General features: G+C 67.8%; 62 protein-coding genes and 1 tRNA gene (2 of these 63 running past the window's edge). 5 read left to right on the forward strand and 58 right to left on the reverse strand.

The features are described from left to right. From rplQ to BM085_RS02075, 52 genes are all read right to left on the reverse strand, one after another. Positions 1-2: a 2-nt sliver of a 50S ribosomal protein L17 gene (gene rplQ, locus BM085_RS01820; protein WP_093885287.1), read on the reverse strand. It extends 529 nt beyond the left edge of the window; just 2 of its 531 coding nucleotides fall inside the window; only part of the start codon is in view: it crosses the left edge, with 2 bases visible at positions 1-2; its stop codon lies beyond the left edge, outside the window. 87 nt (positions 3-89) lie between these two features. Then, a complete protein-coding gene (locus BM085_RS01825; protein WP_031171182.1) occupies positions 90-1,106 on the reverse strand; it encodes a DNA-directed RNA polymerase subunit alpha in 1,017 nt (338 codons plus the stop codon). A gap of 98 nt (positions 1,107-1,204) precedes the next feature. Then, positions 1,205-1,831, reverse strand: coding sequence for a 30S ribosomal protein S4 (gene rpsD / locus BM085_RS01830; RefSeq protein WP_012887861.1), 627 nt, complete (start codon positions 1,829-1,831; stop codon positions 1,205-1,207). A gap of 20 nt (positions 1,832-1,851) precedes the next feature. Further along, complete coding sequence (gene rpsK, locus BM085_RS01835; protein ID WP_020542285.1) at positions 1,852-2,256, reverse strand: 30S ribosomal protein S11; 405 nt, start codon at positions 2,254-2,256, stop codon at positions 1,852-1,854. A gap of 45 nt (positions 2,257-2,301) precedes the next feature. Beyond that, a complete protein-coding gene (gene rpsM / locus BM085_RS01840) occupies positions 2,302-2,682 on the reverse strand; it encodes a 30S ribosomal protein S13 (protein ID WP_012887859.1) in 381 nt (126 codons plus the stop codon). Between the two features lie 212 nt (positions 2,683-2,894). Beyond that, the gene (gene rpmJ, locus BM085_RS01845; RefSeq protein WP_003956441.1) at positions 2,895-3,008 is read right to left on the reverse strand and encodes a 50S ribosomal protein L36; all 114 of its coding nucleotides are present in this window, start codon (positions 3,006-3,008) and stop codon (positions 2,895-2,897) included. A 24-nt stretch (positions 3,009-3,032) separates the two neighbouring features. Next, a complete protein-coding gene (infA, locus tag BM085_RS01850; protein WP_012887858.1) occupies positions 3,033-3,254 on the reverse strand; it encodes a translation initiation factor IF-1 in 222 nt (73 codons plus the stop codon). A gap of 185 nt (positions 3,255-3,439) precedes the next feature. Further along, entirely contained in the window at positions 3,440-4,018 is a 579-nt protein-coding gene (locus tag BM085_RS01855) for a class F sortase (protein ID WP_093885288.1), read from the reverse strand. Positions 4,019-4,181: 163 nt separating this feature from the next. Beyond that, positions 4,182-4,637, reverse strand: coding sequence for a hypothetical protein (locus tag BM085_RS01860; protein WP_143120764.1), 456 nt, complete (start codon positions 4,635-4,637; stop codon positions 4,182-4,184). A 197-nt stretch (positions 4,638-4,834) separates the two neighbouring features. Beyond that, positions 4,835-5,299: a hypothetical protein gene (locus BM085_RS01865; protein WP_093885290.1), complete on the reverse strand. Its 465-nt coding sequence runs from the start codon at positions 5,297-5,299 to the stop codon at positions 4,835-4,837. 107 nt (positions 5,300-5,406) lie between these two features. Further along, on the reverse strand, positions 5,407-5,841 hold the full coding sequence (locus BM085_RS01870; protein ID WP_245789059.1) for a DUF1707 SHOCT-like domain-containing protein: 435 nt from the start codon (positions 5,839-5,841) through the stop codon (positions 5,407-5,409). 53 nt (positions 5,842-5,894) lie between these two features. After that, a complete protein-coding gene (gene map, locus BM085_RS01875; RefSeq protein WP_093885372.1) occupies positions 5,895-6,713 on the reverse strand; it encodes a type I methionyl aminopeptidase in 819 nt (272 codons plus the stop codon). A gap of 118 nt (positions 6,714-6,831) precedes the next feature. Further along, positions 6,832-7,482: an adenylate kinase gene (locus BM085_RS01880; RefSeq protein ID WP_012887852.1), complete on the reverse strand. Its 651-nt coding sequence runs from the start codon at positions 7,480-7,482 to the stop codon at positions 6,832-6,834. Continuing rightward, the gene (secY, locus tag BM085_RS01885; protein WP_031171169.1) at positions 7,482-8,798 is read right to left on the reverse strand and encodes a preprotein translocase subunit SecY; all 1,317 of its coding nucleotides are present in this window, start codon (positions 8,796-8,798) and stop codon (positions 7,482-7,484) included. Before secY ends, BM085_RS01880 begins: the two co-directional genes overlap by 1 nt. A gap of 210 nt (positions 8,799-9,008) precedes the next feature. After that, positions 9,009-9,464 carry a 50S ribosomal protein L15 gene (gene rplO / locus BM085_RS01890; protein ID WP_031171167.1) on the reverse strand — a complete coding sequence of 152 codons (456 nt, stop codon included), beginning with the start codon at positions 9,462-9,464 and terminating at the stop codon, positions 9,009-9,011. Positions 9,465-9,466: 2 nt separating this feature from the next. Next, positions 9,467-9,649: a 50S ribosomal protein L30 gene (gene rpmD / locus BM085_RS01895; protein WP_012887849.1), complete on the reverse strand. Its 183-nt coding sequence runs from the start codon at positions 9,647-9,649 to the stop codon at positions 9,467-9,469. A gap of 3 nt (positions 9,650-9,652) precedes the next feature. Next, on the reverse strand, positions 9,653-10,285 hold the full coding sequence (gene rpsE, locus BM085_RS01900; RefSeq protein WP_012887848.1) for a 30S ribosomal protein S5: 633 nt from the start codon (positions 10,283-10,285) through the stop codon (positions 9,653-9,655). 40 nt (positions 10,286-10,325) lie between these two features. Further along, the gene (gene rplR, locus BM085_RS01905) at positions 10,326-10,709 is read right to left on the reverse strand and encodes a 50S ribosomal protein L18 (RefSeq protein WP_012887847.1); all 384 of its coding nucleotides are present in this window, start codon (positions 10,707-10,709) and stop codon (positions 10,326-10,328) included. Between the two features lie 2 nt (positions 10,710-10,711). Next, on the reverse strand, positions 10,712-11,254 hold the full coding sequence (gene rplF / locus BM085_RS01910) for a 50S ribosomal protein L6 (RefSeq protein WP_012887846.1): 543 nt from the start codon (positions 11,252-11,254) through the stop codon (positions 10,712-10,714). Positions 11,255-11,271: 17 nt separating this feature from the next. Next, positions 11,272-11,670: a 30S ribosomal protein S8 gene (gene rpsH / locus BM085_RS01915; RefSeq protein WP_012887845.1), complete on the reverse strand. Its 399-nt coding sequence runs from the start codon at positions 11,668-11,670 to the stop codon at positions 11,272-11,274. 145 nt (positions 11,671-11,815) lie between these two features. After that, positions 11,816-12,001 (reverse strand): type Z 30S ribosomal protein S14, encoded by a 186-nt coding sequence (locus tag BM085_RS01920; RefSeq protein ID WP_012887844.1) that lies wholly within the window; start codon positions 11,999-12,001, stop codon positions 11,816-11,818. 2 nt (positions 12,002-12,003) lie between these two features. Further along, positions 12,004-12,588 (reverse strand): 50S ribosomal protein L5, encoded by a 585-nt coding sequence (rplE, locus tag BM085_RS01925; protein ID WP_012887843.1) that lies wholly within the window; start codon positions 12,586-12,588, stop codon positions 12,004-12,006. Then, on the reverse strand, positions 12,588-12,893 hold the full coding sequence (rplX, locus tag BM085_RS01930) for a 50S ribosomal protein L24 (RefSeq protein WP_031171164.1): 306 nt from the start codon (positions 12,891-12,893) through the stop codon (positions 12,588-12,590). The genes rplE and rplX overlap by 1 nt, the downstream gene beginning before the upstream one ends. Continuing rightward, positions 12,893-13,261 carry a 50S ribosomal protein L14 gene (gene rplN, locus BM085_RS01935; protein ID WP_012887841.1) on the reverse strand — a complete coding sequence of 123 codons (369 nt, stop codon included), beginning with the start codon at positions 13,259-13,261 and terminating at the stop codon, positions 12,893-12,895. The genes rplX and rplN overlap by 1 nt, the downstream gene beginning before the upstream one ends. 260 nt (positions 13,262-13,521) lie before the next feature. Further along, entirely contained in the window at positions 13,522-13,803 is a 282-nt protein-coding gene (rpsQ, locus tag BM085_RS01940; protein WP_012887840.1) for a 30S ribosomal protein S17, read from the reverse strand. Then, positions 13,796-14,032, reverse strand: coding sequence for a 50S ribosomal protein L29 (gene rpmC / locus BM085_RS01945; RefSeq protein ID WP_012887839.1), 237 nt, complete (start codon positions 14,030-14,032; stop codon positions 13,796-13,798). The genes rpsQ and rpmC overlap by 8 nt, the downstream gene beginning before the upstream one ends. Beyond that, the gene (gene rplP, locus BM085_RS01950; protein WP_012887838.1) at positions 14,032-14,451 is read right to left on the reverse strand and encodes a 50S ribosomal protein L16; all 420 of its coding nucleotides are present in this window, start codon (positions 14,449-14,451) and stop codon (positions 14,032-14,034) included. The genes rpmC and rplP overlap by 1 nt, the downstream gene beginning before the upstream one ends. Before the next feature lie 2 nt (positions 14,452-14,453). Further along, positions 14,454-15,317, reverse strand: a complete 864-nt coding sequence (gene rpsC, locus BM085_RS01955; protein WP_086577412.1) for a 30S ribosomal protein S3 — start codon at positions 15,315-15,317, stop codon at positions 14,454-14,456. Further along, positions 15,317-15,670 (reverse strand): 50S ribosomal protein L22, encoded by a 354-nt coding sequence (gene rplV / locus BM085_RS01960; protein WP_012887836.1) that lies wholly within the window; start codon positions 15,668-15,670, stop codon positions 15,317-15,319. The genes rpsC and rplV overlap by 1 nt, the downstream gene beginning before the upstream one ends. Before the next feature lie 32 nt (positions 15,671-15,702). Beyond that, a complete protein-coding gene (gene rpsS / locus BM085_RS01965) occupies positions 15,703-15,981 on the reverse strand; it encodes a 30S ribosomal protein S19 (RefSeq protein WP_012887835.1) in 279 nt (92 codons plus the stop codon). 11 nt (positions 15,982-15,992) lie between these two features. Beyond that, positions 15,993-16,829 carry a 50S ribosomal protein L2 gene (rplB, locus tag BM085_RS01970; RefSeq protein WP_012887834.1) on the reverse strand — a complete coding sequence of 279 codons (837 nt, stop codon included), beginning with the start codon at positions 16,827-16,829 and terminating at the stop codon, positions 15,993-15,995. Positions 16,830-16,921: 92 nt separating this feature from the next. Then, complete coding sequence (gene rplW, locus BM085_RS01975; RefSeq protein ID WP_031171162.1) at positions 16,922-17,224, reverse strand: 50S ribosomal protein L23; 303 nt, start codon at positions 17,222-17,224, stop codon at positions 16,922-16,924. Then, the gene (rplD, locus tag BM085_RS01980; protein ID WP_031171160.1) at positions 17,224-17,871 is read right to left on the reverse strand and encodes a 50S ribosomal protein L4; all 648 of its coding nucleotides are present in this window, start codon (positions 17,869-17,871) and stop codon (positions 17,224-17,226) included. Before rplD ends, rplW begins: the two co-directional genes overlap by 1 nt. Continuing rightward, complete coding sequence (gene rplC / locus BM085_RS01985) at positions 17,868-18,521, reverse strand: 50S ribosomal protein L3 (RefSeq protein WP_093885292.1); 654 nt, start codon at positions 18,519-18,521, stop codon at positions 17,868-17,870. Before rplC ends, rplD begins: the two co-directional genes overlap by 4 nt. Before the next feature lie 14 nt (positions 18,522-18,535). Beyond that, entirely contained in the window at positions 18,536-18,844 is a 309-nt protein-coding gene (rpsJ, locus tag BM085_RS01990) for a 30S ribosomal protein S10 (RefSeq protein ID WP_012887830.1), read from the reverse strand. Between the two features lie 337 nt (positions 18,845-19,181). Beyond that, complete coding sequence (tuf, locus tag BM085_RS01995) at positions 19,182-20,375, reverse strand: elongation factor Tu (protein ID WP_031171155.1); 1,194 nt, start codon at positions 20,373-20,375, stop codon at positions 19,182-19,184. A 237-nt stretch (positions 20,376-20,612) separates the two neighbouring features. Beyond that, a complete protein-coding gene (fusA, locus tag BM085_RS02000) occupies positions 20,613-22,661 on the reverse strand; it encodes an elongation factor G (protein ID WP_245789071.1) in 2,049 nt (682 codons plus the stop codon). A gap of 87 nt (positions 22,662-22,748) precedes the next feature. Continuing rightward, positions 22,749-23,219, reverse strand: coding sequence for a 30S ribosomal protein S7 (gene rpsG, locus BM085_RS02005; protein WP_012887827.1), 471 nt, complete (start codon positions 23,217-23,219; stop codon positions 22,749-22,751). 2 nt (positions 23,220-23,221) lie between these two features. Then, positions 23,222-23,593 carry a 30S ribosomal protein S12 gene (gene rpsL, locus BM085_RS02010; protein ID WP_012887826.1) on the reverse strand — a complete coding sequence of 124 codons (372 nt, stop codon included), beginning with the start codon at positions 23,591-23,593 and terminating at the stop codon, positions 23,222-23,224. Between the two features lie 543 nt (positions 23,594-24,136). Further along, positions 24,137-28,024 (reverse strand): DNA-directed RNA polymerase subunit beta', encoded by a 3,888-nt coding sequence (locus BM085_RS02015; RefSeq protein ID WP_093885294.1) that lies wholly within the window; start codon positions 28,022-28,024, stop codon positions 24,137-24,139. Positions 28,025-28,050: 26 nt separating this feature from the next. Beyond that, on the reverse strand, positions 28,051-31,521 hold the full coding sequence (gene rpoB, locus BM085_RS02020) for a DNA-directed RNA polymerase subunit beta (RefSeq protein ID WP_093885295.1): 3,471 nt from the start codon (positions 31,519-31,521) through the stop codon (positions 28,051-28,053). Positions 31,522-31,964: 443 nt separating this feature from the next. Continuing rightward, a complete protein-coding gene (locus tag BM085_RS02025; RefSeq protein ID WP_093885296.1) occupies positions 31,965-32,480 on the reverse strand; it encodes a hypothetical protein in 516 nt (171 codons plus the stop codon). Then, positions 32,477-32,986 (reverse strand): hypothetical protein, encoded by a 510-nt coding sequence (locus BM085_RS02030; protein ID WP_245789060.1) that lies wholly within the window; start codon positions 32,984-32,986, stop codon positions 32,477-32,479. Before BM085_RS02030 ends, BM085_RS02025 begins: the two co-directional genes overlap by 4 nt. A 227-nt stretch (positions 32,987-33,213) precedes the next feature. Further along, positions 33,214-34,215 carry an ABC transporter ATP-binding protein gene (locus BM085_RS02035; protein ID WP_093885298.1) on the reverse strand — a complete coding sequence of 334 codons (1,002 nt, stop codon included), beginning with the start codon at positions 34,213-34,215 and terminating at the stop codon, positions 33,214-33,216. 461 nt (positions 34,216-34,676) lie between these two features. Then, positions 34,677-35,069, reverse strand: a complete 393-nt coding sequence (gene rplL, locus BM085_RS02040) for a 50S ribosomal protein L7/L12 (protein WP_012887819.1) — start codon at positions 35,067-35,069, stop codon at positions 34,677-34,679. 83 nt (positions 35,070-35,152) lie between these two features. Beyond that, the gene (gene rplJ, locus BM085_RS02045) at positions 35,153-35,677 is read right to left on the reverse strand and encodes a 50S ribosomal protein L10 (RefSeq protein ID WP_031167501.1); all 525 of its coding nucleotides are present in this window, start codon (positions 35,675-35,677) and stop codon (positions 35,153-35,155) included. Positions 35,678-35,961: 284 nt separating this feature from the next. After that, on the reverse strand, positions 35,962-36,792 hold the full coding sequence (locus tag BM085_RS02050; RefSeq protein ID WP_093885299.1) for an SCO4651 family lipoprotein: 831 nt from the start codon (positions 36,790-36,792) through the stop codon (positions 35,962-35,964). 143 nt (positions 36,793-36,935) lie between these two features. Further along, positions 36,936-37,649: a 50S ribosomal protein L1 gene (rplA, locus tag BM085_RS02055; protein WP_031167498.1), complete on the reverse strand. Its 714-nt coding sequence runs from the start codon at positions 37,647-37,649 to the stop codon at positions 36,936-36,938. A gap of 178 nt (positions 37,650-37,827) precedes the next feature. Continuing rightward, the gene (rplK, locus tag BM085_RS02060) at positions 37,828-38,259 is read right to left on the reverse strand and encodes a 50S ribosomal protein L11 (RefSeq protein WP_012887815.1); all 432 of its coding nucleotides are present in this window, start codon (positions 38,257-38,259) and stop codon (positions 37,828-37,830) included. Positions 38,260-38,375: 116 nt separating this feature from the next. Continuing rightward, entirely contained in the window at positions 38,376-39,176 is an 801-nt protein-coding gene (nusG, locus tag BM085_RS02065) for a transcription termination/antitermination protein NusG (RefSeq protein ID WP_093885300.1), read from the reverse strand. A gap of 67 nt (positions 39,177-39,243) precedes the next feature. Continuing rightward, positions 39,244-39,492: a preprotein translocase subunit SecE gene (secE, locus tag BM085_RS02070; protein WP_012887813.1), complete on the reverse strand. Its 249-nt coding sequence runs from the start codon at positions 39,490-39,492 to the stop codon at positions 39,244-39,246. 75 nt (positions 39,493-39,567) lie between these two features. After that, positions 39,568-39,640 (reverse strand) — tRNA-Trp (locus BM085_RS02075). Between the two features lie 245 nt (positions 39,641-39,885). Here BM085_RS02075 and BM085_RS02080 point away from each other — a divergent pair. After that, positions 39,886-41,091: a pyridoxal phosphate-dependent aminotransferase gene (locus BM085_RS02080; protein ID WP_086572885.1), complete on the forward strand. Its 1,206-nt coding sequence runs from the start codon at positions 39,886-39,888 to the stop codon at positions 41,089-41,091. A gap of 159 nt (positions 41,092-41,250) precedes the next feature. Here the strand turns inward: BM085_RS02080 and BM085_RS02085 are convergent, their stop codons facing one another. Continuing rightward, positions 41,251-43,200 carry an ATP-binding protein gene (locus BM085_RS02085; protein WP_093885301.1) on the reverse strand — a complete coding sequence of 650 codons (1,950 nt, stop codon included), beginning with the start codon at positions 43,198-43,200 and terminating at the stop codon, positions 41,251-41,253. 398 nt (positions 43,201-43,598) lie between these two features. Between BM085_RS02085 and BM085_RS02090 the strand changes: the two genes are divergently transcribed. Then, positions 43,599-44,636 (forward strand): adenosine deaminase, encoded by a 1,038-nt coding sequence (locus BM085_RS02090; RefSeq protein WP_093885302.1) that lies wholly within the window; start codon positions 43,599-43,601, stop codon positions 44,634-44,636. Between the two features lie 56 nt (positions 44,637-44,692). On the opposite strand, the gene BM085_RS02095 is transcribed toward BM085_RS02090, so the two are convergent. From BM085_RS02095 to BM085_RS44130, 3 genes are all read right to left on the reverse strand, one after another. Next, entirely contained in the window at positions 44,693-45,484 is a 792-nt protein-coding gene (locus BM085_RS02095) for a hypothetical protein (RefSeq protein WP_093885303.1), read from the reverse strand. Positions 45,485-45,658: 174 nt separating this feature from the next. Beyond that, positions 45,659-47,959, reverse strand: a complete 2,301-nt coding sequence (locus BM085_RS02100; RefSeq protein WP_093885304.1) for an ATP-binding protein — start codon at positions 47,957-47,959, stop codon at positions 45,659-45,661. Between the two features lie 79 nt (positions 47,960-48,038). After that, positions 48,039-50,084, reverse strand: a complete 2,046-nt coding sequence (locus BM085_RS44130; RefSeq protein WP_177244917.1) for an ATP-binding protein — start codon at positions 50,082-50,084, stop codon at positions 48,039-48,041. Positions 50,085-50,235: 151 nt separating this feature from the next. On the opposite strand from BM085_RS44130, the gene BM085_RS02110 reads away from it, so the two are divergent. The 3 genes from BM085_RS02110 to BM085_RS44135 all read left to right on the forward strand — a co-directional run bounded on the left by BM085_RS02110 (position 50,236) and on the right by BM085_RS44135 (position 53,462). Continuing rightward, the gene (locus BM085_RS02110) at positions 50,236-50,946 is read left to right on the forward strand and encodes a class I SAM-dependent methyltransferase (RefSeq protein WP_245789061.1); all 711 of its coding nucleotides are present in this window, start codon (positions 50,236-50,238) and stop codon (positions 50,944-50,946) included. 195 nt (positions 50,947-51,141) lie between these two features. Further along, positions 51,142-53,016 carry an acyl-CoA dehydrogenase family protein gene (locus BM085_RS02115; RefSeq protein ID WP_093885307.1) on the forward strand — a complete coding sequence of 625 codons (1,875 nt, stop codon included), beginning with the start codon at positions 51,142-51,144 and terminating at the stop codon, positions 53,014-53,016. 272 nt (positions 53,017-53,288) lie between these two features. Next, complete coding sequence (locus BM085_RS44135; RefSeq protein ID WP_177244918.1) at positions 53,289-53,462, forward strand: hypothetical protein; 174 nt, start codon at positions 53,289-53,291, stop codon at positions 53,460-53,462. Between the two features lie 191 nt (positions 53,463-53,653). Here BM085_RS44135 and BM085_RS02120 read toward each other — a convergent pair whose 3' ends face one another. Together BM085_RS02120 and BM085_RS02125 are read right to left on the reverse strand one after the other, a co-directional pair. Further along, positions 53,654-54,799 carry an acetyl-CoA C-acetyltransferase gene (locus BM085_RS02120; RefSeq protein WP_093885308.1) on the reverse strand — a complete coding sequence of 382 codons (1,146 nt, stop codon included), beginning with the start codon at positions 54,797-54,799 and terminating at the stop codon, positions 53,654-53,656. A gap of 75 nt (positions 54,800-54,874) precedes the next feature. Then, a protein-coding gene (locus tag BM085_RS02125) for a DUF2079 domain-containing protein (protein ID WP_093885309.1) crosses the window boundary here: on the reverse strand, positions 54,875-56,111 show its 3' portion. 233 nt of this gene lie beyond the right edge of the window; 1,237 of the gene's 1,470 nt are visible here — the last part of the coding sequence; its start codon lies beyond the right edge, outside the window — the gene reads right to left on this strand; it ends in the stop codon at positions 54,875-54,877.

Genomic DNA, 56,111 nt, shown 5'->3' on the forward strand with positions numbered 1-56,111 from the left:
ATTTCGTTCTCCTTGAGAGTGAACCCGCCCCGGCCGTATCAGGTACCGGGGTCAGGCCGGGGAATCGCTCGATCCCCGTTACAGAAAAATCAGTACTGCTCGGTCTCGACGTACGCGCTGTCGTCGTCGTCGTAGCCGCCGCCGGCCACCGCGCTGGGGTCGAACCCGGGCGGGGAGTCCTTCAGGGCGAGCGTCATCTCGTGCAGCTTCTGCTTGACCTCTTCGATGGACTTCGCGCCGAAGTTGCGGATGTCCAGCAGGTCCTGCTCACTGCGGGCCACGAGCTCACCCACGGTGTGGATGCCCTCGCGCTTGAGGCAGTTGTAGGAGCGGACCGTGAGGTTCAGCTCCTCGATCGGCAGCGCCAGGTCGGCGGCCAGAGCCGCGTCCGTCGGCGACGGGCCGATGTCGATGCCCTCGGCCTCGACGTTCAGCTCGCGGGCGAGACCGAACAGCTCGACGAGGGTCTTGCCGGCGGAGGCCACCGCGTCACGGGGCTTCATGCACGGCTTGGTCTCGACGTCCAGGATCAGACGGTCGAAGTCGGTGCGCTGCTCGACTCGGGTCGCCTCGACCTTGTAGGTGACCTTGAGCACCGGGGAGTAGATGGAGTCGATCGGGATGCGCCCGATCTCCTGGCCCGGCTGCTTGTTCTGCGCCGCGGAGACGTAGCCGCGACCGCGCTCGACGGTCAGCTCCATCTCCAGCTTCGCCTTGCCGTTCAGGGTGGCGATGCGCAGCTCGGGGTTGTGCACCTCGACACCGGCCGGGGGCGCGATGTCGGCAGCGGTGACCTCGCCGGGGCCCTGCTTACGCAGGTACATGACCACGGGCTCGTCGTGCTCGGAGGAGACGACCAGCTCCTTGAGGTTCAGGATGATGTCGGTGACATCCTCCTTGACCCCCGGCACGGTCGAGAACTCGTGCAGCACGCCCTCGATGCGGATGCTGGTCACGGCCGCGCCCGGGATGGACGACAGCAGCGTGCGCCGCAGCGAGTTGCCGATGGTGTAGCCGAAACCCGGCTCCAGCGGCTCGATGATGAACTTGGACCGGGTCTCCTCGAGGGACTCCTCGAGAAGGGTCGGACGCTGAGCGATCAGCATGTGGGTTCTCCCCTTGCGTGGCGACGCCCGCTATTTGACGCCGCTCGAACAACAGCATAGGTGCCGTACGGCGAACCGTACGGCACCTGCGTGAGCCGCTACTTGGAGTAGAGCTCGACGATCAACTGCTCCTGGACCTGGGTGTCAATCTGCTGACGGACCGGGAGCTGGTGGATCAGCACGCGCATGGCCTCCGGAGCGACGCCCAGCCAGGCCGGGAACGTCTTGTCGCCCGAGGTGGCGCGGGCCACCTCGTAGGGCAGGAGGTTGCGGGAGCGCTCGCGGACCTCGACGATGTCGTGCTCGCGGACGCGGTACGACGGGATGTCGACCTTCTTGCCGTTCACCAGGATGTGTCCGTGACGGACCTGCTGGCGGGCGGCGTCGCGGGACTCGGCGAAACCGGCGCGGTAGACCACGTTGTCGAGACGGCTCTCCAGGATCTGGAGGAGGTTCTCGCCGGTCTTGCCGCCCTTGCGGTTGGCTTCCTCGTAGTAGTTGCGGAACTGCTTCTCGAGGATGCCGTAGATGCGGCGGGTCTTCTGCTTCTCACGGAGCTGGAGCTGGTACTCCGACTCCTTCGGCCGACCGCGACCGTGCTCACCCGGCGGGTAAGGACGGATCTCGATGGGGCACTTCGCGGACTCGCACTTCTTGCCCTTGAGGAAGAGCTTGGTCTTCTCCCGACGGCAGAGCTTGCAGTCCGCACCCGTGTAACGAGCCATTTTCTATCTTCTCCTGGGCGTCAGACGCGACGGCGCTTGGGCGGACGGCAGCCGTTGTGCGGCACGGGGGTGACGTCCTGAATGGAGCCAACCTCGAGGCCGGTCGCCTGCAGCGAACGGATTGCGGTCTCACGGCCGGAACCGGGGCCCTTGACGAAGACGTCGACCTTGCGCATGCCGTGCTCCATGGCGCGGCGAGCGGCGTTCTCGGCTGCCATCTGCGCGGCGAACGGGGTGGACTTACGAGAGCCCTTGAACCCGACGTGGCCGGCGCTGGCCCAGGAGATCACGTTCCCGTTCGGGTCGGTGATCGAAACGATCGTGTTGTTGAACGTGCTCTTGATGTGGGCGTGCCCGTGAGCGACGTTCTTCTTTTCCTTGCGGCGCACCTTCTTCGGGGCACCCTGGCGGCTCTTAGGAGGCATTCTTTGCCTTCACTCCTGAGGTCTTCGGTCCTGCGGCTGCGCGGACTACTTCTTACCGGGCTTCTTCTTGCCGGCCACGGTCTTCTTCTTGCCCTTACGGGTGCGCGCGTTGGTCTGCGTACGCTGACCGTGCACGGGAAGGCCACGGCGGTGCCGGATGCCCTGGTAGCACTGAATCTCGATCTTGCGACGGATGTCGGCCTGAACTTCGCGACGGAGGTCACCCTCGATCTTGTAGTTCGCCTCGATGTAGTCACGCAGCGGGACGAGCTCTTCGTCCGTGAGCTGGTGGACACGGAGGTCGCCGTTCACACCGGTGGCCTTGAGGGTCTCGAGCGCACGGGTGCGGCCGATTCCGAAAATGTAGGTGAGAGCGATCTCCAGCCGCTTGTCGCGGGGGAGGTCGACGCCAACCAGGCGAGCCATGGTCGGGCATTCTCCTTCTTTATGGCGGAGGTCCTGCGCCTCACTTCCCCTCCCCATGCCCGGGGTGAGGGCCCCGGCCTCCGACCGGGGGTCTCCTGCGGGGTACGGCCGTGGGCCGCCTGCGCAGGTGTGAAGCGCGATTACTTTGTGGCCTCACATGGGTCGAGTCCGCCACCAAGGAGCGGACTCTTGCAAGACCTTTTTTACTGCGACTAGCCCTGACGCTGCTTGTGGCGCAGGTTGTCGCAGATCACCATGACGCGACCGTGCCGGCGGATCACCTTGCACTTGTCGCAGATCTTCTTGACGCTCGGCTTGACCTTCATAGTCCTTATTCGTCCCTCAGACGCTTATTTGTATCGGTAGACGATCCGCCCACGACTGAGGTCGTAGGGGCTCAGTTCGACGACAACCCTGTCGTCAGGAAGGATCCGGATGTAGTGCATCCGCATCCGCCCGCTGATGTGGGCCAGGACCTTATGGCCGTTGTCGAGCTGCACCCGGAACATCGCGTTCGGGAGCGACTCAACCACAGTGCCCTCGATCTCGATGGCGCCGTCTTTCTTGGCCATGTCCCTCGCGTTTCACTGATCGGTCGTCTGAGGCTTCGGAACACTAAGCAGCCGCGACCCAGCGCTTCGATGAGAGCGGCGGTTGCGACACCGCCGACGCGCAATGGTCATAGTGAACCGAAAAAGGAGTGTACGGCACCGGGCGAGGAAATGCGAAACACCCGGCCGGTACCTTGACACAACCGCTACTCAGGATACCCCAGATCCGAGCTGAGATATCCCGCACGGTACGACGCATGGACGATTATGTTGTCGTCATAGGAGCGTCTGGCCTGGTCAAAGCTACCACCACAGGTCACCAGACGCAGCCGCCGCCCGCCCGTCCGGCCGTACACCCGATCCGCGGGAAACCGATCCTTGGGCGCCTGCTCCAGCCGCTCCACCGCGAAGAGCGCCACGGTCCCGTCCCCGCGCGCCACGCCGATGGTGTCCCCCGGCCTGAGCTCGTCGAGCCGGGCGAACACCGCGGGCCCGGTCCTGGTGTCCAGATGGCCGACGATGACCGCCGAACCCGGCTGCCCCGGAGTCGGGCCCCCGCCGTACCAGCCCGCGACGTCGGCGTGGTCGAGCGGCGGCACGGCGAGCGTGCCGTCGCCCTCCAGCCCGAGCACCACCAGCGGGGCGTTCACCCCGATGCGCGGAATCATGATGCGGGTCGGCTCACCACGGCCCAGCTCCCCCGCGAGCGGCGTCGGCAGGTCCTGCCCGCCGGGCCCGGCCCGCCCGGACGGCGCGCCCGCCGCAGTGGCCGTCGGCACGGTCACCGGCCGCCCGCGCCCGCCCTCCGGTACGGCGACGCCGCACCCCGCCGCGAGCGCGACGAGCGTGAGGCCCAGAAGGACGCGGACGCAACAGCCGGGTCCGTGCCCGCCCGGAACGCCGCCCCGCCGATGGGCGGCATGATGGGTCCCGGACGGACACGGAGGTCTAGTGATCGGTTCGCTTGCCGTGCCCGCGCGCCAGCGCGAAGCTCGCGCCCAGCGCCGTCACGATCGCGATCAGCGACCCGAAGAGCCAGGCGGTACGCGCGGTGTGGTCGGCGACGGTCATCGCGAGCCCGCCGCCGCCGGTGTCCGGACCGCTGGTCGGGTGGGCGTCGCCCACGACGAAGGTGCCGTTGTACGGCCCGCCCTGGACGCAGCGGACGGTGATGGCGTAGGTGCCGGGCGCGGCGTGGGGGCTGATCCTCGCGCTGCCCTGCATCGCGCGGGCGTGATGGATGAGCCGCGCGGCGGTGGCGCTGAACGCCGCCGAGTAGGCGGTCGCCGGAGTGCCGCACCGACCGGCGGAGATGCTGACCGTCTGTCCCGGCCGGACGGTCGACGGCGTGACCTCCACATCCCCGACGCCGGTCATGCCTCCTGCGAACATGAGGGCCGCCATGCTTCCCAGCATGACTTTCGCCGTCGTCACAGGGTCTCGCCCGAGGCCCATCACCCACCCCCACCTCACGGCCTGACCGGACAACGATCATCTACCCGGTCATGTCCAGGACAACTGCCACGGGTGGTAAAGCTCTGACACAACGCGAAAAACCCTCCGATGACCATGATCATCGGAGGGTCCGCCTGGTCGAACGCCTAGAAGGCGTCCCCCCAGCCGCCGCAGTCGTCGAAGCGGTTGTCGCCCTCGCAGACGCGGATCTTGAAGTCGTCGAAGCCACGGCTCTTCTTGAAGCCGCCGAACTTGTCGAAGTGCCGGCCACTGAAGGTCTTGTAGTACTTCACGTGGCTGCCGGAGTTGTCATGCCACTTGAACCAGACGTAGCTGTACTCGCGGTCGCGATCCCGGTCGACCAGGTCGCCGAAGAACCAGTAACGACCGCCGTCCTTGTACCAGTAGCCCTTGAAGTAGGAGCGACGGCCGAAGCTCTCGCCACCGCCGAACGTCGAGTAGTACGGGCCGAAGAAGTGCTTCTGGGGGCTCTGGGCCTGCTGGGCGCCGGCCGTCGCGGCGGTGGCGGCCTGGGCCGGGGCCACGGCGAGGCCGGCGGCGAGCGAACCGGCGAGAGCGGCGCCGACGAGAAGGGTGCGGGCCTTCTTCATGTCTTCCTCCTGAGACGGGGTCCTGCTGTTCAGGACACCGCTCACGTTAGGAAGATGCGACCCGGGCTTCTGTGAAGGAATGCACACTCGGCGCCGAGCGTGGACTATTACCGGTTCCGCCTGTCGCCCAGACCGGCGAAGAAGGTGGTGACCAGCAACACCGCACCCCACGGCCCCATCACCCACAGCGGCCAGGGGTAGGGGAAGTCGAAACCGTCCGTCACCCCGAGGATGAGCCAGATCGCCCAGTTGATGCCGCTGGCCGTCGCCCAGGTGGCCCACATCGCCGTCAGTCCCCGCTGCTGCGCCTGACGGACGTCGCGGGCCTCACGGCGCTCCGGGTGGCGATCGGAGGCCGCGGGGAGCCGGCCCAGGTCGACGTCGGGCAGGTCGGAGGTGAGCGTGGCGAGCTCGCCGTACGTCTTGCTCGTATAGAGCCGCTCCAGCCGCTCGTCGAACTCCTCGACGGTGAGCCGGCCCTGCGCGTAGTGCTCCCGCAGGACCGAGGCGACCTTGTCCCGGTCTCCGTCCGATGCCCGCATCTCCGGCCCAGCCGCCATCATCAACCACATCCGCTCACCGGCGGGCGCCGCACTCAGCCCGCGTCTCCCAACAGGTCGGCAAGCCGCTCCTCACCCCCGTCAAGGGCGGTCAGTACCCAAGGTCCATTATGTGTCACCGCGACGCTGTGCTCGAAGTGCGCCGAAGCCTTGCCGTCGACGGTGACGACGGTCCAGTCGTCGGACAGCACCTTGGTCCGGTCGGTGCCGAGATTCACCATCGGCTCGACGGCGAAGCACATGCCAGGCTCGAAGCGCGGCCCCCGGCCGGGCTTGCCGTGGTTGGCGACCCACGGGTCCATGTGCATCTCGGTGCCGATGCCGTGCCCGCCGTACTCCTGGGGGATGCCGTAGCGGCCCTGGGAACGGACGTACTTCTCCACCTCGTGGCCGATGTCGGACAGGTGGCGGCCCACGGTGAGCGCGGCGATGCCCCGCCACATGGCCTCCTCGGTCACCCGCATCAGCTCGGTCAGCTTGGGGTCCACCTCGCCGACGGGAACGGTGATGGCCGAGTCCCCGTGCCAGCCGTCCAGGATGGCGCCGCAGTCGATGGAGATGACGTCGCCCTCCCGCAGCGCGCGTCCGCTGCCGGGGATGCCGTGGACGACCTCGTCGTTCACCGACGCGCAGATCGACGCCGGAAAACCCTGGTAGCCCTTGAAGGAGGGGATCGCCCCCTCGTCCCGGATCGCCTTCTCCGCGATCACGTCGAGGTCCAGCGGCGTCATCCCGGGCTGGACGCTCTCGCGGAGCAGCTTCAGCGTCCGGCCGACCACCAGCCCCGCCGCCCGCATCTTCTCCAGCTGCTCAGGTGTCTTTACCTGAATTCCATGCTTGTTCTTTTTGAACACGTGCACACCCCCTGGGGTGGTTCAACGGGCAATCCGGGAGCCCAATTCCCCCGATTGTGCCCTAAACGACAGCACGCCACCCATGGGAGCCCATGGATGGCGTGCTGGGTGAATGTCGCTAGCCCGCGAAGGGACGCAGGGCCTCCATCGCGCGCTGGGTGACCTCTTCCACCGGGCCGGTCGCGTCCACCCCGACCAGGATGCCCTCGTCGGCGTAGAAGGAGACCAGCGGAGCGGTCTGCTCCTGGTAGACCTCCAGGCGGTGCCGGACGGTCTGCTCCTTGTCGTCGTCCCGCTGGTAGAGCCGTCCACCGCAGGCGTCGCAGATGTCGTCCTTCTTGTCGTCGAAGTCGACGTGCCAGATGCGGCCGCACTGGCTGCAGGTACGGCGGCCGGCCAGCCGGCGCACGACCTCCTCGTCGTCGACCACGAGCTCCAGGACGATGTCCAGCCCGGCGCCGAACTCCTCGAGCATCTTCTTCAGGATCTCGGCCTGGGGCACGTTCCTGGGGAAGCCGTCGAGCAGGAAGCCGTCCTGCGCGTCGCTCTCTGAGAGACGGTCGCGGACCATCGCGATGGTGACCTCGTCGGGCACGAGGTCGCCGCGGTCCATGTATTCCTTGGCAAGCTTGCCGAGCTCCGTGCCGCCCGAGACGTTGGCACGGAAAATGTCACCTGTCGAGATCTTCGGGATGGACAGGTTCGATGCAACGAACTGGGCCTGTGTCCCCTTACCCGCTCCGGGGGGCCCTACCAGGACGAGACGCACTATTTCAGGAAGCCTTCGTAGTTGCGCTGCTGAAGCTGGCTCTCGATCTGCTTCACGGTGTCAAGGCCGACACCAACCATGATCAGAATGCTCGTCCCTCCGAACGGGAAGTTCTGACTCGCGCCGACGAGCGCCAGTGCGATGATCGGCACCATGGAGATCAGGCCCAGATAGAGCGCACCGGGAGCAGTGAGTCGCGTGAGCACGTAGTTCAAGTACTCAGCCGTCGGCCGGCCCGGGCGGATACCCGGGATGAACCCACCGTACTTCTTCATGTTGTCAGCGACTTCAACGGGGTTGAAGGTAATGGACACGTAGAAGTAAGTGAAGAAGACGATCAGCAGGAAGAAAGTGATCATGTAGGCCGGGGTGTCACCCGTGACCATGTTCTGCTGGATCCACTGGACGACCGCGTTCGGCTCCTCCTGGGAGTTGCTGAACAGCGTCGTGACCAGCTGCGGAAGATAGAGCAGCGAGGAGGCGAAGATGACCGGGATGATGCCCGCCTGGTTCACCTTCAGCGGGATGTAGGTCGAGGTCCCGCCGTACATCCGGCGGCCGACCATGCGCTTGGCGTACTGCACCGGGATCCGGCGCTGAGCCTGCTCGACCATGACCACCAAGGCGATCATCGCGATACCGGTCACGATCACCACGGCGAAGACGAAGGCGCCCTTCTGGCGGCCGATGTTCAGCAGCTCGGCCGGGAAGACCGCGATGACCTGGGTGAAGATCAGGATGGACATGCCGTTGCCGACGCCGCGGTCGGTGACGAGCTCACCCAGCCACATGATGACGGCGGTACCGGCGGTCATCGTCAGCACCATCGTGATGATGGCGAAGACGTTGTCCTTGTCCAGCAGAATGTCCTCACGGCACTGCGGGAACAGCTGCCCGGTGCGCGCGAGGGCGATGAAGGCGGTCGACTGGAGGATCGCCAGGCCGATCGTCAGGTAACGCGTATACTGTGTGATCTTGGTCTGGCCGGCCTGCCCCTCCTTCTTGAGGGCTTCCAGGCGTGGGATCACCACCACCAGAAGCTGAAGGATGATGCTCGCGGTGATGTACGGCATGATGCCGAGCGCGAACACCGACAGCTTCAGCAAGGCGCCACCGCTGAACAGCTGCACCATGCCGTAGATGTTGCCGGCATCGCCGGCCTGTGCCTGCTGGAGGCATCGGGCGATGTTTTCGTTGTTGACACCCGGAGTCGGAAGAACCGAGCCGAGCCGGAACAGCGCGATGATGCCCAGTGTGAAGAGCAACTTATTGCGCAGGTCCGGCGTACGGAACGCTCGGGTAAACGCGGTCAGCACGGTCCCTCCTGCGCGCCTGAAAGGCGAGGTCGGTCAGCGATGGTTCGGGGGTGGTCCATCTTTGCTATCTCAAGTCAGCGAGCCGACGGAAATGAGTTGAGGCCCACTATCCAGCGAACTCTAACGCACTACGGGCGCGGGGGCCCATAATGAGCCCCCGCGCCGCGTGATTATGCCCACGGCTCCGAGACAGAGCCACCGGCATTATGCCTACAGCTCCGAGACAGAGCCACCGGCGGCGGTGATCTTCTCCTTGGCGCTGGCGGAGAAGGCGTGCGCCTGCACGTTCAACGCCACGGAGATGTCGCCGGTTCCCAGAACCTTCACGAGCTGCCTCTTGCGGACCGCGCCCTTGGCGACCAGCGTCTCGACGGTGACGTCGCCACCCTCGGGGAACAGCTCGCTGAGCTTGTCCAGGTTGACGACCTGGTAGGTCGTCTTGAACAGGGCGTTGGAGAAGCCCTTCATCTTGGGCAGACGGCGCTGGAGCGGAACCTGGCCACCCTCGAAACCGAGAGGAACCTTGTTCCGCGCCCTCGTGCCCTTGGTGCCACGACCGGCGGTCTTGCCCTTGGACGCCTCGCCGCGGCCCTTGCGGACCTTCGACTTGTTGGCGCCGGGAGCCGGACGCAGGTGGTGGAGACGGAGCGGAGTGTTGTCTGCCATGTCTAGTCGACCTCTTCCACGGTGACGAGGTGCGTCACCACGGTGACCATGCCGCGGATCTCCGGCCGGTCCTCCTTGACGACGACGTCACCGATTCGCTTCAGACCGAGCGAACGCAGCGAGTCACGCTGGTTCTGCTTACCGCCGATCTTGGAGCGGACCTGAGTGATCTTCAGGCGTGCCATCGGCTAGCTCACCGCCTTAGCCGCCGCAGCCTCGGCGATACCCTCGGCGCGAGCCTTGAGCATGGCCTTGGGCGCGACGTCCTCGATCGGCAGGCCACGACGGGCCGCGATCTCCTCGGGGCGGCTAAGGCCCTTCAGAGCGGCCACGGTGGCGTGCACGATGTTGATCGGGTTGTCCGAGCCGAGCGACTTGGACAGCACGTCGTGGATGCCGGCGCACTCCAGCACGGCGCGCACCGGGCCACCGGCGATGACGCCGGTACCGGGCGAGGCCGGACGGAGGAAGACGACACCGGCGGCCTCTTCACCCTGCACGATGTGCGGGATGGTGCCCTGGATACGGGGCACCCTGAAGAAGTGCTTCTTGGCCTCTTCGACACCCTTGGCGATGGCCGCGGGCACTTCCTTGGCCTTGCCGTAGCCGACGCCGACCATGCCGTTGCCGTCACCGACGATGACGAGGGCGGTGAAGCTGAAGCGACGACCACCCTTCACGACCTTGGCCACTCGGTTGATCTTTACGACGCGCTCGATGTACGAGACGCCCTTGTCAGCGTTGCCACCGCGGCGATCGTCACGACGACCGTCACGCCGCTCGCCACCGGCGGCGCCACCGCGACGCGGAGCTCCAGCCATCAGTGGTTCCTCTTCTCGTTGCTCTTGTTAGAACGGGCCATCAGAACTCCAGCCCGCCTTCGCGGGCGCTGTCCGCGAGGGCCGCGATGCGACCCGCGTAGCGGTTTCCGCCACGGTCGAACACGACCGCGGTGATCCCGGCAGCCTTGGCCCGCTGAGCGAGAAGCTCGCCGACCTGCTTCGCCTTGTCGGTCTTCGCGCCGGAGTCCGCGCGCAGGGAGGACTCCATGGTGGAGGCGCTCACCAGCGTGTGGCCCTGGGCGTCGTCGACGATCTGCACGAACAGGTGTCGCGTGGAACGGTTGACGACCAGGCGCGGACGCGCGGCCGTACCGACCACCTTCTTGCGGACTCGGCCGTGGCGGCGGGCCCGCGAGACGGCGCGGGCGGCCGTGTGCTTGCCGAACGCAGTCTTGCCAGCCATGCCTACTTACCAGCCTTTCCGACCTTGCGGCGGATAACCTCGCCCTGGTAACGCACACCCTTGCCCTTGTACGGGTCGGGCTTGCGCAACTTGCGGATGTTCGCGGCGATCTCGCCGACCTTCTGCTTGTCGATGCCGTCCACGTGGAACAGGGTCGGCTTCTCGACGCGGAAGGAGACACCCTCGGGGGCGTCGACGATCACCGGGTGGCTGAAGCCGAGAGCGAACTCGAGCTGAGTCGGGCTCTTGGCCTGAACGCGGTAACCGACGCCCACGATCTCCAGGGTCTTGGAGTAACCCTGAGTCACGCCGGTCACCATGTTGGCGATCAGCGTGCGGGACAGTCCGTGCAGCGCACGGACCTTGTTCTCGTCGTTGGGACGAGAGACGGTAACGGTGCCGTCGTCGCCCTTGGCGACGTCGATCGGCTCCGCGACCTTGTGAGAGAGCGTGCCCTTGGGGCCCTTGACCGTGACATCCCGGCCGTCGATGGCGACGTCCACGCCGTTCGGTACAGGGATGGGCAGCCGTCCGATACGTGACATGCTGTGATTTCTCCCTTCTACCAAACGAAGGCGAGGACTTCCCCGCCCACTCCACGCTTGCCGGCCTGCTTGTCGGTCATGAGGCCACCGGACGTCGAGATGATCGCGACGCCCAGTCCGCCCAGGACCCGAGGCAGGTTGTCCTTCTTTGCATAGACCCGCAGGCCGGGCTTGGAAACCCGGCGCAGGCCCGCGAGCGACCGCTCACGGCTCGGCCCGAACTTGAGCTCCACCACGAGGTTCTTTCCGACCTTGGCGTCCTCGACGCTCCAGGCCTGAATGTAACCCTCCTGCTGGAGGATCTCGGCGATGTGCGCCTTGATCTTCGAGTACGGCATCGCCACGGTGTCGTGGTACGCCGAGTTCGCGTTTCGCAGACGCGTAAGCATGTCTGCGATCGGGTCGGTCATCGTCATGGCCGGTGGCCTTCCTCACCGCGGTTTCCACAAGGGACCTTCGGTGCGGTCATGGGCGCTTGAGGCAGCGCCCGGTGAATACGAACTTCTATGTACGGCTGGGAGCCCGCGCGAGCCTGTGGCGTCCACAGGAGCGCGCGGCCGGCTACCAGCTGGACTTGGTGATGCCAGGCAGCTCGCCCCGGTGCGCCATCTCGCGGAAGCAGATGCGGCACAGGCCGAACTTCCTGTAGACGGCGCGGGGACGACCACAGCGCGAGCACCGAGTGTACGCCCGGACCTCGAACTTGGCCTTGCGAGCAGCCTTGACCTTGAGCGACGTCTTCGCCATGATCAGGCCTCCTTGAAGGGGAAACCGAGGAGCTTGAGCAGCGCCCGGCCCTGGTCGTCGGTCTTCGCGGTGGTCACGACCGTGATGTCCATACCACGCTGACGGTCGACCTTGTCCTGGTCGATCTCGTGGAACATGACCTGCTCGGTGAGACCGAAGGTGTAGTTGCCGTTGCCGTCGAACTGCTTGGGCGACAGGCCGCGGAAGTCACGGATACGCGGCAGCGCCAGCGACAGCAGCCGGTCCAGGAACTCCCACATGCGGTCGCCGCGCAGCGTGACGTGCGCGCCGATCGGCATGCCCTCACGCAGCTTGAACTGGGCGATGGACTTGCGGGCCCGGACGACCGCCGGCTTCTGACCGGTGATCACGGTGAGGTCACGGACGGCGCCGTCGATGAGCTTCGAGTCGCGCGCGGCCTCGCCGACACCCATGTTCACCTTGATCTTGGTGATCGTGGGCACCAGCATGATGTTCTCGAACCCGAACTCCTCGTGCAGCTTCGCGATGATCTCTTCGCGGTAGCGCTGCTTGAGGCGCGGGAGCTGCCGCTCGGTCGCGACGGACTCAGTGGTGTTCGCGGTCATCAGTTGTCCTCACCCGACTCGTCAGAGGCGGCCTTGGCCGACTCCTTCTTGGCAGGCTTCTCGTCATCCTTGAGCTTCTTGACGTTGCTCACGTGGATGGGAGCCTCCATGGTCTGCACGCCGCCGGTCTTGGCGCCACGCGGGCCCTGGTTGGTCTCCTTGGAGTGCTTCTTGATCATGTTGACGCCTTCGACCACCACGCGCTCCTCGCGCGGGTGGGCGGCGAGCACACGACCCTTGGCACCCTTGTCCTTACCGGCGATGACCTGAACCAGGTCACCCTTCTTCACGTGGAGCTTCGGCATTACAACACCTCCGGCGCGAGCGAGATGATGCGCATGAACTTCTTGTCACGCAGCTCACGTCCGACGGGGCCGAAGATACGCGTGCCACGAGGGTCACCGCTGTCCTTGATGATGACGGCGGCGTTCTCGTCGAAGCGGATGTAGGAGCCGTCGGGCCGGCGGCGCTCCTTGACAGTCCGGACGATGACGGCCTTGACCACATCGCCCTTCTTCACGGTGCCGCCAGGAATGGCGTCCTTGACCGTGGCGACGATGATGTCGCCGATTCCCGCGTAGCGCCGACCCGAGCCACCGAGCACACGAATGCAAAGGACTTCCTTCGCACCCGTGTTGTCGGCGACCTTGAGTCGCGACTCCTGCTGGATCACTTGTACTCCTGTTTGTCTCGCTGGTTCTCACCCGCGGTGAGCCTTGCGGAACCTGATGTGGTCTTGTTCCCCCGGCGACAGTTCCGACTGGCCGAGTCCGCCTCCCCCAGCACCCTCGCGGTACGGCTTGCGCCTTCCCGCCGTGCCAGGCGTGACTTTCTCGCCCACGAGCCGCCGCCGCAGGCGGGGCGAAGATCAACCTCGCCCCCTTGGACACCAGCATGGGGGGTGACTGCGTCACCCCCCACGAGGCGCGTTTCTTACTTGGCCTTCTCGAGGATCTCGATGACCCGCCAGCGCTTGCTGGCGGACAGCGGCCGGGTCTCCATCAGGAGAACGCGGTCGCCGACGCCACAGGCGTTGGCCTCGTCGTGCGCCTTGTACTTGGTCGTCCGACGGATGACCTTGCCGTACAAGGGGTGCTTCACGCGGTCCTCGACAGCGACGACGACAGTCTTGTCCATCTTGTCGCTGACGACCAGACCCTCACGGGTCTTGCGGTAGTTCCGCGTCTCGGTTGTGCTCTCAGCTGTCTCAGCCATCGATCGACTCCTTCTCAACCGTAACAATGCCGAGCTCCCGCTCGCGCATCACGGTGTAGATACGGGCGATCTCGCGGCGGACGGCACGCAGCCGCCCGTGGCTCTCCAACTGGCCGGTCGCGGCCTGGAAGCGGAGGTTGAACAGCTCCTCCTTGGCTTCCTTCAGCTTCTGGACCAGGGTGTCCTGGTCCTCCACCCGCAGCTCACCGGCGGTCAGGCCCTTAGCCATCACGCCTCACCCACTTCACGCTTAACGAACCGGCACTTCATCGGGAGCTTGTGCATCGCACGACGCAGGGCTTCGCGAGCCACCGGCTCAGCGACACCCGACAGCTCGAACATGACGCGACCGGGCTTGACGTTGGCGATCCACCACTCCGGCGAACCCTTACCGGAACCCATGCGGGTCTCGGCCGGCTTCTTGGTGAGGGGACGGTCCGGGTAGATGTTGATCCAGACCTTGCCGCCACGCTTGATGTGACGAGTCATGGCGATACGAGCCGACTCGATCTGGCGGTTGGTCACATAGGAGTGCTCAAGCGCCTGAATGCCGAACTCGCCGAACACGACCCTGGTGCCACCCTTGGCGGCGCCGTGACGGTCGGGCCGGTGCTGCTTGCGGTGCTTGACCCTGCGCGGGATCAGCATGGTCAGCTCCCTTCAGCACCCGGCTGCGCAGCCGGGCCGGTCTCGGGGGCAGCCTGCGAGGCCGCCTCAGTCCTGGGTGCACGGTCGCCACGGGCGGCTCCGCCACGACGGGGACGGTCGCCACCGGCGCCGCCGCCACGACGGGGACGGTCGCCACCGGCGCCGCCACCGCGACGGTCGTCGCGGTCCCGACGCTGGCCCGCACGAGCGCCGGCGGCAGCCGCCTCACGCTCGGCGCGGCTGGTCGGGGCCTCACCCTTGTAGATCCACACCTTCACGCCGATGCGGCCGAAGGTGGTACGGGCCTCGTAGAGGCCGTAGTCGATGTCCGCACGGAGGGTGTGCAGGGGCACGCGGCCCTCGCGGTAGAACTCCGAACGGGACATCTCAGCGCCGCCCAGACGACCGGAGCACTGCACCCGGATGCCCTTGGCGCCGCTCTTCATGGCCGACTGCATCGCCTTGCGCATGGCCCGACGGAACGAGACACGGCTGGACAGCTGCTCGGCCACACCCTGAGCGACGAGCTGAGCGTCGATCTCGGGGTTCTTGACCTCGAGGATGTTCAGCTGGACCTGCTTCTTGGTCAGCTTCTCGAGGTCACCACGGATCCGGTCGGCCTCGGCGCCGCGGCGGCCGATGACGATGCCCGGACGGGCGGTGTGAATGTCGACCTGTACCCGGTCGGTGGTCCGCTCGATCTCCACCTTGGAGATGCCGGCCCGCTCCATGCCCTTCTTGAGCATGCGGCGGATCGCCACATCCTCGGCAACGTACGACTTGTAGAGCTTGTCGGCATACCACCGGCTCTTGAAGTCGGTCGTGATGCCGAGGCGGAACCCGTGCGGGTTAACCTTCTGACCCACTAGCGGGTCCTCCCCTTCGGCTCGCGGGACTCCACGATCACGGTGATGTGGCTCGTCCGCTTGTTGATCCGATAGGCACGACCCTGAGCGCGGGGACGGAACCGCTTCAGCGTCGGGCCCTCGTCGACCCAGGCACGGCTCACGAAGAGCGTGTCGCGGTCGAGCTTGAAGTTGTGCTCCGCGTTGGCAATGGCGCTGGACAGCACCTTGTACACGGTCTCGCTCGCCGACTGGGGAGCGAACTGCAGCACGGCCTGCGCCTCCGAAGCGGGCAGCCCGCGAATGAGGTCCACCACACGGCGGGCCTTCATGGGCGTGTGGCGCGCGAACCGCACCTGAGCCCTGGCTTCCATCGCTTACTCCTCTTACCTTCTTCGACAGGCGCTTACCGCCGGCTGCGGCGGTCTTCCTTGACGTGGCTGCGGAACGTCCGCGTCGGCGCGAACTCACCGAGCTTGTGACCGATCATCGACTCGGTGACGAACACCGGGACGTGCTTGCGGCCGTCGTGAACGGCGATCGTGTGACCGAGCATGTCCGGCACGATCATGGAGCGCCGCGACCACGTCTTGATGACGTTCTTGGTGCCCTTCTCGTTCTGGACATCCACCTTCTTCTGAAGGTGGTCGTCCACGAAGGGACCCTTCTTAAGGCTACGTGGCATTTTGGCTGCTCCTACCGCTTCTTCCGCTTAGTCCGACGACGGATGATCAGCCGGTCGCTGGCCTTGTTCGCCGCACGAGTACGACCCTCGGGCTTGCCCTTGGGGTTGACGGGGTGACGACCACCGGAGGTCTTACCCTCACCACCGCCGTGCGGGTGGTCGACCGGGTTCATCGCGACACCGCGGACGGTGGGGCGCTTGCCCTTCCACCGCATACGGCCGGCCTTACCCCAGTTGATGTTGGCCTGCTCGGCGTTGCCGACCTGGCCGATGGAGGCCCGGCAGCGGACGTCGACCTGGCGCATTTCGCCGGAGGGCATACGCAGCGTGGCGTACTGGCCCTCCTTGGCGAGAAGCTGGATCTGCGCACCGGCGGACCGGCCCAGCTTGGCGCCGCCACCCGGACGGAGCTCCACCGCGTGGATGAAGGTACCGGTCGGGATGTTGCGCAGCGGGAGGCAGTTACCCGGCTTGATGTCGGCCGCGGGGCCGTTTTCAATCAGGTCGCCCTGCTTGAGGCCGGTCGGGCAGAGGATGTAGCGCTTCTCCCCGTCGGCGTAGTGCAGCAGAGCGATGCGGGACGTGCGGTTCGGGTCGTACTCGATGTGAGCGACCTTGGCCGGGATCCCGTCCTTGTCGTGGCGCCGGAAGTCGATGATCCGGTAAGCACGCTTGTGACCGCCACCCTGGTGGCGGGTGGTGACTCGGCCGTGGACGTTACGGCCACCCTTGCTGTGCAGGGGTGCAAGCAGCGACTTCTCGGGCGTGCTGCGCGTGATCTCGGAAAAGTCCGAGACGCTGGCGCCGCGGCGACCCGGGGTCGTCGGCTTGAGTTTACGGATGCCCATCTTTTTCGTTCATCCTTCGTCGGTTAATCCGGTCGAATGCCCCTCGCCTGTCGACGAGGGGCGTTCTACCTGTTACTTACTGAGCGAGCGGGTCAGCCGACCTGGCCGAAGATGTCGATCCGGTCTCCCTCGGCCAAGCTCACGATCGCGCGCTTGGTGCTGGGACGCTGCCCGTAACCGGCCTTGGTCCGCTTGCGCTTGCCCTGGCGGTTGATGGTGTTGACGCTGGCCACCTTGACACCGAAGATCTGCTCGATGGCGATCTTGACCTGCGTCTTGTTGGCCGTCTTCCGCACCAGGAACGTGTACTTGTTGTGCTCGTCGATGAGGCCGTAGCTCTTCTCCGACACAACCGGCTTGATGATGATGTCGCGCGGGTCGGCGATCTTCTGCATCAGGCGTCTTCCTTCCCGCTCTTGCTCAGGCGAGTGACGACCTGGTCGTACGCCTCCTGAGTGAAGACGACGTCGTCGTAGCAGAGCACGTCGTAGGTGTTCAGCTGCCCGGCGTCCAGCAGGTGGACCTCGGGCGCGTTGCGCAGGCTCATCCAGGTGAGCTCGTCACCCTCGTCGACGACGACGAGGACGCTACGGGTCTGCGTGATCTTCCGCAGCGACTCGAGAGCCGCCTTGGTCTTCGGGGTCTCACCCTGGACCAGGGCGCTGACCACGTGAACGCGACCGCCGTTGGCCCGGTCGGAGAGGGCGCCACGCAGGGCGGCGGCCTTCATCTTCTTGGGGGTCTTCTGGGAGTAGTCCCGGGGAAGCGGTCCGTGGACGGTGCCACCGCCGGCGAACTGCGGAGCGCGGGTCGAACCCTGACGGGCGCGGCCGGTGCCCTTCTGGCGGTACGGCTTCTTGCCGCCACCGCTGACCTCACCGCGGGTCTTGGCCTTGTGGGTGCCCTGCCGGCGAGCGGCGAGCTGGGCCACGACGACCTGGTGGATCAGCGGGATGTTGACCTTGGCGTCAAAGATGTCGCCGGGCAGGTCGACGGTGCCGGTCTTCGCGCCGCTCACGTCGAGGACGTCAATGGTGCTCACTTGGCAGCCCCCTTCTTGGCAGCGGTACGGACGAGAACCAGGCTGCCGTTGGCGCCGGGGATCGCACCCTTGATCAGGATGAGGCCCTTCTCGGCGTCCACGGCGTGGACCTTGAGGCTCTGGATGGTGGTGCGGACGTTACCCATCCGACCGGCCATGCGCAGGCCCTTGAAGACGCGGCCCGGGGTGGCGCAGCCGCCGATGGAACCCGGCGAGCGGTGCTTGCGCTGGGTACCGTGCGAGGCGCTGAGGCCCTTGAAGCCGTGGCGCTTCATGACACCGGCGAAACCCTTGCCCTTGCTCTTGCCCGTCACGTCGACGAACTGGCCGGCCTCGAAGGTGTCGGCGGAGAGCTCCTGGCCCAGGGTGTAGTCGCCCGCGTCATCGGTGCGGATCTCCGCGAAGTAGCGGCGCGGGGTGATGTCGTGCTTGCGCAGGTAGTCGCCGAGCGGCTTGTTGACCTTCCGCGGGTCGACCTGCCCGAAGCCGAGCTGCACGGCGGAGTAGCCGTCCTTCTCGGGGGTGCGGACGCGGGTCACGACGCACGGACCAGCCTCGACGACGGTCACCGGGACCATCCGGTTGTCCGCGTCGAAGACCTGGGTCATGCCGAGCTTCTTGCCCAGGACGCCCTTGATCTGCTTAGCCATGTCAGTGCGTTCCCTCAGAGCTTGATCGAGATGTCAACGCCGGCGGGGAGGTCGAGTCGCATGAGCGAGTCGACCGTCTTCGGCGTCGGGTCGATGATGTCAATCAGCCGCTTGTGCGTGCGCATCTCAAAGTGCTCGCGGCTGTCCTTGTATTTGTGCGGCGAGCGGATGACGCAGTACACGTTCTTCTCGGTCGGCAGCGGCACCGGGCCCGCGACCTTAGCGCCAGTCCTCGTCACCGTCTCGACGATCTTCTTGGCCGAGCTGTCGATGACCTCGTGGTCATAGGCCTTGAGCCGGATGCGGATCTTCTGTCCCGCCATAATGGCCTCGGTGTCCTTCGCTGTCGTCTGAAAAAGTTACGTGCGGCCTGTTGCCGCTGTATGAGGTCGAGTCCGCCTCGTCCGGTGTCCCGCGGGTCCGTCTCCGGAATCCCGCCGTCGCCGGCTCGGCTTCTTCTCCCAGCCCCACGTAGCAGACACTGTGGATCTGCGCTTTCTTCCGTGATCTGGCAGTTACTTCGGTCACTCCGTGGCCGAACCAACTGCGAGATCACGGTTCGTGGGGGTGCTGCCGGGGGCACGTGCCGTACGGCGCGAACCCCCTCGTGGTGCGACGGCCGACCCTGCGTCGAGGGCCGACCGCCACTCCGCGATCGTACTACTTGATGATCTTGGTCACTCGACCCGCACCGACGGTGCGGCCACCCTCACGGATGGCGAACTTGAGACCGTCCTCCATCGCGATGGGCTGGATCAGCGAGACGGACATCTCGGTGTTGTCACCGGGCATGACCATCTCGGTGCCCTCGGGCAGGTTCACAACACCGGTCACGTCAGTCGTACGGAAGTAGAACTGGGGACGGTAGTTGTTGAAGAACGGCGTGTGGCGGCCGCCCTCGTCCTTGGACAGGATGTAGACCTGAGCCTCGAACTCGGTGTGCGGGGTGGTCGTGCCCGGCTTGATGATGCACTGGCCGCGCTCGACGTCCTCACGCTTGATGCCGCGCAGGAGCAGACCGACGTTGTCGCCCGCCTGGCCCTCGTCGAGGAGCTTGCGGAACATCTCGACACCGGTGACCGTGGTCGTGGTCTTGGTGTCCTTGATGCCGATGATGTCGACGGTCTCGTTGACCTTGACGATACCGCGCTCGATACGGCCGGTGACGACGGTGCCACGACCGGTGATCGAGAAGACGTCCTCGATCGGCATGAGGAACGGCTTGTCGGTCTCACGAGCCGGCTGCGGGACGTTCTCGTCCACAGCGGTCATGAGCTCGATGATGCTGTCGCCCCACTTCTCGTCGCCCTCAAGCGCCTTCAGCGCCGAGACGCGGATGACGGGCAGGTCGTCGCCGGGGAACTCCTGAGCCGAGAGAAGCTCGCGGACCTCGAGCTCGACGAGCTCCAGGATCTCCTCGTCGTCCACCATGTCGGCCTTGTTCAGGGCGACAACGATGTAGGGGACGCCGACCTGGCGGGCCAGGAGGACGTGCTCCTTGGTCTGCGGCATCGGGCCGTCGGTGGCGGCGACCACGAGGATCGCGCCGTCCATCTGAGCCGCACCGGTGATCATGTTCTTCACGTAGTCGGCGTGACCGGGGCAGTCCACGTGAGCGTAGTGGCGCTGCTCGGTCTGGTACTCGACGTGCGCGATGGAGATCGTGATACCACGAGCCTTCTCCTCGGGCGCCTTGTCGATCTTGTCGAACGGGGTCGCCTCGTTGAGGTTCGGGTAACGCTCGTGGAGCACCTTGGTGATCGCCGCGGTCAGAGTGGTCTTGCCGTGGTCGATGTGTCCAATGGTGCCGATGTTTACGTGCGGCTTGGTCCGCTCGAACTTGGCCTTGGCCACTGCTCTGTCTCCTTAGAGATTCTGACTTGACTTGCGTCTTCGTACTTGGGCTTGGGGAGGCCGGGCCTTTTCAGGACCGGCCGACGAGTGACTGCTCGCCCCGCACCCCCTCGGCGCCGGGAAGGCGATCTTCTCGCCCCCCCCGCACCGAAACGGATGCCGGACTTACTCGCCCCGCACCCCCTCGGTGGCGGGGCGGCGATCTTCTCGCCTCCCGCACCGAAACGGATGCCGGACTTACTCGCCCCGCACCTTCGCGACGATCTCCTTGGCGATGTGCGCAGGCACTTCCGCATAGGAGTCGAACTGCATGCTGTAGCTCGCGCGTCCCTGCGTCTTGCTACGGAGGTCACCCACGTAGCCGAACATCTCAGAGAGCGGCACGAGCGCCTTGACGATGCGGGCGCCGGAGCGCTCGTCCATCGCCTGGATCTGCCCGCGGCGACCGTTGAGGTCACCGATGACATCACCCATGTAGTCCTCGGGCGTGGTGACCTCGACGGCCATCATCGGCTCCAGGATTACGGCGTCCGCCTTGCGCGCGGCCTCCTTGAAGGCCATCGAGCCGGCGATCTTGAAGGCCATTTCGGACGAGTCCACCTCGTGGTAGGCACCGTCCTGCAGGGTGACCTTGACCCCGACCATGGGATAGCCGGCGAGAACACCGAACTCGGCGGCCTCCTGGGCACCCGCGTCGACCGACGGGATGTACTCCCGCGGGATGCGGCCACCGGAGACCTTGTTGGAGAACTCGTAGCCGTCGTTTCCGTCGCCCAGCGGCTCAATGTCAATGATGACCTTGGCGAACTGGCCGGAACCACCGGTCTGCTTCTTGTGGACGTAGTCGACCTTCTCCACCTTGCGGCGGATGGTCTCCCGGTAGGCCACCTGCGGACGACCGATGTTGGCCTCGACCTTGAACTCGCGGCGCATCCGGTCGACGAGGATCTCCAGGTGGAGCTCGCCCATACCCCAGATGACCGTCTGCCCGGTCTCCTCGTCACGACGGACCTGGAAGGACGGGTCCTCCTCGGCCAGACGCTGGATCGCGGTGCCCAGCTTCTCCTGGTCGCTCTTGGTCTTGGGCTCGATGGCGACGCTGATGACCGGCGCCGGGAAGTTCATCGACTCCAGGACCACGGGGTTGGCCGGGTCGGACAGGGTGTCACCGGTGGTGGTGTCCTTCAGACCCATGACGGCGACGATCTGACCAGCGACGGCCGACGGGCGCTCTTCGCGCTTGTTGGCGTGCATCTGGTAGATCTTGCCGATCCGCTCCTTGCGGCCCTTCACCGAGTTGACCACGGCGGTGCCGGTCTCGAGCGTGCCCGAGTAGATGCGGATGTAGGTGAGACGGCCCAGGTGCTGGTCGGCCGCGATCTTGAAGGCGAGCGCGGAGAACGGCTCGGTGACATCGGCGTGACGCTCGATGATCTCGTCTTCCTTGCCGACCGCGTGGCCCTTGAAGGCCGGGATGTCGATCGGGGCGGGAAGGTAGGCGACGATCGCGTCGAGCAGGGGCTGCACGCCCTTGTTCTTGAACGCGGTGCCGGTCAGGACCGGGTTGATGGCGCTGGCCAGCGTCGCGCGGCGGATGGCCGCGACCAGCTGCTCCTCGGTGGGCTCGACGCCCTCCAGGAAGAGCTCCATCAGCTCGTCGTCGTTCTCGGCGACGGTCTCGACGAGCTTGTCACGCCACTCGCGGGCGGTCTCGGCGTGCTCCGCCGGGATGTCCACGGTCTCGTACATCTCGCCCTTGGCCGCCTCGGCGCTCCAGAGCAGGCCCTTCATCTTCACCAGGTCGATGACGCCCTTGAAGTCAGCCTCGACGCCCCAGGGAAGCTGGATGACCGCGGGGGTCGCGTTCAGGCGGCTGATCATCATGTCGACGCAGCGGTGGAACTCCGCGCCGACGCGGTCCATCTTGTTGACGAAGCAGATCCGGGGAACCTCGTAGCGGTCGGCCTGACGCCACACCGTCTCGGACTGCGGCTCGACACCGGCGACGCCGTCGAACACGGCGACGGCACCGTCGAGGACGCGGAGCGAACGCTCCACCTCGATCGTGAAGTCCACGTGACCCGGCGTGTCGATGATGTTGATCGTGTGGCCGAGCCACTCGCAGGTCGTAGCAGCGGAGGTGATGGTGATACCACGCTCCTGCTCCTGCTCCATCCAGTCCATCGTGGCTGCGCCCTCGTGGACTTCACCGATCTTGTAGTTGATACCGGTGTAGAACAGGATGCGCTCGGTCGTCGTGGTCTTGCCCGCGTCGATGTGGGCCATGATCCCGATGTTGCGGACCTTGGCCAGGTCAAGAGCGGTCGTGGTGGCCACTTCTCTCGCGTCCTCGTCGTCTCGTCGAACCCGCTGTTACCAGCGGTAGTGGGCGAAGGCCTTGTTGGACTCGGCCATCTTGTGGGTGTCCTCGCGCTTCTTGACACTGGCGCCGAGGCCGTTGCTGGCGTCGAGCAGTTCGTTCATGAGGCGCTCGGTCATGGTCTTCTCGCGGCGGGCGCGGGAGTACTGCACCAGCCAGCGCAGGGCCAGGGTGGTGCTGCGCGCGGCGCGCACCTCGACCGGGACCTGGTAGGTCGCGCCACCGACACGGCGGCTGCGGACCTCAAGGGTGGGCTTGACGTTGTCCAGCGCGCGCTTCAGGGTGACGACCGGGTCGTTGCCGGTCTTCTCCTTGGCGCCTTCGAGGGCGCCGTAGACGATGGACTGCGCGATGGAGCGCTTGCCGTCCAGGAGAACCTTGTTGATGAGCGCGGTGACCAGCGGCGAGTTGTGGACCGGGTCAGCCATGAGCTGACGACGGCCAGGAGAACCCTTGCGAGGCATTCTTACTTCTCCTTCTTCGCGCCGTAACGGCTACGGGCCTGCTTGCGGTTGCGGACACCCTGGGTGTCCAGCGAGCCGCGGATGATCTTGTAGCGAACACCCGGCAGGTCCTTCACACGACCGCCACGGACGAGCACGATGGAGTGCTCCTGGAGGTTGTGGCCGACACCCGGGATGTAGGCCGTGACCTCGATGCCGTTGGTGAGCCGGACACGCGCGACCTTGCGGAGGGCGGAGTTCGGCTTCTTGGGGGTCGTGGTGTAAACGCGCATGCAGGTGCCGCGTCGCTGGGGGCTGGCCTTGAGCGCCGGGGTCTTGGTCTTGGTGACCTTATCCTGGCGGCCCTTGCGGACCAGCTGCTGAATCGTAGGCACCGCGTCTCCGTTCGTGCTTGCCGGTGATTCGAATGTTGTGCTTTTGCAGGCACTGCCGGTGTCATGACCTGCGAGTTTTCCGTCCACTCCGACCCACGCGCTCGGGCGTGTCGCGCATGTATCGCGCCACATCCTCGGCCAGGCCAGTGGAGGAGGCCATACGGCGCCTCTGCCGACTCCCCGCGGGAAACCTGTCGACGCGCACGCATGAGAGCCCATGAAGCCACGGGCACGAAGGGAAAGACTACCTAGTCCAACGCAACACGTCAAAACGGCTGCGCCCATCGGGCACCATTACGAGTGCCCGCGTGCGTGTCATGACTCCTGCGATCGGTTTCCGGCCGACTGCTGCTGGGTCCATAACGAGTTTACCGGCAGTAGGGGACTTCTCCGGCCGTTCTCTTCTTCAAGGTGCGGCTTTCCCCGCAACGTTCCGGTCAAGAAAGATCCACAGACCTCGGGCCGGACACGCGACGGCGCCCGGCCCCTCTGGGAGGGACCGGGCGCCGGCTTCGTCACTCGGCGGTCGTGCCGACCGGGTGTCTAGCGGTTGTACTGACCGAAGTCGTACTCCTCCAGCGGCACGGCCTCACCGGAGCCCGAACCGAAGGTGTAGTCCGCCGCGGAGCCGTCGTAGCCGCCGACCGTGTACATCGCGGCCTTGGCCTCCTCGGTGGGCTCGACCCGGATGTTGCGGTACTGCGGCATGCCGGTACCGGCCGGGATGAGCTTTCCGATGATGACGTTCTCCTTGAGACCGAGCAGCGAGTCCGACTTGGCGTGGATCGCCGCGTCGGTGAGCACTCGGGTGGTCTCCTGGAAGGACGCCGCCGACAGCCAGGACTCGGTTGCGAGCGAGGCCTTCGTGATGCCCATCAGCACCGGACGGCCCGAGGCCGGCGTACCGCCCTCGGCCACGCACTCGCGGTTGATCCGCTCGAAGCGCGGCCGCTCGACCAGCTCACCGGGAAGCATGTCGGCGTCACCCGACTCCAGCACGTTCACGCGCTTGAGCATCTGCCGGACGATGATCTCGATGTGCTTGTCGTGGATCGACACACCCTGCGAGCGGTAGACCTGCTGAACCTCGGCCACCAGGTGCAGCTGCACGGCCCGGGGGCCGAGAATGCGCAGCACCTCGTTGGGGTTGACGGCACCGGCGATCAGCTGCTGACCGACCGTGACGCGCTGCCCGTCGGAGACCAGCATGCGCGACCGCATGGAGACCGGGTAGGCGACCTCCTCCGAACCGTCGTCCGGGACGATCACGATCTTGCGGGACTTGTCCGTCTCGTCGACCCGGACCCGGCCCTCGGCCTCGCTGATCGGGGCGACGCCCTTGGGGACGCGCGCCTCGAAGAGCTCCTGCACACGGGGCAGACCGTGGGTGATGTCCGCACCCGCCACACCACCGGTGTGGAAGGTACGCATCGTCAGCTGGGTGCCCGGCTCGCCGATCGACTGGGCGGCGATGATGCCGACCGCCTCGCCGACGTCCACGAGCTTGCCGGTCGCGAGCGAACGGCCGTAGCAGGTGGCGCAAACACCGATCTTGGCCTCGCAGACGAGAGCGCTGCGGGTCCTGACGGTCTCCACTCCGGCCTCGACCAGCGCGGTGACGTGGGTGTCGTTGATGTCGACCCCGGCGGACGCGATGACCTTGCCGTCCACCTCGACGTCCTCGGCCAGGATGCGGCCGTGCACGTTGCTCTCGGCGTTCTCCGCCTTGACCAGGTTGCCCTGGGAGTCGCGGTCGGCGACGTGCAGCGGGACCCCGCGGTCGGTGCCGCAGTCGATCTCACGGACGATGACGTCCTGCGCGACGTCCACCAGACGACGGGTCAGGTAACCCGAGTCGGCGGTCCGCAGCGCGGTGTCCGCCAGACCCTTCCGCTGTCCGTGGGTGGAGATGAAGTACTCCAGCACCGACAGGCCCTCGCGGAACGAGGCCTTGATCGGACGCGGGATCGTCTCACCCTTGGTGTTGGACACCAGACCGCGGATACCGGAGATCTGCCGGACCTGCATCAGGTTGCCTCGGGCGCCCGACTGGACCATCATCCAGACCGGGTTGGTCTTCGGGAACGCCTTCTGCATGTCGTCGGTCACGTCACTGGTCGCGTGCGTCCAGATCTCGATGAGCTCCTGACGGCGCTCCTCGTCCGTGATGAGACCCCGCTCGTACTCGCGCTGGACCTTGTCGGCCCTGCGCTCGTACGTCTCCATGATCGTGGCCTTGTTGGGCGGCGAGATGACGTCCTCGATGGAGATCGTCACACCGGCCCGGGTGGCCCAGTAGAAGCCGGCGTCCTTGAGCGCGTCGAGCGCGGCCGCCACCTCCACCTTGGGGTACTTCTCGGCCAGCTCGTTGACGATCGCCGAGAGCTGCTTCTTGCCGACCTGGGAGTTCACGTACGGGTAGTTCGCCGGCAGCGTCTGGTTGAACAGGCAGCGGCCGAGCGTGGTCTCCAGGCGGTAGCTGTCGCCCGGCTCCCAGCCCTCGGGAGCCGTCCAGCCGCGGGGCGGCGGGACCTCGCCCTTCAACCGGATCTGGATCTTGGCCTGGATGTCCAGCTCGCGCCGGTCATAGGCCATGAGCGCCTCGGACACCGAGCCGAAGACCCTGCTCTGGCCGGGAGCGTTCTCGTCGTCGTCCTTGAGGGTGGTCAAGGAGTACAGGCCGATGATCATGTCCTGGGTGGGCATGGTCACGGGCTTGCCGTCGGCCGGCTTCAGGATGTTGTTGGTCGACAGCATCAGGATGCGGGCCTCGGCCTGCGCCTCGGCCGACAGCGGCAGGTGCACGGCCATCTGGTCACCGTCGAAGTCCGCGTTGAACGCGGTGCAGACGAGCGGGTGGATCTGGATGGCCTTGCCCTCGACCAGCTGCGGCTCGAAGGCCTGGATGCCCAGGCGGTGCAGCGTGGGCGCACGGTTGAGCAGCACCGGGTGCTCGGTGATGACCTCTTCGAGGACATCCCAGACGACCGGGCGGGCACGCTCGACCATCCGCTTGGCCGACTTGATGTTCTGCGCGTGGTTGAGATCGACCAGGCGCTTCATCACGAACGGCTTGAAGAGCTCCAGCGCCATCTGCTTGGGCAGACCGCACTGGTGCAGCTTCAGCTGCGGGCCGACGACGATGACCGAACGGCCGGAGTAGTCGACTCGCTTGCCCAGCAGGTTCTGGCGGAACCGGCCCTGCTTGCCCTTCAGCATGTCGCTGAGGGACTTCAGCGGGCGGTTGCCGGGACCCGTGACCGGACGGCCGCGGCGGCCGTTGTCGAACAGCGCGTCGACGGCCTCCTGGAGCATCCGCTTCTCGTTGTTCACGATGATCTCGGGGGCGCCGAGGTCGAGAAGCCGCTTGAGGCGGTTGTTCCGGTTGATCACACGCCGGTACAGGTCGTTCAGGTCCGAGGTCGCGAACCGGCCACCGTCGAGCTGCACCATCGGGCGCAGGTCCGGCGGGATGACCGGGATGCAGTCCAGAACCATGCCGTTGGGCGAGTTGCGGGTGTTCAGGAACGCGGACACGACCTTGAGACGCTTGAGCGCGCGGGCCTTCTTCTGGCCCTTGCCGCTGCGGATCGTCTCGCGCAGGTTCTCGGCCTCGAGGTCGAGGTCGAAGTTGGTCAGACGCTCCTGGATGGCCTGGGCGCCCATGCCACCGCGGAAGTAGCGGCCGAAGCGGTCGCGCATCTCGCGGTAGAGCAGCTCGTCGCCCTCAAGGTCCTGGACCTTGAGGTTCTTGAAGCGGCTCCAGACCTCGTCCAGACGGTCCAGCTCGCGCTGGGCCCGGTCGCGGAGCTGGCGCATCTCGCGCTCAGCGCCCTCACGGACCTTGCGGCGCTGGTCGCCCTTGGCGCCGGCGGCCTCCAGCTCGGCCAGGTCGTTCTCGAGCTTCTTCTGCCGGGCCTCGATGTCGGCGTCGCGCCGCTGCTCGACGTGCTGCCGCTCGACCGAGATCTTCGCCTCGAGCGAGGGCAGGTCACGCTCACGCATTTCCTTGTCGACATGCGTGATCATGTAGGCCGCGAAGTAGATGACCTTCTCGAGGTCCTTCGGGGCCAGGTCGAGCAGGTATCCCAGACGGGACGGGACACCCTTGAAGTACCAGATGTGCGTGACGGGCGCGGCCAGCTCGATGTGGCCCATCCGCTCACGACGCACCTTGGCGCGGGTCACCTCGACGCCACAGCGCTCACAGATGATGCCCTTGAAGCGGACGCGCTTGTACTTACCGCAGTAGCACTCCCAGTCCCGGGTCGGGCCGAAGATCTTCTCGCAGAAGAGTCCGTCCTTCTCGGGCTTGAGGGTCCGGTAGTTGATGGTCTCGGGCTTCTTGACCTCGCCGTGCGACCACTGGCGGATATCGTCAGCCGTCGCGAGGCCGATCCGAAGCTCGTCGAAGAAGTTGACGTCCAGCACTTGTATTCCCCTCCTCAGCTTCTAGATCAGACCTCTTCGACGCTGCTCGGCTCACGCCGAGACAGGTCGATGCCGAGCTCTTCCGCGGCGCGGAAGACGTCCTCGTCGGTGTCGCGCATCTCGATGGACATGCCGTCGCTGGAGAGCACCTCGACGTTCAGGCACAGCGACTGCATTTCCTTGATGAGGACCTTGAACGACTCCGGAATGCCCGGCTCGGGGATGTTCTCGCCCTTGACGATCGCCTCGTAGACCTTCACCCGGCCCAGCACGTCGTCGGACTTGATGGTCAGCAGCTCCTGCAGGGCGTAGGCGGCGCCGTACGCCTCCAGCGCCCACACCTCCATCTCACCGAAACGCTGGCCGCCGAACTGGGCCTTACCGCCGAGCGGCTGCTGGGTGATCATGGAGTACGGGCCGGTCGAACGCGCGTGGATCTTGTCGTCGACCAGGTGGAGCAGCTTCAGGATGTAGATGTAGCCGACCGAGATCGGGTGCGGGAACGGCTCGCCGGAGCGGCCGTCGAACAGCTGGGCCTTGCCGTTGGCACCGACCATGCGCCCGCCGTCCCTGTTGACCAGGGTGTTGTCGAGCAGCCCGACGATCTCTTCCTCGTTGGCGCCGTCGAAGACCGGGGTGGCCATGTTGGTGCGCGGGTCGATCTCGGCGAAGCCCTTGTCGCGCAGCCGCTCGGCCCACGCCTCCTGGACCCCCGAGATGTCCCAGCCTCGGGCGGCGATCCACCCCAGGTGGGTCTCCAGGACCTGGCCGACGTTCATCCGGCCGGGCACGCCCAGCGGGTTGAGGATGATGTCGACCGGCGTGCCGTCCTCCAGGAACGGCATGTCCTCGACCGGAAGGATCTTGGAGATGACGCCCTTGTTGCCGTGACGGCCGGCGAGCTTGTCACCGTCGGTGATCTTACGCTTCTGGGCCACGTAGACGCGGACCAGCTCGTTGACCCCCGGCGGCAGCTCGTCGCCCTCCTCGCGGCTGAACACGCGGACGCCGATGACCTTGCCCTGCTCGCCGTGCGGCACCTTCAGGGAGGTGTCGCGGACCTCGCGGGCCTTCTCACCGAAGATCGCGCGCAGCAGCCGCTCCTCCGGCGTCAGCTCGGTCTCGCCCTTCGGGGTGACCTTGCCGACCAGGATGTCGCCGGGCACGACCTCGGCGCCGATCCGGATGATGCCGCGCTCGTCGAGGTCGGCCAGGACCTCCTCGGAGACGTTCGGGATGTCCCGGGTGATCTCCTCGGGGCCCAGCTTGGTGTCGCGGGCGTCGACCTCGTGCTCCTCGATGTGGATCGAGGACAGGACGTCGTCCTGGACCAGACGCTGGGACAGGATGATCGCGTCTTCGTAGTTGTGGCCCTCCCACGGCATGAACGCCACGAGCAGGTTCTTGCCGAGCGCCATCTCACCGTTGTCGGTGCAGGGACCGTCGGCGACGACCTGGTTGACCTCGATCCGGTCGCCCTCGGCGACGATGGGCTTCTGGTTGAAGGACGTGCCCTGGTTGGAGCGCTTGAACTTGGCGACGCGGTAGGTCGTGCGAGTGCCGTCGTCGTTCATCACCGTGACGTAGTCGGCGGAGACCTCCTCGACCACGCCCGCCTTGTCGGCGGTGATGACGTCGCCGGCGTCGGTCGCGGCACGGTACTCCATGCCGGTGCCGACCAGCGGCGCCTCGCTCTTGAGCAGCGGCACCGACTGGCGCTGCATGTTGGAGCCCATGAGCGCGCGGTTGGCGTCGTCGTGCTCCAGGAACGGGATCATCGCGGTCGCGACGGACACCATCTGGCGCGCCGACACGTCCATGTAGTCGACCTCGTTGGCCCGCAGGGACTCGAACTCCCCGCCCTTACGGCGGACGAGCACCCGGTCCTCAAGGAACGTGCCATCGGGGCTGATCGGCGTGTTCGCCTGGGCGATGACGTAACGGTCCTCCTCGTCCGCGGTGAGGTATTCGACCGTGTCGGTGACCCGACCGTCGAGGACCTTGCGGTACGGCGTCTCGACGAAGCCGAAGGAGTTGACCCGGCCGAAGGAGGCCAGCGAGCCGATCAGACCGATGTTCGGTCCTTCCGGCGTCTCGATCGGGCACATCCGGCCGTAGTGGGACGGGTGGACGTCACGGACCTCGAAGCCGGCCCGCTCACGGGACAGACCACCGGGGCCCAGCGCGGACAGACGCCGCTTGTGCGTCAGGCCGGCCAGCGGGTTGGTCTGGTCCATGAACTGCGACAGCTGGGAGGTTCCGAAGAACTCCTTGATCGACGCGACGACCGGACGGATGTTGATCAGGGTCTGCGGCGTGATCGCCTCGACGTCCTGGGTGGTCATCCGCTCGCGGACGACGCGCTCCATCCGGGCCAGGCCCAGGCGGACCTGGTTCTGGATGAGCTCGCCGACCGTGCGCAGGCGGCGGTTGCCGAAGTGGTCGATGTCGTCGACCTCGACGACGACCTCGCGGTCATCGGCGCCCGCCATCGAGGTCTCGCCCGCGTGCAGCTTGACGATGTACTCGATCGTGGCGACGATGTCCTCTTCGGTCAGCGTCCCCTGCGTGATCTCGGAGTCGACCCCGAGCTTCTTGTTGATCTTGTATCGGCCGACCTTGGCGAGGTCGTAACGCTTGTGGTTGAAGTACAGGTTCTCCAGCAGCGTCTGCGCCGACTCCTTGGTCGGCGGCTCGCCCGGGCGCAGCTTGCGGTAGATGTCCAGCAGGGCGTCGTCCTGGCCGGCCGTGTGGTCCTTCTCCAGGGTGGCGCGCATGGACTCGTACTGCCCGAAACGCTCAAGGATCTGGTCGTTGGTCCACCCGAGCGCCTTCAGCAGGACCGTGACGGCCTGCTTGCGCTTGCGGTCGATGCGGACGCCGACGCTGTCACGCTTGTCGATCTCGAACTCGAGCCAGGCGCCCCGGGAGGGGATCACCTTGCAGCCGTAGAGGTCCTTGTCGGAGGTCTTGTCGACGCTGCGGTCGAAGTAGACGCCCGGGGACCGGACCAGCTGGGAGACCACGACACGCTCGGTGCCGTTGATGATGAATGTGCCCTTGCCGGTCATGAGCGGGAAGTCGCCCATGAACACGGTCTGGCTCTTGATCTCACCAGTGGTGTTATTGATGAACTCCGCCGTGACGAACATCGGGGCGGAGTAGGTCATGTCCTTGTCTTTGCACTCATCGACTGAGTACTTGGGCGGCTCGAACCGGTGGTCCCGGAACGACAGGGACATGGTCCCGGAGAAGTCCTCGATGGGACTGATCTCCTCGAAGATCTCTTCGAGACCCGACTGGGCCGGAACGTCCTTGCGCCCGGCCTGGCGAGCCGCCTCGACCCGCCCCTTCCACTTCTCGTTGCCGAGCAACCAGTCGAAGGACTCGGTCTGGAGAGCGAGAAGATCAGGAACTTCGAGCGGCTCCTGAATTCGTGCGAAAGACACACGACGGGGACCAGCGGGTACGGCGGAGGCGTTGCGCGAGGCTGCCAACAGATGTCCTTCCGAGGGCTCGCGGCGGACTGACTACACGCACGCCAGACGACCATGCATCAGAGCACCAAAAGAAGCGGGTCGTCAAAGGGCAGCGCAAAGGGGCAGTGTAGCCGAACGGCATACACCTGTCCACTTCAGTCTTGCTGCATGCTCCACGTTGGTCGCAGCATCGCCCGTCAGCGCCGAAACGTCAAGCCCGTGACCCGACATTTCGGCCGAGGAACAGCCGTGACGCTGGGAGTTTCCCCCCGGGTGACCTGCGCACACCACTGGATCCAAGACGATACCCGCGACCTGGTGTGGCTAACGCTCAGTCACACGGCGGTTCGAACGCTAGCCGAGTTCGGGCTGACGATCGACGTTGCCATGGACGATGTACCCGGAGGCACGCCAAACCCAAACACGGTCTTTACTAACAATTGGGTAACCCGCCACGCCGACTAGCCCGGCGGAGGGTTTCCGAGCAGCGTGGACAGCTCCGCCACCAGCCAGCGTGAGTCCTTTTTGACCATGACCAGACGGGCCCGGTTCTGGCTGACCTGGCGCCGGGGTTCCTTCTCTCCCGCGAGGGTCCTCACGGTGCCCGTGTTCATGAAAATCAGCACCTCGACCCGGTCGGGCTCCGCCGACTCCACCGCCGCCCCGGCCACCGTCACCTGCTGAACCGTGTGCTGCTGTCTGGCCAGCGGCATCAGGGTCGCGGCAAGCTGCCTGTAGTGCTCGGTGAGGGTGCCGGTGGTGTGTCCCCCGGCCCGTGCGAAATCTTGTTCGATCGTACGATAATCGTATGACAGCATGTCGGAGGCGACCAGGCGCGCCGCCGTCAGCGCCTCCTGCCCGGCGGCCTCGTTGCCGCGCAGGCGGCTCAGGTCGGCGTACATGACCCAGACCGCGGCCGCGAGGGCGAACGCCACAGCGGTCAGCACCCCGGTCACCAGCAGGGAGACCCGGGTCACAGGACCAGCTCCGCCTTTGACACGAGCCAGACGCCCTCGACCTTGGTCATTTCCATGTTCCACCGGTAGAAGCGCTCCTGGGGGGCGCTCTTGCTCCCCTCCCAGCGGATCACCGCGTCGCCCACCACCATCACCCGGGCCGTGTTCCCCTTCAACGAGACGAGCCCGGAAGCCCGCAGCGCGCCCGTCTGGACGACCTTGTTCTTGACGGTGGTCTCCTTGAGCTTCGCGAGATTGCCGGTGTACTCCACCCTGGCCGGCCCGGTGGAGGTGTCGAGGATGCGTTTGACGTCCGCGTCGACGCTCTGGTGGCTGACCGAGAGCAGATCGACCGCGTGCGCTCCCGCCGCCCGGACCGCCGCCCCGCGGTCGTCGGCCGCCGTCTGAGCCTCACGCAGATCACCGCCGATCCAGAAGGCGGCGCCTAGCAGTGCCGCGATCAGCGCGACCAGCGCCGGCCCGATGATCCTCAGCGGACGGAGGGGCCGAGCAGTTCTCACCGCCATGCGTCGCCTCCCATCGCGCGGTCTCCGGCGCACCGGCCGGTGACCGCGCGGCGCGGACCGCCCAGGCCGGCAAGCCCCCGGTCGCCGGATCATAACCCGCCGCACGATCGCCGCAGGAGGCTTTCCCGAGCCGTTTCAGACCCGGCCGGAACCCGGCGAGGCGGGCACCGGCGGAGAGGACACCTACGCGAAGGACGCCCGCGGGAAGATCATCTGTATGATCGAAGTCACCGCACGCCGTTGACGTGAGCCGCGACGAGCCGGGGATACTCCTCCAGCCAGTTCCGGCCGCGCTCGTCCACGAAGGAGTTGGGCGGCGGGATGACGCCGTTGGCGGCCAGCCAGGAGCCCGGTGGTCGCTGCGTACGCCGGATCCGGCTCTCGCTGGGCATGAGCTGCGGCGGGATCGGCGGCAGGCCACCCGGGTCGTGCCCCATCTGCGCCTCGGCCTCCAGCTCGGAGACGTCCTTCTCCTCGGACATGCCGATCGGGCCGTGCCTGCGGGCGTTGAGGAACTGACGGACCACCGGCTCGTCGCTGGAGAGCAGCATCTCGCGCGGCCCGAACATGACCAGCTCCCGCCGGAACAGCAGGCCTATCCCGTCGGGCACCGTGCGCGCGGTGTTGATGTCGTGGGTGACGATGAGGAACGTCGCCTCGGTCTCCGCGTTGAGATCGACGAAAAGCTGGTTCAGGTAGGCCGTGCGGACCGGGTCCAGGCCGGAGTCGGGCTCGTCGACCAAGATGACCTCCGGATCGAGGACGAGCGCCCTGGCCAGGCCGGCCCGCTTGCGCATGCCCCCGGAGATCTCTCCGGGAAGCTTCGCCTCCGCGCCGACCAGGCCGACGAGCTCGATCTTCTCCATGACGATGCGGCGGATCTCGGTCTCGCTCTTCCTGGTGTGCTCGCGCAGCGGGAAGGCGATGTTGTCGTAGAGGCTGAGCGAGCCGAACAGGGCTCCGTCCTGGAACAGGACGCCGAACAGTCTCCGGAGCTCGTAGAGCTTGTTCTCGCTGCAGTTGGCCAGGTCGTGGCCTTCGATCCAGATGTGGCCGCGTTCGGGCCGCAGAAGGCCGACCAGGGTCTTCAGGAAGACGGATTTGCCGGTTCCCGAAGGGCCGAGCAGCACCGAGATCTCCCCGGCGGGGAGCGTCAACGTGACGTCCTCCCAGATGACCTGCCTGCCAAAGGACTTGGTCAGGCCCTCGACCACGACTTCGACGCCCACGTGCCGCCCTCCAGAGACTACGGACCGTGACCGGTCGATAGCTTGACGGGGAATCACCCACGGATGACACAACCGTAGCGACGATCCCCCGAATTGGAAGAGGGTCCAATAAGATCCGGTGATCGTTACGACACGGTTACGGACCGGATCCGACCGTGGCGGTTACGGACCGGTCCGATCGTGGCATGCGAGCGGACGTCGGAAACAGCCGCGATCCGCGTCACGACACCCCTGCGACCACGAGGACACGCAGACGGAGAGACAGAAGTCACAACACCTCCCCGCCCACGAAGACACAGGGACGGAGACACAGAAGTCACAACACCCCCGCGCCCACGAAGACACAGGGACGGAGACACAGAAGTCACAACACCCCCGCGCCCACGAAGACACGGGGGTGGAGACACAGAAAGAGCGGGCCACCGGCACCTGGTGGACCCGCTCTTCCCGGTGAAGCTGAACTACTTGACGGTGACCGTCGCGCCGGCGGCCTCGAGAGCGGCCTTGGCCTTCTCCGCCTGCTCCTTGTTGACCTTGCCGTCGAAGACGGGCTTGGGGGCGCCGTCCACGAGGTCCTTGGCCTCCTTGAGGCCCAGGCTCGTCAGAGCGCGGATCTCCTTGATGACCTGGATCTTCTTGTCGCCGGCGGCCTCGAGGACGACGTCGAACTCGTCCTGCTCCTCGACCTCTTCGGCGGCGGCAGCGCCACCGGCACCCGGAGCGGCGGCGACGGCGACCGGAGCGGCGGCCTTGACGTCGAAGGTCTCCTCGAAGAGCTTCACGAAGTCGGACAGCTCAAGGAGGGTCATCTCCTTGAAAGCGTCGAGCAGCTCGTCGGTGCTGAGCTTCGCCATGGTGGTTCCTCCGTATGGATCTAACGATTAAGAATTGGGACCGCGGTTGTATGCGCTAATCCCCTGCGACCGCTTGCGCGGACCTACTCGCCGGCCTCGTCGCGCTTGGCGCGCAGAGCCTCGGCCAGCTGAGCCATGTTGGTGGGCAGCGCGTTGAAGACGGCGGCCGCGTGGCCCTGCTTCGCCTTCAGAGCGCCGGCCAGCTTCGCGAGGAGAACCTCACGCGACTCAAGGTCGGCAAGCTTGCTGATCTCAGCCGGGGTCATCGACTTGCCGTCGACGACACCACCCTTGATGATCAGGAGGGGATTGGCCTTGGCGAAGTCACGCAGACTCTTGGCAGCCTCGACCACGTCGCCGTTGACGAACGCGATCGCCGACGGACCCGCGAGCAGGTCGTCGAGCTGGTTGATCCCGGCCTCGTTGGCCGCGATCTTGGTCAGCGTGTTCTTCACCACGGCGAAATTCGCATTCTCACCGAGAGAAACGCGCAGCTGCTTGAGCTGGGCGACGGTGAGACCGCGGTACTCGGTCAGAACGGCAGCGCTAGAGCCTTCGAAGCTGCTCTTGAGCTCGGCTACAGCCGTTGCCTTTTCCGCCTTCGCCATGGGCCTCCTTCCAGATGTGCCGCCGGCAAAGGCCCATAAACGCGAACAAGCCCCGGCGCTGGCGCACGGGGCTCACATAAGGAGATCAGTCCAAATGAAAACTCACATCACACCTGCGCGGGCCGTCCACTGATGTGGATCCTTGGGCCGTCAAGCCATGAGGCCTGACGACGACCGGCGGTCTTCGGCGTTGGTAGCTTACGCCCTGTCGGGTCATACGCCAAATCAAGCGGAAAAGCCCGCGCCCCCGGCCGGATGACCGGGGGCGCGGGCCGTGACGGACATCAGTTTCCGCGGTGGTTCTCCGGCAGGTCGCCCACCTGGTCGGCGGGCGGGGCGACGATCTGCACGGGCTCGTTGAAGCCCTTGAAGGACGCCGCCAGGTTGAACGTCGCATTCTGCTCGGAGCCGCTCAGCGTCACCTTGCGAGGCAGGTTCTCGGCGTCGGACCACAGGTCGAACGTGACGTTCTTGATCCGCGAGAGCTTCTCCTGGAGTTGCTCGCGCTTGGCCGGGTCCATCACCTGGGCGGCCTCGGCCACCGGGAAGGTGCCGCTGTAGTGGGTCGTCTCCACCCCGCCGACCGTCTCGGTGCCGACCGCCTTGACGTCCTTCGACGTCGTCAGCAACTTGACGGTCCCCGCGAGGTCGAACTGCTGGACCTGGGCCATGAAGTCCCTGACCTTGGCCTGCTCATTGGCTTCGAGGTCGCTGAGCGACACCTTGACCCACGGCTTGGCCGCGCCGGCGAACTTGTTGAGCAGCTCCGACTTCACGTACACGGTCTCGCCGGTCAGGATCGCCCGTGCCCCGCCCGGCACGTTCTGCCCGCCGAAGGTGATCGTGTCCAGCTTGATGTCGGTGGCCAGCTGGGGCTTGCCCTGGTAGAGCAGGCTGCCCTGCACCTTGCTCGCGCCCTTGTCTCCGCCCGTGGCGTCGAGCACCAGGTCCGCGGAGTAGGAGGTGACCTCTCCGGCCCTCTGCGCACTCTGCTGCACCGCCTCGGCGGCGGCCAGCTTGATGTTTCCGAGGGAACCGGTGCTCTGCGCACCGCATCCCGTGACCGCGACCAGAGCGGCCGCTCCCAATGCCAGTGCGGGAGCCAATCGGCGCATCCGTCCTCACCCCTTCGTGTCCCCCGATGAACTTGCCTATGACACTACGCGGCGGCGGGCCGGGGCGCGTCCTCCCGGAGAACGAAGAAAGGCCTCAACCGAATGGCCATTCGGTTGAGGCCTCCCTACGGAGACGTCTGGTATCAGGCGTCGAGCTCGGCGGTCATCGCCCGCGTCACGTTCGGGTCGACCGGGATGCCGGGGCCCATGGACGTGGAGAAGACGACCTTCTTGACGTAACGGCCCTTGGCCGCGGACGGCTTGAGACGCAGCACCTCGTCGAGGGCGGCGGCGTAGTTCTCGATGAGCTGACGCTCGCCGAACGACACCTTGCCGATGATGAAGTGCAGGTTCGCGTGCCGGTCGACACGGAACTCGATCTTGCCGCCCTTGATGTCGGTGACGGCCTTGCCGACGGCCGGGGTCACGGTGCCGGTCTTGGGGTTCGGCATCAGACCACGCGGACCGAGCACGCGGCCCAGGCGGCCGACCTTGCCCATGAGGTCCGGGGTGGCGACGACGGCGTCGAAGTCGAGGCGGCCCTTGGCGACCTCGTCGATCAGCTCGTCGGCACCGACGATGTCGGCACCCGCGGCGCGGGCCTCCTCGGCACGGTCGCCGGTCGCGAAGACCAGGACCCGGGCGGTCTTACCGGTGCCGTGCGGGAGGTTGACGGTGCCGCGCACCATCTGGTCCGCCTTGCGGGGGTCGACGCCGAGTCGCAGAGCGACCTCGACGGTCGCGTCGAACTTGGTGACCGAGGTCTCCTTGGCCAGCTTGGCCGCCGCGGCCGGGCTGTAGAGGTTCTCGTTGTCGACCTTCTCCGCTGCGTTGCGGAAAGCCTTGCTGCGCTTCACTTGATCACTCCTGTGGATCCGAGTGTTCGTGGTGCGGGCCAGCGCCTGGCCCCTCCACTTACTTCGAAGTTGTGATGACGGACCTCACGGTCGCGTCCGCTGTCGGACCTTCGACGGTCACGCGGATCGTGTCCGGCATCCGCGCCGCCGCCCTCAGGCCCGGCTCGCCGTTTTCCGACTAGTCGGCGATCGTGATGCCCATCGACCGGGCGGTGCCGGCGATGATCTTCTCGGCCGCCTCGATGTCGTTGGCGTTGAGGTCCTGCATCTTGGTCTCGGCGATCTGGCGCAGCTGCTCCTTGGTGAGCTTGCCGACCTTGTCCTTCTGCGGGACGGGCGAGCCCTTCGCCACACCGGCGGCCTTCTTGATCAGCTCGGGCGCCGGAGGCGTCTTCGTGACGAAGGTGAAGGTGCGGTCCTCGAAGATGGTGATCTCAACGGGGATGATGTTGCCGCGCTGGGCCTCGGTGGCAGCGTTGTACTGCTTCACGAAGTCCATGATGTTGACGCCGTGCGGACCGAGGGCGGTACCGACCGGCGGAGCGGGCGTGGCCTGGCCAGCGGGAAGCTGGACCTTGACCAGTGCCGCAATCTTCTTCTTAGGAGGCATGGTTCTCTCCGGGTCCTAATCGGGGTGATGCGGCTCCCACGCAGACACGGGGAGCATGTCGGCAGGCCGTGCTTCGCGAAGCACGGCCGCCGAACGACTTAGTTTATGTGATCCGGTCAGATCTTCGAGACCTGGTTGAACGAGAGCTCAACCGGGGTCTCACGACCGAAGATCGACACCAGCACCTTGAGCTTCTGCGACTCGGCGCTGATCTCACTGACCGTGGCGGGCAGCGTGGCGAACGGGCCGTCCATGACCGTGACGGACTCGCCGATCTCGAAGTCGACGGTCGCGGCGGAGGCCTTGGCGGTCGACTTCTTGACCTCTTCGGACGGCTCCGGCGCGAGCAGCTTGGCGACCTCTTCGAGGCTCAGCGGGCTCGGCTTGTTCGACAGGCCGACGAAGCCGGTGACGCCGGGCGTGTTGCGCACCGCGGACCAGGACTCGTCGGTGAGGTCCATCCGGACGAGCACGTAGCCGGGCAGCACCCGCTCCTTGACGAGCTGACGCTTGCCGCTCTTCACCTCGGTCACGTGGTGAGTGGGCACCTCGACCTGGAAGATGTAGTCCTCCATGTTGAGGGACTGCGTGCGGGTCTCGATGTTCGACTTCACGCGGTTCTCGTAACCCGCGTAGGAGTGGATGACGTACCACTCGCCGAACTGGCTCCGCAGGTGGCGCTTGAACTCCTCGACCGGGTCGACGTCGGGAAGGACGTCACCGTCCTCGTCGACCTCGCCGGCCGGGGCCTCTTCGGCCTCGTCGGTGTCGGCCGGGGCCTCTTCGGCCTCGTTTTCGGCGTCGACGTCAGACTCGTCGGACTCGACGAGCGAGTCCTCCGTAACGTCGACGGCCTCTTCCGGCTCGCCCGTCCGCTCTTCGCGGGACTCGCCGGCCGACTGTGAAGACTCGGACACGGTGGCTCATTCTCTTTCCGTCGATGGGCTGATGGACTTACCGCGGGATGACACGCCGGATGCCGGCTCAGGCTCCGCCGAAGATCCGCAGCACACCCTCGGTGAACACCGCGTCGAGCCCAGACACGATCCCGACCATGATCAGAACAAAGACCAGGACGATGATGGTGTAGGAAATAAGGTCCTTGCGCGTAGGCCAGATGACCTTGCGCAGCTCAGCGACAACCTGCCGGTAGAAGAGGGCGGGAGAAGTTCGCTTCGCCTTCTTCTCACCGCTCGGCTTGTCTGCGGTTTCGCCGCGCGTGTCGATCGCCACAGTCCTCACCTGATCCGTCGTATCCAACGCATGTCTGCGGCGCGCTAGACGCCCTGATGCGCGGACCGCTCCTCGCAGGGCACGAGGGACTCGAACCCCCAACCGCCGGTTTTGGAGACCGGTGCGCTACCAATTGCGCTAGTGCCCTAAGACATGAACCACCATACATCGGTTGGACCGAAGTTTGTCCGTGGCTCACGGTCTTGACCGCCGATTCACGCATACGGCGGAAAGACCATGCCGGAGTCTACGTGGGAATGGTCCCTACGTCGAACCGGCAGAAGCCGCACCCGCTCGGACCCCTTTCGTCGCGTCTTGCACGGCTTCCCCACGGCTCGTCCACATCCTGGATAAGCGGGGAAAACAGCCGCACAGGTCTGTAACCATGGAGGCATGACCCGTCCTCGCATCTCAGCGCGCATCTCCGCGATCTCCGAGTCCGCCACGCTCGCCGTGGACGCCAAGGCCAAGGCGATGAAGGCGGCGGGCCGCCCGGTCATCGGCTTCGGCGCCGGCGAGCCGGACTTCGCGACTCCCGACTACATCGTCGAGGCGGCCGTCGAGGCGTGCCGGAACCCCAGGTTCCACAAGTACACCCCGGCCGGCGGCCTCCCGGAGCTGAAGCAGGCCATCGCCGACAAGACGCTCCGCGACTCCGGCTACCAGGTGGACGCCGCCCAGGTCCTGGTCACCAACGGCGGCAAGCAGGCCGTCTACGAGGCGTTCGCCACGCTGCTGGACCCGGGTGACGAGGTTCTGGTCATCGCCCCCTACTGGACGACCTACCCCGAGGCCATCAAGCTGGCCGGCGGCGTCCAGGTCGACGTCGTGACCGACGAGACCACCGGCTACCTCGCGAGCGTGGAGCAGCTCGAAGCCGCCCGCACCGAGCGCACGAAGGTCCTGCTGTTCGTCTCCCCGTCCAACCCGACCGGCGCGGTCTACACCCCCGAGCAGGTCGAGGCGATCGGCCGCTGGGCCGCCGGGCACGACCTGTGGGTCGTCACCGACGAGATCTACGAGCACCTCACCTACGGCGACGCGACCTTCGCGAGCATCGCCACCGTCGTCCCCGAGCTGGGCGACAAGGTCGTCGTCCTCAACGGCGTCGCCAAGACCTACGCGATGACCGGCTGGCGGGTGGGCTGGCTGATCGGCCCCAAGGACGTCGTCAAGGCCGCGACCAACCTGCAGTCGCACGCCACCTCCAACGTCTCCAACGTCTCCCAGGCCGCCGCCCTGGCCGCCGTCACCGGCGACCTGGCCGCCGTGGCGAAGATGCGCGAGGCCTTCGACCGCCGGCGCCAGACCATGGTCCGCATGCTGAACGAGATCCCGGGCGTGCTCTGCCCCGAGCCGAAGGGCGCGTTCTACGCCTACCCCTCGGTCAAGGAGCTGCTGGGCAAGGACTTCGGCGGCAGGCGTCCGCAGACGTCCGCCGAGCTGGCCGAGATCATCCTTGAGGAGGCCGAGGTCGCCCTCGTCCCCGGCGAGGCCTTCGGCACCCCCGGCTACTTCCGCCTGTCCTACGCGCTGGGCGACGAGGACCTCGTCGAGGGCGTCAGCCGGGTGGCCAAGTTCCTGGGCGACGCCCGCTGACCCCGCACGCACGTCGACGGCAGAAGGCCCGGAGCCCGGCGCTCCGGGCCTTCTCCTGTGCGGGGCCGGATGAAGGCCCCCCGAATTTCGTACGGGGACCGGAGGAAGAGTCCGGCTCCCGTACGGGGACCGGAAGAAGAGGCCGGCTCCCGCAGGGGGTCAGGAGAAGGTCTCCCGGAGCGCGTGCTCCACGGCGGTCTCCAGGCTGGTCGACGCTCCCAGACCGATCAGCCGCTCGAACTCCGCCCTGCCCATGCGCCCGCGCAGCCGCAGTTTGGCGGTGCGCAGCAGGCTCGTGAGCATGGGCGAGCGGCTGGGCGGCACCTCCGCGCGCGTCCAGGCGGCGTAGGCGGCGCCGAGCAGGAGGGCGGCGAGCGCGTCGTCCACACCGGCCTCGGCGATCACAGCGGACACCTCCAGCGCCTCCAGCATGGAGAAGGTGTCGCCGAACAGCCGGGCGCCGCGCAGGGAGTCGTGGGTGGCCACGACGGCCTCGGCGGTGTTGCCGAGAAGGTGCTCGGCCAGGGCCAGCAGGAGGTCCAGGCGGATGAGGGTCCACTGGTCGCCGCAGGAGTCGCACAGGTCGCGGCCCTCCTGCAGGACGGACACGGCCTGCCCGTGGTTGCCCGCCAGGATCATGGCGGTGGCCACGACCGTGTAGGTGGGCAGGAATCCGGGGAAGACGTTGCCGGTCGAGCGGTGCCGTACCCGGGCGTTCCTGATCAGCCGCAGGGCCTCGCCCACGTCGCCCCGGAGGACCGCCAGGTGGGCCTGGAACTGGCTGACGTAGGCCGTGGCGTATCCCTGGGAGTCTTCGGCGACGCACTCGGCCAGGGTGCGCTCCGCGCGTACGAGGTCGCCGCGCTGGATCGACACCCAGGCGTGCACCCACAGTGCCTTGATCCGCTCGGGGCTGGGGGTGGGGTCGAGGTCCAGACCCTGCTGGAGAAAGTTGTCGCCGGGGGCGTGCATGCCGCAGCAGGCCCACAGGAACCACAGGTTGCCGACCAGGTCGAGGCCCTTGCGGTGTTCTTCGGGCCTGGAGTAGCAGTATTCGATGGCCTGGCGCACGTTGGCGCACTCCAGGACCAGTCTCCGGTACCACTCCAGCTGCTGGCACTGCCAGCCCAGCTCGGCGCGGGCCGACAGGGCGAGGAAGTGGTCGCGATGCCGCCGCCGCATCTCGCCGGTCTCGCCGAGGAGGTCCAGCCAGCCGGCGCCGAACTCGCGGACGGTGCCCGGCATGCGGTAGCGGACGCCGCACTCCCCCTCCTCCCGGGTGAGGACGGACTTGTCGAGCAGGCCGAGCAGGGTGTCGAGGACCTCGTCGGCGCCGAGGCCGTCGGCGGCGCAGACGTCCTTGGCGGCTTCGAGGTCGAACGTGCCGGCGAAGATCGACGCCCTGGCCCACAGGAGGCGTTCCTGCGGGCTGCACAGCTCGTGGCTCCAGCCGTAGGCGGCTCGCATGGAGCTGTGCCGGCGGGTGTCGGCGGCGGCGGCGAACACGTCGGTGGTGGCCGGATCGGGGCCGGCGGCGGCGAGCTCGATCGCCAGGGGCAGGTTGTCGAGCCGTCCGCAGATCTCCGCCGGCTCCACACCGTCGAGCCTTCTGTCGGCGAGAACGGCGAGCAGCTCGACGGCGTCGTCCGGGCGCAGGCCGTCGACCTGGTAGAGGTGCTCGCCGGGCAGCCCCAGCCGCTGCCTGCTGGTGACCAGGATCCGCAGCTCCTCGACGGACCGCAGCAGCAGGCCGGCCAGGATGCCCGCCGTACCGACGACGCGGTCGCAGGTGTCGAGGACGATCAGGCTCCGGCGCGGGACGAGGCCGTTGACCAGTGCCTCCAGCACGGGCACGCCCGGCCGCCGGTCGACGCCGATCACGTCGGCGAGCGTCCCGGCCAGGGAGGTGAGGTCCGCGGGGGCGTCGGACAGGTCGACGACGTGGACGCCTCCGGGGAACTCGTCTTCGAGAGTCCGGGCCAGGCGCAGCGCGAGGCAGGTCTTCCCCACCCCGGCGGTGCCGGTCAGCGTGACATGCCGGGCTCTCGACAGCAGGGCGGAAACCTCGGCCAGCTCTGTCTGTCTGCCGACGAAGACGTCCGCTCTCATTGCAGCCCCAGATCCGTACTGACTACACGTGCTCCTACGGTCGCACGGCGGAACGGTCGGCTGAAACCCCGTTGGCCACATTTCCTCGGGTCACGTCTTGAGTCAGAGATGTGTGCCGTGGTAGGGGACACATTCGTTCTTCAAATGAATTAAGACGTCATAAGCCGATGAAGTAGTAGAGACGTCATCGGCGCCAGAGGCGACATGCCGGTACGGCCCGCACCGGGCCGCGCGAGCCGTACCGGGCCGTCGGCCCGTACCGGGGCGGTGAGCCGCAGCGGGCCGCGAGCCGTACCAGGGGGCCGCCGGCCGTACGTGGCCGCCCCAACGCACGAGCGTGCCGTCGGGTTGCGAACAATCGGGGCCGGGGAGTGCCGGCCGTACGGCACCATATGGAAATGCCACGTCCCCTCAGCGAACTGCCCAAGGCCCATCTGCATCTGCACTTCACCGGCTCGATGCGACACTCCACCCTGATCGAGCTCGCCCAGGAGCAGGGCCTGCACCTGCCGGACGCGCTGAAGGAGGACTGGCCGCCCCGGCTGCGGGCGACCGACGAGCGGGGCTGGTTCCGGTTCCAGCGGCTGTACGACATCGCGCGGACGGTCCTGCAGCGGGAGTCGGACGTCTACCGGCTGGTGCGCGAGGCCGCCGAGGACGAGGCCGCGGAGGGGTCGCGGTGGCTGGAGATCCAGGTGGACCCGTCCGGGTACGCCCATCGCTTCGGCGGGCTCACCCCGACCCTGGAGCTGATGCTCGACGCCGCGCACAAGGCGGCCGGTTACGCCGGGATAGGGATCGCGGTCGTGGTGGCCGCCAACCGGACCCGGCATCCGCTGGACGCCAAGACGCTGGCCCGCCTCGCCACGCAGTACATGGACCAGGGCGTGGTCGGGTTCGGGCTCTCCAACGACGAGCGCCGCGGCCGGGCCCGCGACTTCGACGGGGCCTTCCGGCTCGCCAAGCGGGCCGGGCTGCTGGCCGTACCGCACGGCGGGGAGCTGCTGGGCGCCGACAGCGTGGCCGAGTGCGTGGACGTGCTGGGCGCCGACCGGGTGGGGCACGGCGTGCGCGCGGCCGAGTCGCCGAGATTGATGGAGCTCCTCGCCGAGCGGCGGATCACGTGTGAGATCTGCCCCACCTCCAACGTCGGGCTCGGGGTGGCCGAGCGGGCCGAGGACGTGCCGTTGCGTCGGCTGTTCGACGCCGGGGTGCCGATCGCGCTGGGCGCCGACGACCCGTTGCTGTTCGGCGCCCGGCTGCTGCCGCAGTACGAGCTGGCCAGGCAGGTGTACGGCTTCGGCGACGCGGAGCTGGCCGAGCTGGCCCGGCAGTCGATCCGGGCGTCGGCGGCCCCGGACTCGGTGCGCGAGGACCTGCTCAAGGAGGTCGACGGCTGGCTGGCGTCGGAGGGTCCGGCGGACTCGGAGGGCTGAGCGGAGGCGCACCGGGGCCGCGCCGCCGCCGCACGGGAGCGCCCGAGGGGAAGCCCTCAGCCGAGGGCGTAGGCCATCGTCGAGTCGGGGTCGTCGTCGTGGCCCTCGGCGAAGGCCGCGTCGTAGCCGTCGTCGCCGAGCAGCTGCCTGGCCGTGCGCTCGGCGACCGTCCTGGGCTCCGACATGCCCGCCGAGCCGAACTCCCGCAGCCCGAACACGGCCCGCAGCCGCGCTCCCCCGCCCTGCAGGCGGGCCGTGCGGTAGCCGTCCCCCTGGACCGCGGCGATCACCGCGAGCTGGTCGGCGGCCAGGGCCACGCCGGTCGCGTCTCGGAAGCGCCACTTGACGTCGAGCGACCGCCGGGCCGACACCGTCGCCTCGGCCACCCGTCCGAGGCCGAGCTGGGCGATGGAGAGCACGTAGTCACCGCAGGCGCGGGTCCAGCGCTCACCTCGGGCGTCACAGAGCCGCTGCACCTCTTCCAGCACGGATACGGCCTCGGTGAACGCGCCGCGCCAGGTGGCCGCCATCGCCGCGGTCACCAGGGCGAGCGGCTCACCGGCGGTCGCGCCGCCGGAGCTGTGGGAACACCCGCGCACCGGCTCGACGCCGGGCTCCACGAAGTCGCGGCATTCCTCCGCCGCCTTGACGGCGATCCGTGACGTGCCGCCGCCGCCGACACCGGTGCCGGTGCCGGTGCCGGTGCCGGTGCGGGTGCCGGTGCCGGTGGCCGTGACCGGTGAGGTGGCGGCCAGAAGCTTCAGCAGCTCCCGGATCTCGGTCTCGGGGCCGATGAGACCGCTCGTCTCCGCGGGGAGGTTCCCGCGCCACCATGGGTTGCGTTCCATTGGTTCGCGCTCCTTCCACTCTGGTGGGAATCGCACTCCGCCAGGGTCACGAACCGGTTGGACGCCCTTCCTCGGGTGGGGTTTCCTTCTCACCCGGTGCAAAACTCACCGCCGTCGCGAGGTCGAATTTCCTCCCACGCGCAGCGAAATTTCCGAATCGCTCACATTTGGCAGCTAATCCCGGATCCGCGCCACGGCCGCGCCCGGATCCATGGCCAGCCCCCGGGCGAACAGGCGCTCGTAGACGGCGTCTCCGACGAGAGCCCTGGCCCGGCTCTCCGTGAGCTCACGAGAGATCAGGAAGCCCTGGCGGGACGGCACGGGGCCCCCGCGAGAGGACGGAGAGCCTTCCCGAGGCGACGGGGAAACCTCGTGCGACAGGTGAGAGCCCTCCCGCGAGGGCAGCACGGGGCCCCTGCGCGGCGGCGGGGAAACCTCGTGCGAGGGGAGAGGACCCCCGCGGGACGCCACCGGCCCCTCGTAGGGGGAGGCCATCGGACCCTCGTACGGGGCCGGACCCTCGTACGGGGCCGGACCCTCGTACGGGGAGAGGCGTCCCTCGCCGCGCGCGGGCGGAGTCACGGGCTCGGGCGCGCCGGACCGGGGCAGCCCGAAGGCCGTCCACATCCGCCGGCCGGCGCCGAGCAGACATGCGGCCCGCCGCCCGTCGCCGCGCGCCACGGCGGTGGCGGCGAGCTGGTCCATCGCCATGGCGCTGCCCATCGCGTCACCCAGGCGCCACTTCCCGTCGAGCGCCGCACGCGCGTAGACCTCGGCGATGCCGGGCTCACCGCGGCCCAGCTCGGCGAGCGAGCGCGCGTGGTCGCCGTGGGAACGCGCCCACAGCTCGCCGCGTTCGGCGCACCGCGCCCACTGCCGCGTCAGCACCTCCACGGCCCGGTCGAACTCGCCCCGGACGCCGAACGCCATGGCCAGCGTCACCTCGGCCAGGGGAAGCCCGATGTGGACGGAGACCGCCCGCCCGAACAGCTCCGCCGCCTCGGCCGCGAGACGTTCGGCCCCGTCGAGGTCGCCGCAGACCAGGGCGGCGGCCGCGGCGCTCTGCCGGGCGCACCCGGCGGCGGCGAAGTCGCCCGCGGCCATCGCCGCCTCGTAGGCCTCGGCCGCCCGGTCGCGGGCCGCGGCGGTGTCGCCCGCGCTGAGTGCGGCCCAGGCGTACGTCCACAGCGCCTTGGTCCGTGCCGGACTCGGCCGCTTGTGCCGCCGGAGCAGCCGGTCCAGGTAGTAGCGGCCCTGCCGTACCTGGCCCAGGCAGCACCAGACGAACCACAGGGCCGTCACCAGCTCGAACCCGTCGTCGTGGTCGAGGGCCGCCTTCAGGTTCGGCAGCTCGCGGTGGGCCCAGTCGGCCCACCGGAGCTGGTGCGGGCCGTACCACTCGGCCTCCGCCCTGCGGGCCTGCGCCAGGTAGTGGTCACGATGGCGGCGGATCAGGGCCTTCTCCTCGCCCAGCCGGCGCAGCCACTCCCTGCCGTAGTCGCGGATCGTGTCGAGCATCCGGTAGCGCGACCCCTCGGCGATCAGGATCGACTTGTCCACGAGCCTGAGCAGCGGGAGCCAGCTCAGCCGCTCATCGGCGCAGACCGCCCGCGCGTCGTCGGCGTCGAACCATCCGGCGAAGACCGACAGCCGCGCCCAGAGCAGGCGCTCCTCGGCGGTGCAGAGCTCATGGCTCCAGCCGACCGCGGTGCGCATGGTCTGGTGGCGTCGCAACGGGGTACGGCTCCCGCCGACGAGCAGCGCGAAGCGGTCGTCCAGCCGTTCGGCGATCTGCTGGACCGACAGCGCCCGCAGCCGCCGGACGGCGAGCTCGACGGCCAGTGGGATGCCGTCCAGCAGGCGGCAGACCTGGGCGACCGCCGCCGGGTCGAGGATGAGGTCGGGCACCAGCGCGGAGGCCCGCTCGGTGAACAGCCGGACCGCGTCGGTCCCGGCGGCGCCGGTGGTCCCGGGCTCGGGCACCGCCAGCGGTCCGATCGGCAGCACCCGCTCCCCGGGCAGGCCGAGCGGCTGGCGGCTGGTGGCGAGCACCCGCGCGTGCGGGGCCTCCGACAGCACCCGGCGCAGCAGCGCCGCGCAGGCGTCGACCAGATGGTCGCAGGTGTCCAGGACCAGCAGCAGCCGCTTGTCGGCGACGAAGTCGGCCAGCACCTCGGACTGGGGGCGCGCCGACTGCTCGCGCAGGCCGAGCGCCTCGGCGATGGCGTGACCGATCAGGTCGCCGTTCTGCTCGGCCGACAGCTCGACGACCCACACCCCGTCGGCGAAGGAGTCACGGAGCCGGTCGGCCGTCCTGACGGCCAGCCTCGTCTTGCCCACGCCGGCGACCCCGGTGAGGGTCACCAGCGGTGAGCGGGCGATCAGCCCGGCGATCTCGTCGAGTTCCGCTCGCCGCCCGACGAGACTGCTCGTCTCCGCCGGGACGTTGTCCCGGCGCGTCCGCGTCTCCGCCACCGATCTCCAGCCCCTCCGCGTGAGGTGGCAAGCCAACCACGGAACCGGCCACGGAATCGGCGAGGTGCGGCGCCCCCGGTTACGAGATCTTCTCCTCCAGCGCATATTTCACAGCGATGCCCAGGTCAAGGCGGTTTCCCGCGGCATACAGGGTGTCGAATTCTCCACCGCCGAGGGCTCTCACGGCCTGGTTCACCGCCCGCTTCCGGATCGGAATGAAGATCGGCGAACCGAACTGCGACAGCCCCGAGGAGTCCCAGACGGCCTGGGCCGCGCCCAGCAGCCGTGCCCCCCTGCCCGCGGCGCCCTCCACCGCCACCGCCCAGGCGATCATCTCCATGCAGACGACGCTCAGGAGCAGGTCGTCGAAGAGCCGCGCGGCGGTGAGCGCCGCCCTGGCGTGCCGGAGCGCTCCGGAGGTGTCGCCCTTGACATGCTCGGCCCAGGCGAAGACGTATTCCATCTGGGCGCGGCTCCACTCCTCCCCGTGGGCCTCGCAGAGCGCCTGCCCCTCCGACAGGGTCTCCATGGTCTCCTCCGGCCGGCCCGCGGCCAGCAGGCTGAGCGCCGCCAGCGTGTAGCAGGGCAGCAGCCCGGACAGCACGTCGCCCTCGGCCATGTGCCAGGCCATGGCCTCGTCCAGCAGCTCGACCGCCCGGGGGTAGTCCCCCCGCATCAGGGAGATCAGGCCCTCGATCTGGGTGGCGTAACCGGCGGCGCTCCCCCCGGGATCCTCGGCGCGGCACCGGTCGAGCCGTTCCGCCGCGGCATCGAGGTCACCCTGGAGCGCGGCCACCCACGCGCAGACCCACAGCGCCCTGACGCGCTCCGGGCCGGGCCTGGTGTCCATCCCCAGCGCCGTCTCCAGGTAGTGGCGGCCCTCGCGCAACATGCCGCAGCAGACCCAGAGGAACCACAGGGTCCCGGCCAGGTCCAGCCCCGTCCGGGACCACTCCGGGTCGGTCAGGCACAGCTCGAACGCCTTGCGGAAGTTGCGCTGCTCGGCGCGTGTCCGTCCGTACCACTCCACCTGACGGCCGGGCCATTCGGCGGCGCACCGCCTGGCCAGCCGGAGATAGTGGTCGCGGTGGCGGCCCTGGACCGCGCCGGTCTCGCCCAGCAGCAGAAGCCACTCGGCGCCGAACTCCCTGACGGTGTCGAGCATGCGCAGCCGTACCCCGGCGGGATGGTCCTCCCGCTGCACAAGGGACTTGTCGACCAGGCCGGTCAGCGTTTCGAGGACCAGCCCGGACGGGAGCGGCCCGCCCGCGCAGACCCGCTCGGCCGCCTCCAGGTCGAACCCCGCGGCGAACACCGACAGCCGGGCCCACAGCAGCCGCTCGGCCGGGGTGCACAGCTCGTGGCTCCAGCCCATCGCCGCGCGCAGCGACTCGTGCCGCATCGGGCCGTCGCCCCCGGTCAGCAGGCGGTAGCGGTCGTGGAGCTGCGGGGTGAGCAGCGCGGGCGACATGGTGCGCAGTTGCACGGCCGCCAGCTCGATCGCCAGCGGGATGCAGTCGAGCCCCTCGCAGAGCTCGGCCAGGCCCGCCGCACCGTCGCCCCCCGCCGCGCCGCCGCCCTCGTCCCCGCCGCCGCCCTCCACGTCGCCACCGGCTGTCCCGGCGCCGGCCAGGCCCGCGCGGTCGCGCAGCAGGGCCACCGCGTCCTCGACCGGGAGCGGCGGGACGGGGTAGATATGCTCGCCCGACACGCCGAGCGGCTGGCGGCCGGTGGCCAGCACCCGGAGGCCGGGCGCGCGGCGCAACAGGGTGTCCACCAGCGAGGCGACCGCTTCGACCAGGTGCTCGCAGGTGTCCAGCATGAGCAGCGACCTGCGCGGGCTCAGCCAGTCGGCCAGCACCTCCTCCTGCTGCCGGGCGGACTGGTCGGCCAGGCCCATGCTGTCGGCCACGGTCTCGGCCAGGAGGTACGGATCCGTCAGGCAGGCCAGCTCGACCAGCCAGAGGCCGTCGGGGAACTCCTCCGCGACCTCCTCAGCCGCCCGGCCCGCCAGCCGCGTCTTGCCGACGCCGCCCAACCCGGTGAGCGTGACCAGGCGGGATTCCCGGATCAGGCGGACCACTTGGGCGATCTCTGCGCGGCGGCCGACAAAGGTAGTTTCCATGGGGGTGCCCATGCTAGGCCGCGGCGAGTTGTTTGGGGGGCCGCTCCCGGGGAACCGCCACTAGACTCAGCCTGTCCGTAGCCGTGGCCCCCGCGCCACGGCTTTCTGTTAGCGATCTGGACGGAACCGCATGTCTGGGTATGACCGCGTAGTGCAACCCGCGGCCGGCGACGAGGCCCTGGAGAACCACCTGGGTGGGGACGAGGCCAAGAACTACCGGCAGTACGAGCTCGACATGGTCGCCCCGCACGTGGGCCGCTCCATGCTGGAGATCGGTTCCGGCCTGGGCCATTTCGCCGAGGCGTTCCTGCCCCGCCTGGACCGGCTGGTGGTCAGCGACTTCGACCCCTACTGCGTGGACCAGCTCCGCAAGCGTTTCGCCGGGCGCGACGAGATCGACGTGCTGCAGTTCGGCCTGCCGACCGACATCCCGATCGGTGAGAAGGTCGACACCGTCGTGATGATGAACGTCCTGGAGCACATCGAGGAGGACGTCGAGGCCCTGCGCTCCCTCGCCAAGGTCACCCTCCCCGGCGGGCGGATCATCATCTGGGTCCCGGGCTACATGCAGCTCTACGGCGACTTCGACCGCAAGGTCGGCCACGTCACCCGCTACACCCCCGCCACCCTGCGCAGCACGGTCTCCAAGGCGGGCCTGGACATCGACGTGCTCAAGCCGATCAACTTCCTCGGCGGCATCGCCTGGTGGGCCGCCGTCCGCCGCGGCGGCGTCGGCTACCCCGACCCCCGCCTGGTCAAGATCTACGACCGCACCGTGGTCCCCATGACGCGCTTCATCGAGCGCTTCGTCCGCCCGCCCTTCGGGCAGACCGTCTTCTGCGTGGCCCGCGTCCCGAAGTAGCCGTGAACGGAGACCCTTCAAGGGTTCCGACAGTGCCGCCGTGCGAGCTTCCCCGGCCGTACGGCAGGCCACCCGGCGGCGGCATCCTTCCAGGTGGGGGCGGATCCGACACACCGGGCTCCCTCCGCGCCGGTTCCTTCCCGGGCCGGTGACTCGGGCGTAACGTCGAAGTCATCCGCGCCCGAGGAGGTCACGATGACCGATTACGCCAAGGCACGCGAGGTGGCCGAGCAGGCCAGGGAGAAGGAGTGGGCGCGTCCCAGCTTCGGCAGGCAGCTCTTCCTGGGAAACTTCCGCCTCGACCTGGTGCATCCGGCTCCGGCCCCGCCCGAGGCCGACGCCAAGAAGGGCGAGGAGTTCCTGCGCGCCCTGCGGCGGTTTCTGGACAGGCGGGTGGATCCGGCGCTGATCGAGCGGACCGCCCAGGTGCCGGACGAGGTGGTCAAGGGGCTCGCGGAGCTGGGCGCGTTCGGGATCACCATCGAGGAGGAGTACGGCGGGCTGGGGCTGAGCCACCTCGACTACGGCCGGGCTCTGATGCTCGTCGGATCGTACTGCCCGGCGCTGAGCACGCTGCTGTCGGCGCACCAGTCGATCGGGGTGCCGCAGCCGTTGAAGCAGTTCGGCACCGAGGAGCAGAAGCGGCGGTTCCTGCCCCGCTGCGCGAAGGGCGAGGTGTCGGCGTTCCTGCTGACGGAGCCCGATGTCGGCTCCGACCCCGCGCGGCTGGCCACCACGGCGGTGCGCGACGGCGACGACTACGTGCTGGACGGCGTGAAGCTGTGGACGACCAACGGGGTCGTCGCGGGCCTGCTGGTGGTCATGGCCCGCACCGGCAAGAAGATCTCCGCGTTCGTCGTCGAGGCGGACACCCCCGGGATCACCGTCGAGCGGCGCAACGCGTTCATGGGCCTGCGCGGCATCGAGAACGGCGTGACCAGGTTCCACCGGGTCCGTGTCCCCGCCGCCAACCTGATCGGCCGCGAGGGACAGGGCCTGAAGATCGCGCTGACCACGCTCAACACCGGGCGGCTCTCGCTGCCGGCCGTCTGCGCCGGGAACGCCAAGTGGGCGGTGAAGATCGCCAGGGAGTGGGGCGACGCGCGGGTGCAGTGGGGGCGCAGGATCGGAGAGCACGAGGCGGTGGCACGCAAGATCGCCTTCATCGCCGGTACGGCCTACGCCCTCGAAGCGGTGATGGACCTTTCCTGCCGCCTGGCCGACGAGAAGAGCAACGACATCCGGATCGAGGCGGCGCTCGCCAAACTGTACGCGTCGGAGATGGCCTGGCAGGTGGCCGACGAGCTGGTCCAGATCCGCGGCGGGCGGGGCTACGAGACGGCCGAGTCGCTGGCCGCCCGTGGCGAGCGCGGGGTCCCCGCCGAGCAGGTGCTGCGGGACATGCGGATCAACCGGATCTTCGAGGGGTCCACCGAGATCATGCAGCTGCTGATCGCCCGCGAGGCGGTCGACGCGCACCTGACCGTCGCCGGCGAGCTCATCGATCCGTCGCTGGGCGGCAGGGCCAAGGCCCGCGCCGCGGTGAAGGCGGGCGGGTTCTACGCGCGCTGGCTGCCGACGCTGGTCGCGGGGACCGGCAACCGGCCCGGCTCCTACCCGGAGTTCGGCGCGCTCGCCCGGCACCTGCGCTACGTGGAGAGGACCAGCCGCAAGCTCGCCCGCGCCACCTTCTACGGCATGTCCCGCTGGCAGGGCAGGCTTGAGCACAAGCAGGGCTTCCTCGGCCGGATCGTGGACATCGGCGCCGAGCTCTTCGCGATCACCGCGACCTGCGTCCGTGCCCGCGAGGATGAGGCCGAGCTGGGCCGCAAGCCCGCCGAGATCGCCGACACCTTCTGCCACCAGGCCCGGCTCCGCGCGGACGCGCTGTTCGACCGGCTGTGGGACAACAGCGACGCCCGCGACGTACGGCTGGCGCGCCACGTGCTGCGGGGCCGCTACACGTTCCTGGAGGAGGGCATCCTCGACGCCTCCATCGACGGCCCGTGGATCGCCGCCACCGCTCACGGCCCCTCCGCCACCGGGAATGTGCACCGGTCGATCCGCTGATGAGGTACGGACGCCCGCCTCTCCGGGGGCGGGCTCCGGGGGGGCGGGCTCCGGGGGGGCGGGCTCCGGGGGCGGAGCCGGATAAATGGGTTGCACCGCCCGATGCGGCCGCCGTACGGTGATCGCATGTGGATTAACTCCTAAGAGCCGGTGTCGATCAGTTCCGACTGATCCACCCGCGCACTCAGCCCTCTGGCCCCGTTCGTCTGACGCGGCAGCTGAGTTTCTGGCACGGCTTTCGGCCGCGTCGTCATCTTCTTCAAGGAGTCCATATGCGAATTCATGCTGGTCAAAAGCCTGACGACGGCAGCAAGACCCCCAAGCCCCGCACCCCGCTGCCCGAGCGGAATCTGCCCCCGGCGGCGCCCCGGCACATGCCGAGGCCGCACATGCCGGTGAGGCCGACCCAGCAGCCGCGCCGGATCCCCGGCAAGGGCGGCCGCTGAGACGGCGGACGCCCCGGCCCCGGTCTTCCCGGGCCGGGGCGTCCGTCTCCGGGCGCTCCGCTCAGAGCCGCTCGATGATCGTGACGGTCTCGCAGCCCTGGCCGCCGCCCTCGCCGCGCGCTCCGCTCAGAGCCGCTCGATGATCGTGACGGTCTCGCAGCCCTGGCCGCCGCCCTCGCCGCGCGCTCCGCTCAGAGCCGCTCGATGATCGTTACGTTGGCCTGGCCGCCGCCCTCGCACATCGTCTGCAGGCCGTACCTGCCGCCGGTCCGCTCCAGCTCGTGGAGCAGCTTGGTCATCAGGATCGCGCCGGTCCCGCCCAGCGGGTGGCCCAGGGCGATCGCGCCGCCGTTCGGGTTGACCTTGGCCGGGTCGGCGCCGATGTCCTTGATCCACGCCAGCGGGACCGGGGCGAACGCCTCGTTGATCTCGGTGACGTCGATGTCGTCGATGGACAGGCCGGACTTCTTCAGCGCCTTCTGGGTCGCCGGGATCGGCGCGGTCAGCATGTAGACCGGGTCGTCGCCGGTGAGGGCCAGGGTGACGATGCGGGCCCGGGGGGTCAGGCCGTGGTCGCGGACCGCCTGCTCGGAGGCGATGAGGAGCGCACCCGAGCCGTCGGAGATCTGCGAGGAGGTCGCGGCGGTGATCCGGCCGCCGTCCCGCAGCGTCTTCAGGGAGGCCATCTTCTCCAGCGTGCTGTCCGCGCGCGGTCCCTCGTCGTCCTCGACGCCGTTGACCGGGGCGATCTGGTCCTTGAAGTAGCCGTTCGCGATGGCCTTGGCCGCCCGCTGGTGGCTCTCGTAGGCGAACCGCTCCAGTTCCTCGCGCGAGAGGTCCCACTTCTCGCACATGAGCTCGGCGCCGCGGAACTGGGAGATCTCCTGCTTGCCGTACCGCTCGACCCACATGTCACCGAACGGGAAGGGCATGCCCTTCTCCAGCGCCGCGGTGATCGAGGAGCCCATCGGCACGATGCTCATCGACTCCACTCCGGCGGCCACCACGAGGTCCTGGGTGCCGGAGAGCACTCCCTGGGCCGCGAAGTGGATCGACTGCTGGGAGGAGCCGCACTGGCGGTCGATGGTCACCCCGGCGACGTTCTCCGGAAGACCGGCCGACAGCCAGGCGTTGCGCGCGATGTCCATGCTCTGCGGGCCGAACTGCATGACGCAGCCCATGATGACGTCCTCCACCGCGGCCGGGTCGACGCCCGTGCGGTCGATGAGCGCCTTGAGGGTGTGCGCGGCCAGATCGGTGGGGTGGACGGTGGACAGGCCGCCCTTCTTCTTACCGACCGGGGTGCGGACCGCCCCGACGATGTACGCCTCTGCCACAATGCCTCCTGCTCATGAAACCGAGCATTGTTCGGTTATCAGGAGGTTACAACAGAATCTTTGTCCGTGTCGTGCTCAGGAGGGCCGGTTGAGCACGATGTACCCGTCGCGGTCGAACACCTTGCGGTAGCCGTTCGCCAGCGCCTCGTCGACCCGCCGCTGCTGCGCGCCGAAGTCGCCGAACGGATAGGACCACCGCGCCACGTCGGCCACGACCCAGGGCGCGTCATAGCCCTGCGGCCCCCAGAGCAGCACAGTCGTCCGCGCGGTGAGCGCGGGGCCGACGTTGTTCGCCGCCTCGACGATCACCCCGTCCGGGACCATGGTCACGGCCTCCCGCGCCGCCGCGATGTGCGGCTCGCCGTCGTAGTAGCCCGGATCCAGGAGCTTGCCCAGCTCGAAGCGCGGGACGAGGGTGAGACCGATCAGGCAGACCGCGACCGCCCAGTGCGTGGCCACGCCCCGCTCCGGGAACCGTTTCGCGAGCCGGGCCGCCCCGTCCACCCCGGCGCAGACGAGGATCGCGACGATGAAGGCGTTGTAGTGGTGCCCCGCCTCCCACCACTGCGGCCGGTCGGCCAGGAAACGCTCCGCGACGAGCGGCACCGCCGCCAGCGTCAGCGGCGACAGCAGCGCGGTCAGCGCCATCGGCCACAGCAGGAAGGCCAGGGTGTTCACCTTGACCATCGGGCTGACGGACTGCGCCAGCGCGCCCAGTGGGTCTCGCAGGATGGCCACCGCCACCTCGCCCAGGGTGGCGCCCCAGTTGCCGTAGGCCCAGTGGAATCCCGTGGTGCTCGCCCCCGCCAGGGGCATCAACACGCTACGGATCATCACGAGCGCGCCCAGCGAGAAGAGGATGAAGGCGACCCCCTCCAGCCGCCGCCGGGTGACGACCAGATACATCCCGAACCCGGCCAGCAGCAGGCCCATGTCCTCCTTGACCAGCAGCAGGCCCGCGGCGGCGAGCACCCCCAGGAGCGGCCGGCGGGCGTCGAACCGCTCGATCATGATCGCGCTCAGCAACGGGACGAAGGCCGCCTCGTGGAAGTCGAACCCGGCGGCCTGCGCGATCGGCCACGACACCGCGTAGGCCACCGCGACCAGGTGGGCCGGGACCGCGCCGAGACGGCGCTCGGCGTAGTGCCAGATCGGGATCGCGGCCAGCGCGAACAGCACGGCCTGGGCGACGATCAGCGACTGCGGGCCGCCGCCCAGCCAGTACAGCGGGGCCAGCAGCGCCACGATCGGCGAGAAGTGGTCGGCGAGCTGGATGAAGTCCATCCCCATGCCGTACTGCATGCCGACCGAG

Origin of the sequence: Streptosporangium canum (assembly GCF_900113865.1) — a bacterium.
Taxonomy (GTDB): Bacteria; Actinomycetota; Actinomycetes; order Streptosporangiales; family Streptosporangiaceae; genus Streptosporangium; species Streptosporangium canum.

Bases quoted from the DNA above. Each gene is read 5' to 3' on its own strand.
- BM085_RS01825 (WP_031171182.1), bottom strand. From the start codon at position 1,106: ATGCTGATCGCTCAGCGTCCGACCCTTCTCGAGGAGTCCCTCGAGGAG.
- rpsD (WP_012887861.1), bottom strand. From the start codon at position 1,831: ATGGCTCGTTACACGGGTGCGGACTGCAAGCTCTGCCGTCGGGAGAAG.
- rpsK (WP_020542285.1), bottom strand. From the start codon at position 2,256: ATGCCTCCTAAGAGCCGCCAGGGTGCCCCGAAGAAGGTGCGCCGCAAG.
- rpsM (WP_012887859.1), bottom strand. From the start codon at position 2,682: ATGGCTCGCCTGGTTGGCGTCGACCTCCCCCGCGACAAGCGGCTGGAG.
- rpmJ (WP_003956441.1), bottom strand. From the start codon at position 3,008: ATGAAGGTCAAGCCGAGCGTCAAGAAGATCTGCGACAAGTGCAAGGTG.
- infA (WP_012887858.1), bottom strand. From the start codon at position 3,254: ATGGCCAAGAAAGACGGCGCCATCGAGATCGAGGGCACTGTGGTTGAG.
- BM085_RS01860 (WP_143120764.1), bottom strand. From the start codon at position 4,637: ATGGCGGCCCTCATGTTCGCAGGAGGCATGACCGGCGTCGGGGATGTG.
- BM085_RS01865 (WP_093885290.1), bottom strand. From the start codon at position 5,299: ATGAAGAAGGCCCGCACCCTTCTCGTCGGCGCCGCTCTCGCCGGTTCG.
- BM085_RS01870 (WP_245789059.1), bottom strand. From the start codon at position 5,841: ATGCGGGCATCGGACGGAGACCGGGACAAGGTCGCCTCGGTCCTGCGG.
- rplO (WP_031171167.1), bottom strand. From the start codon at position 9,464: ATGGCAGACAACACTCCGCTCCGTCTCCACCACCTGCGTCCGGCTCCC.
- rpmD (WP_012887849.1), bottom strand. From the start codon at position 9,649: ATGGCACGCCTGAAGATCACTCAGGTCCGCTCCAAGATCGGCGGTAAG.
- rpsE (WP_012887848.1), bottom strand. From the start codon at position 10,285: ATGGCTGGAGCTCCGCGTCGCGGTGGCGCCGCCGGTGGCGAGCGGCGT.
- rplR (WP_012887847.1), bottom strand. From the start codon at position 10,709: ATGGCTGGCAAGACTGCGTTCGGCAAGCACACGGCCGCCCGCGCCGTC.
- rplF (WP_012887846.1), bottom strand. From the start codon at position 11,254: ATGTCACGTATCGGACGGCTGCCCATCCCTGTACCGAACGGCGTGGAC.
- rpsH (WP_012887845.1), bottom strand. From the start codon at position 11,670: ATGACGATGACCGACCCGATCGCAGACATGCTTACGCGTCTGCGAAAC.
- BM085_RS01920 (WP_012887844.1), bottom strand. From the start codon at position 12,001: ATGGCGAAGACGTCGCTCAAGGTCAAGGCTGCTCGCAAGGCCAAGTTC.
- rplE (WP_012887843.1), bottom strand. From the start codon at position 12,588: ATGACCGCGAACACCACTGAGTCCGTCGCGACCGAGCGGCAGCTCCCG.
- rplX (WP_031171164.1), bottom strand. From the start codon at position 12,893: ATGCCGAAGCTCCACGTGAAGAAGGGTGACCTGGTTCAGGTCATCGCC.
- rpsQ (WP_012887840.1), bottom strand. From the start codon at position 13,803: ATGGCTGAGACAGCTGAGAGCACAACCGAGACGCGGAACTACCGCAAG.
- rpmC (WP_012887839.1), bottom strand. From the start codon at position 14,032: ATGGCTAAGGGCCTGACCGCCGGTGAGCTGCGGGTGGAGGACCAGGAC.
- rplP (WP_012887838.1), bottom strand. From the start codon at position 14,451: ATGCTGATCCCGCGCAGGGTCAAGCACCGCAAGCAGCACCGGCCCGAC.
- rplV (WP_012887836.1), bottom strand. From the start codon at position 15,670: ATGGAAGCCAGGGCTCAGGTGCGGTTCGCGCGCCACACGCCCATGAAG.
- rpsS (WP_012887835.1), bottom strand. From the start codon at position 15,981: ATGCCACGTAGCCTTAAGAAGGGTCCCTTCGTGGACGACCACCTTCAG.
- rplB (WP_012887834.1), bottom strand. From the start codon at position 16,829: ATGGGCATCCGTAAACTCAAGCCGACGACCCCGGGTCGCCGCGGCGCC.
- rplW (WP_031171162.1), bottom strand. From the start codon at position 17,224: ATGCAGAAGATCGCCGACCCGCGCGACATCATCATCAAGCCGGTTGTG.
- rplC (WP_093885292.1), bottom strand. From the start codon at position 18,521: ATGGCTAAGCAGATCAAGGGCGTCCTGGGCAAGAAGCTCGGCATGACC.
- rpsJ (WP_012887830.1), bottom strand. From the start codon at position 18,844: ATGGCGGGACAGAAGATCCGCATCCGGCTCAAGGCCTATGACCACGAG.
- fusA (WP_245789071.1), bottom strand. From the start codon at position 22,661: ATGGCCCACATCGACGCGGGCAAGACCACGACGACCGAGCGCATCCTG.
- rpsG (WP_012887827.1), bottom strand. From the start codon at position 23,219: ATGCCTCGCAAGGGTTCTCCTGGCCGTCGTCAGCTCATGGCTGACCCG.
- BM085_RS02030 (WP_245789060.1), bottom strand. From the start codon at position 32,986: ATGGCGGTGAGAACTGCTCGGCCCCTCCGTCCGCTGAGGATCATCGGG.
- rplL (WP_012887819.1), bottom strand. From the start codon at position 35,069: ATGGCGAAGCTCAGCACCGACGAGCTGCTCGACGCTTTCAAGGAGATG.
- rplJ (WP_031167501.1), bottom strand. From the start codon at position 35,677: ATGGCGAAGGCGGAAAAGGCAACGGCTGTAGCCGAGCTCAAGAGCAGC.
- BM085_RS02050 (WP_093885299.1), bottom strand. From the start codon at position 36,792: ATGCGCCGATTGGCTCCCGCACTGGCATTGGGAGCGGCCGCTCTGGTC.
- rplK (WP_012887815.1), bottom strand. From the start codon at position 38,259: ATGCCTCCTAAGAAGAAGATTGCGGCACTGGTCAAGGTCCAGCTTCCC.
- BM085_RS02080 (WP_086572885.1), top strand. From the start codon at position 39,886: ATGACCCGTCCTCGCATCTCAGCGCGCATCTCCGCGATCTCCGAGTCC.
- BM085_RS02085 (WP_093885301.1), bottom strand. From the start codon at position 43,200: ATGAGAGCGGACGTCTTCGTCGGCAGACAGACAGAGCTGGCCGAGGTT.
- BM085_RS02090 (WP_093885302.1), top strand. From the start codon at position 43,599: ATGCCACGTCCCCTCAGCGAACTGCCCAAGGCCCATCTGCATCTGCAC.
- BM085_RS02095 (WP_093885303.1), bottom strand. From the start codon at position 45,484: ATGGAACGCAACCCATGGTGGCGCGGGAACCTCCCCGCGGAGACGAGC.
- BM085_RS44130 (WP_177244917.1), bottom strand. From the start codon at position 50,084: ATGGAAACTACCTTTGTCGGCCGCCGCGCAGAGATCGCCCAAGTGGTC.
- BM085_RS02115 (WP_093885307.1), top strand. From the start codon at position 51,142: ATGACCGATTACGCCAAGGCACGCGAGGTGGCCGAGCAGGCCAGGGAG.
- BM085_RS44135 (WP_177244918.1), top strand. From the start codon at position 53,289: ATGCGAATTCATGCTGGTCAAAAGCCTGACGACGGCAGCAAGACCCCC.